Below are 55,885 nucleotides of genomic sequence, written 5' to 3' on the forward strand. Positions count from 1 at the left end.
CGGAGGCGGCCGCCGCCGATGCCGCTTCCGCCGCGCTGGCCGCGGTCGGCACGACCGGCTGCGGCAGCGCCGTGAAGCCGGCCGCGACGGCGGCGGGCCGGTTCGCGTCGCCGATCACCGGTGCGTTGATGGGCTCGGTCGCCGACGCCGCGGCAGCTACGGCCGCGGCCTCGTTCTGCGGGTTCTGGCGGTCGATGAGGTAGAAGTCGAGCACGCGGCGTGCGATCGGGCCGGCGGCCTGCGCACCCCAGCCACCGTTCTCGACGACCAGCGCGACGGCGATCTGCGGATGGTCGACCGGCGCGTAGGCGATGAACAGCGCGTGGTCGCGCAGGTGCTCGGCGAGCAGGTGGCCCTTGTAGTTGGAGCCTTGCAGCGAGAACACCTGCGCGGTACCGGTCTTGCCGGCGGCGAGGTACGGCGCGCCGCGGAACACCTTGTACGCGGTGCCGGACGGGTTCTCGATCACGTTCTCCATCCCGCGCTTCACGACGTCGATGTCGCCCTGCTTGAGCGGGATCACTTCGCTTTCCTTCGGCACGGTCAGGCGGCGCCCGCGCGTGATCGGATCCTCGACTTCCTTCACGAGGTGAGGCTTCATCACGACGCCGTTGTTCGCGAGCGTCGCGGTCGCGTGCGCGAGCTGCAGGATCGTGAACGAGTTGTAGCCTTGGCCAATCCCGAGGCTGATCGTCTCGCCGTCGAACCACTTTTGCTGCGCGGCCTTCTTGAACGCCTTCTTCTTCCAGTCGGTCGACGGCAGGATCCCGCGCGCCTCGCCCTGGACGTCGATCCCGGTGATCTGGCCGAAGCCGAACGGTTTCATGAAGTTCGCGATCGCGTTCACGCCGAGGTCGCGCGCGAGCATGTAGAAGTAGGTGTCGTTCGACACCATGATCGCCTTGTTCATGTCGACCCAGCCCTGGCCCGAGCGCACGTCGTTGCGGAACGTGTGGCCGCCGAACGTGAAGTAGCCCGGATCCTGGAAGCCCCAGCCCGGTGTGCGCTTGCCGAGCGTCAGGCCCGCGAGTGCCATGAACGGCTTGTACGTCGAGCCGGGCGGGTAGGTGCCGTGCAGCGGGCGGTTCAGCAGGGGCTTGTCGGGCGAGTTGTTCAGCTCGTCCCAGGTCTGCTGGTCGATGCCGTCGACGAACGAGTTCGGGTCGAAGCTCGGCGACGACACGAACGCGAGCACGTCGCCCGTCTTCGGCTCGATCGCGACCAGCGCGCCGCGCTTGCCGGCGAACGCCTGCTCGGCGACCTGCTGCAGCCCGATGTCGAGCGACAGCACGAGATTGTTGCCGGGCGTCGCCTGCGTGCGCGACAGCGTGCGCACGGGCCGGCCGCCGGCCGTCACCTCGACTTCCTCGAAGCCCGTCAGCCCGTGCAGCTCGGTTTCATAGCTCTGCTCGACGCCGATCTTGCCGATGTAGTCGGTGCCCTTGTAGTTGTTCGCGTCGCGGCGCGGATCGTAGGTTTCCTGATCGCTGTCGTTGTCGTCGCTCATCGCGTCGATGCGATCCTGGTCGCGCTTCGAGATCCGGCCGATGTAGCCGATCACGTGCGCGGCCGTGGTGCCGAGCGGATATTGCCGGAACAGCCGCGCGCGCACGTCGACGCCGGGGAAGCGGAAGCGCTGCGCGGTGAAGCGCGCGACTTCGGCGTCGGTGAGGCGCGTGCGGATCGGCAGGCTCTCGAAGTTCTTCGAGTCTTCCTGCAGCTTCTTGAAGCGGCGGCGGTCGCGCGCGTCGATCGGGATGATCTCGGACAGCTTGTCGATCGTGTTGTCGAGCGTGTCGTCGAGCTTCGACGGCGTGATCTCGAGCGTGTACGCCGAATAGTTCTTCGCGAGGATCACGCCGTTGCGGTCGGTGATGATCCCGCGGTTCGGCACGATCGGCGCGACCGAGATGCGGTTTTCCTCGGCCTGCAGCGCGTATTTGCCGTGCTGCATCAGCTGCAGGTAGAAGAAGCGGCTCGCGAGCAGCCCGAAACAGACGAACACGAACACGCCCGCCGCCGCGACGCGCAGGCGGAACTTCGAGAGCTGCTGTTGGGTGTCGTTGAATTCGGTCATGCGGTTACGATCGGTCTGGCCCGCGCGCGCCGTGCGGGCGCGGGCGAGGTGCCGCCCCGGAGCGCGGCGCGCAGCGGGCGTGGAGGCGGCGGGTATTCAAGGCAGGCCCCTGGCTCAGATGGGGCGCGTATCGTCCGGATCGACCGGGCGGCGTTGCGGCATCAGCAGCAGGTGGCTCGCGATCGGCCACAGCGCGGCTTCGACGAAGCCGTCGACCAGGTACCGCCAGCCGGGGAATGCAGCGCCCATCACGAGGCGGATCACGAACGGGACGAGTTGCGCGACGACCAGCAGCGGCGTGACGTATAGCACCTGCACGCCGATCGGCATCCACAGCACGCGGCGGTGGATCGTGATCGCGCCGTACGACAGCAGCGTATAGGCGAGCGCATGCTCGCCGAGCAGCCCCGCGTCATGCACGTCCATCAGGATGCCGAGCGCGAACGCGACGCCCATCCCGACCTTGCGCGGCTGGTGGATGTTCCAGAACAGCAGCACGAGCGCGACGAAGTCGGGCACGCCGGGCAGGCGGCCCCACGGCATCAGGTTCAGCAGGAACGCGGCGGCGAGGCTGAAGACGATGAAGTACGGATTGACCGGCTGCAGGATGTATTGCGGGCGATTCATCGCTGGGCTCCTGATTGCCCGGCCGCGGGCTTCGCGGGCGTGGCGGCGGGCTTGGCCGGAGCGGCAGGCGCGGGCGCGGGCTTCGCGCCGGGCTGGGCCGCGGCGGCCGGCTTCGCATTCGCGTCAGCCTTGTCGGCCTTGTCGCCCTTCGCGGCGGCTTTCGCGCCCTTCTTGCCCTTCGCGTTCTTGTCGGTGGCCGGGTCGGGCTCGGCCGGGCGCGGCGGAATGTCGTTCTGGTAATGCAGCACGAGCATCTGGCGCGCGCCGCGCACGGCTGCGATCGGCGCGCAGGTCACGCGCGCGAACGCCGTATCGGCGAGCTTGTCGACGCGCGCGACCTTCGCGACCGGCAGGCCGGGCGGATAGACGCCGTCCAGGCCGCTCGTGACGAGTTCGTCGCCGACGACGAGATCCGCGCTCGTCGGCACGAAGCGCAGGTCGAGCGAATCGCCCTTCGGCGTGCCGTAGATCACGCTGCGCAGGCCGGTGCGCAGCACCTGCACGGGAATCGCGAGATCGCGGTCGGTGACCAGCGTGACTTCGGACTGCAGCGGGAACACGCGCGTGACCTGGCCGACCACGCCGTTCTCGCTGACGACGGGCGAGCCGTTCTGGATGCCCTGCTGCGAACCCTGGCCGATCACGATCTTCTGCGTGAACGGATCGCTCGTGTCGTACTGGATCTCGGCCGGCGTCGCTTGCGTCGCGATGTGCTGGCGCAGCTCGAGCACCGCGCGCAGGTGCGTGTTTTCCTGCGCGAGCACGGCGGCCTGGTTGGCTTGCGTGGACAGCTGCAGGTTGCGCTTGCGGAGGTCGTCATTCTCGTGGCGCAGCGATGCGCCGGTGACGGCGATGTCGGCCGCGCCCATGAACAGGTCGCGCGGCACGAGCGCGGCGCGCTGCAGCGGATAGAGCACGGTGCCGAGCACGCCGCGGACGATTTCGAGCGTGCTGAAGCGCGCGTCCGATACCAGGAGCGCGATGGCGAGGGCAACGAAGAAGATGAGCCGCGCGAGCGCGGGCGGACCTTGCTTGAAGAGGGGCGGCGGACTGTATTCCATGGTCGGCGCCGGGCGCGAATGATCGGTTAAATGATGCTCAGACGCGCAAACGGCGCGGCGGTTCGTTCTAAACGAGCGATCCGGCCACGCCGCGGTTGCGTCATGTCAGGGAACTGCCTGGACGATCACTCGTACGAGAAGATGCTGCCCAGCTTGTCCATGCGCTCGAGCGCCATGCCCGAACCACGCACGACGCAGGTGAGCGGATCTTCCGCGACGAGCACCGGCAGGCCGGTTTCTTCCGCCAGCAGGCGATCGAGGTCGCGCAGCAGCGCACCGCCGCCCGTCAGCATCATCCCGCGTTCCGCGATGTCGGCGCCGAGTTCCGGCGGCGTCTGTTCGAGCGCGATCTTCACCGACGACACGATCTGGTTCAGCGGATCGGTCAGCGCTTCGAGGATTTCGTTGCTCGAGATCGTGAAGCTGCGCGGAATGCCTTCCGACAGGTTGCGGCCCTTCACTTCCATTTCCTTGACTTCGGAGCCCGGGAACGCGGAGCCGATTTCCTTCTTGATCGCCTCGGCGGTCTGTTCGCCGATCAGCATCCCGTAGTTGCGGCGGATGTAGTTGACGATCGCCTCGTCGAACTTGTCGCCGCCGACGCGCACCGAACCCTTGTACACGATGCCGCCGAGCGAGATCACGCCGACTTCCGTCGTGCCGCCGCCGATGTCGACGACCATCGAGCCGGTGGCTTCCGACACGGGCAGGCCCGCGCCGATCGCAGCGGCCATCGGCTCTTCGATCAGGTAGACCTGCGACGCGCCGGCGCCGTGTGCGGCTTCCTTGATCGCGCGGCGCTCGACCTGGGTCGAGCCGCACGGCACGCAGATGATGATGCGCGGCGACGGCGAGAACATGCGCGACTCGTGAGCCGTCTTGATGAACTGCTTGATCATCTGCTCGGTGACGGTGAAGTCGGCGATCACGCCGTCCTTCATCGGGCGGATCGCCTCGATGTTGCCCGGCACCTTGCCAAGCATCTGCTTGGCTTCCTTGCCGACCGCCTGGATCGTCTTCTTGCCGTTGGGGCCGCCTTCCTGGCGGATCGACACGACGGACGGCTCATCGAGCACGATGCCCTTGCCGCGCATGTAGATCAGGGTGTTTGCGGTGCCGAGGTCGATCGCAAGATCGTTGGAGAAGTAGCTGCGCAAAAAACCGAACATTCAGAATCCTGTTTCGCTCTGGGCCGGCCCTGCATAGCGAGCGCTGAGGGCGGCAGCGGAAAAAATAACAGCCTCGGGAAGCGTGGCGGAAGCGGCCGCCGCGGCGCACGAAGCTGCGAGTGATGTCTACCGGGGATCGCACGAAGCACGCACGGCTTGCCGAAGCGGGGCGAAACGGTGCGGGAAAAGGCTGCCGGGTTTGGGTCGAACGCGTAATGATACCTTATAATTTCACGGTATTTGAATCGAAACGGGCGGTATTTTTGCCGCTTCGGCCCTGATTTTTGAGGGTGGGATCGCACCCTCCAACCCCCCGCCGCAGTGCTGCTTTTGATGCGCTGCGCAGCCTTGTTTTTCCGGTGATCGCATGGCCCTGAACCTGACCGATGTGAAACGCATCGCGCACCTGGCGCGACTCGAAATGGCCGACGCCGACGCCGAGCACATGCTCGGCCAGCTCAATGAATTCTTCGGCCTCGTCGAGCAGATGCAGGCGGTCGACACCGCCGGCATCGCGCCGCTCGCCCACCCGATCGAACAGATCCAGGAAGTCGCGCAGCGCCTGCGCGACGACGCCGTGACGGAAGTCGTCAATCGCGACGACAACCAGCGTCCGGCGCCGGCCGTCCAGGACGGCCTCTATCTCGTGCCGAAGGTGATCGAGTAAGCATTCGATGACAAGCGCGCGGCCGCCTTCGCGCCGCGCGCCACCCAGAATTCCCAGGAAAACCACTCAATGCACGCAAAAAGCCTGACCGAACTGCGCGCCGCGCTCGCCGCCAAGGAATGCTCGGCCGTCGAGCTCGCGCAGCTCTACCTGAAGCGGATCGACGCCGCGCGCGACCTGAACGCGTTCGTCCACGTCGATGCCGATCTGACCCTCGCGCAGGCGAAAGCCGCCGACGCGGAGCTCGCGCGCGGCGCGGGCGGCGCGCTCACCGGCTTGCCGATCGCGCACAAGGATGTGTTCGTCACGCGCGGCTGGCGCTCGACCGCCGGCTCGAAGATGCTCGCGAATTACGAGAGCCCGTTCGACGCGACCGTCGTCGCCCGCCTGCAGGCGGCCGGCATGGTCACGCTCGGCAAGACCAACATGGACGAGTTCGCGATGGGCTCGTCGAACGAGAATTCGGCGTTCGGCGCGGTGAAGAACCCGTGGGACACGAACGCGGTGCCGGGCGGCAGCTCGGGCGGCAGCTCGGCCGCCGTCGCCGCGCGCCTCGCGCCGGCCGCGACCGGTACCGACACCGGCGGCTCGATCCGCCAGCCCGCGTCGTTCGCGGGCGTGACGGGCATCAAGCCGACCTACGGCCGCGTGTCGCGCTACGGGATGATCGCGTTCGCGTCGTCGCTCGACCAGGGCGGCCCGATGGCGCAGAGCGCGTCCGATTGCGCGCTGCTGCTGAATGCGATGGCCGGCTTCGACGAGCGCGACTCGACCAGCCTCGAGCGCGACGATGAAGATTTCACGCGCCACCTCGGCCAGCCGTGGGCAGCCGGCAACGATGCGGGCAAGCCGCTCGCGGGCCTGCGCATCGGCCTGCCGAACGAGTATTTCGGCGACGGTCTCGCGGACGACGTGCGCGCGACGATCGACGCGGCCCTGAAGCAGTATGAAGCGCTCGGCGCGACGCTCGTGCCGGTGTCGCTGCCGAAGACGGAACTGTCGATCCCCGTGTACTACGTGATCGCGCCGGCGGAAGCCTCGTCGAACCTGTCGCGTTTCGATGGCGTGCGCTTCGGCCACCGCGCCGCGCAGTACGGCGACCTGCTCGACATGTACAAGAAGTCGCGCGCGGAAGGCTTCGGCCCCGAGGTGAAGCGCCGGATCCTGGTCGGCGCGTACGTGCTGTCGCACGGCTACTACGACGCGTACTACCTGCAGGCGCAGAAGATCCGCCGCATCATCGCGAGCGATTTCCAGGAAGCGTTCAAGTCCTGCGACGTGATCATGGGCCCGGCCTCGCCGACGGTCGCATGGGATCTCGGCTCGAAGGGCGACGATCCGGTGCAGATGTATCTCGCGGATATCTACACGCTGTCGGTGAGCCTCGCCGGCCTGCCCGGCATGAGCGTGCCGTGCGGCTTCGGCGCGGGCGCGAATGCGAAGCGCCCGGTCGGCCTGCAGATCATCGGCAACTATTTCAACGAAGCCCGGATGCTGCAGGTCGCGGACGCGTTCCAGCGCGCGACCGACTGGCACAAGCAAGTTCCGGCGGGGGTGGAGAATGAGCCCCCACGCTCACATTGTTCGCTGCCCCCCGAGGGGGCGCATGCCTCCCTTGAGGCGGCTCGGCGGGAGGCATGAATATGGCTACTCAATGGGAAGTCGTCATCGGTCTCGAGACGCACGCGCAACTGTCGACCGTCTCGAAGATTTTCTCGGGCGCGCCGACGCAGTTCGGCGCCGAGCCGAACACGCAGGCCTGCCCGGTCGACCTGGCGCTGCCGGGCGTGCTGCCGGTGCTGAACCGCGGCGCGGTCGAACGCGCGATCCGCTTCGGCCTCGCGATCGGCTCGACCATCGCGCCGCGCAGCATCTTCGCGCGCAAGAATTATTTCTACCCCGATCTGCCGAAGGGCTATCAGATCAGCCAGTACGAGATTCCGGTCGTGCAGGGCGGCCAGATCACGATCCAGGTGCCCGCCAACGAAAAGGCCGGCAAGGAAGCGTACGAGAAGACCGTCAACCTGACCCGCGCGCACCTCGAGGAAGATGCGGGCAAGTCGCTGCATGAAGACTTCGCCGGGATGACCGGGATCGACCTGAACCGCGCGGGCACGCCGCTGCTCGAGATCGTCACCGAGCCGGAAATGCGCAGCGCGGCCGAGGCCGTGGCCTACGCGAAGGCGCTGCACGGGCTGGTCGTGTGGCTCGGCATCTGCGACGGCAACATGCAGGAAGGCTCGTTCCGCTGTGACGCGAACGTGTCGGTGCGCCCGGTCGGCCAGGAGAAGTTCGGCACGCGCGCGGAAATCAAGAACCTGAACTCGTTCCGGTTCCTCGAGGAAGCGATCAATTTCGAAGTGCGTCGCCAGATCGAGCTGATCGAGGACGGCGGCGAAGTCGTGCAGGAAACTCGCCTCTACGATCCGGACAAGCGCGAGACGCGTTCGATGCGCAGCAAGGAAGACGCGCACGACTACCGCTACTTCCCCGACCCCGACCTGATGCCGCTCGTGATCGGCCCGGACTGGATCGAGCGCGTGCAATCCGGGATGCCCGAGCTGCCGGCCGCGATGCAGCAGCGCTTCGCCGACGAATACGGCGTGTCCGCGTACGACGCGGGCGTGCTGACGTCGAGCAAGGCGATGGCCGCGTACTTCGAATCGGTGGTCGCGAAGGCCGGCGCGGCGAATGCGAAGATCGTCGCGAACTGGCTGATGGGCGACGTATCGTCGCAGCTGAACCGCGATGGCATCGAGATCGATGCGATCCCCGTGTCGGCCGCGCAGCTCGCGCTGTTGCTGCAGCGCATCGCCGACGGCACGATCTCGAACAAGATCGCGAAGGAAATCTTCGCGACGATCTGGGACGAGAAGGCCGACGACGAAGGGGCGGCCGACCGCATCATCGACGCGAAGGGGCTGAAGCAGATTTCCGATACCGGCGCGCTGGAAGCGATCATCGACGAAGTGCTCGCGGCGAACGCGAAGTCGGTCGAGGAATTCCGCGCGGGCAAGGAAAAGGCGTTCAACGCGCTGATCGGCCAGGCGATGAAGGCGACCAAGGGCAAGGCCAACCCGCAGCAGGTCAACGAACTGCTGAAGAAGAAGCTCGGCTGAGCATGACCGCGCGCTTGAACCGCGCATGACGACGGGCCGCCCCGAACCAGTTCGGGGCGGCCCGTTGCGTTTGGTGGATGCGTTATCGTATGCACCACAGCGTCCAACGGAGGAACGAATGGCGAAACAACCGTCGCTCGACGATTTCCGCGTGCCGACCAGCACGCGCGAGAAGGAAGCCGCAGCATTCAAGCTCGATGCGTTCGACCCGGCCGCGAAGCCGTTCTCGTCCGGTTCGAAGGACGACGACCGCGCCCGGCTGTCGGCCGTGTCGACCGAGCTCGACGTGCAGCAGGAGCGCCTGCACACGCAGCAGAAGAAGCGCGTGCTGCTCGTGCTGCAGGGGATGGATACCAGCGGCAAGGACGGCACCGTGCGTGCGGTGTTCCGCGAGGTCGATCCGCTCGGCCTGCGCGTCGTGCCGTTCAAGGCGCCCACGCCGATCGAGGCCGCGCACGACTTCCTGTGGCGCGTGCATGCGCAGGTGCCGGCCGCGGGCGAGCTCGCGATCTTCAACCGCAGCCACTATGAAGACGTGCTCGTGCCGCGCGTGCTCGACCTGATCGACGCGAAGGAATGCGAGCGCCGCTACCGGCAGATCCGCGATTTCGAAACGATGCTGGTCGAGAACGGCACGACGATCATCAAGTGCTTCCTGCACATCTCGAAGGACGAGCAGCGCGAGCGGCTGCAGGCGCGCATCGACGATCCGACCAAGCACTGGAAGTTCGACATCTCCGATCTCGACGCGCGCAAGCACTGGGACGCGTACCAATCCGCCTACCGCGACGCGCTCGCCGCGACGTCGGCCGAGCATGCGCCGTGGTATGTGATCCCCGCGAACTCGAAGACGCACCGCAACGTGATGATCGCCGAGCTGCTGCTGCGCACGATGACCGACATGAAGCTGGAATTCCCGCCGCCGAAGCCCGAGCTCGAAGGCGTGAAGATCCGCTAAGCTGCCCCCTGAAAAACATCGAACTGAACGGAATCCGACATGATGCGAGTGATTACCGCCAACCTGAACGGCATCCGCTCCGCCGCGAAGAAGGGCTTCTTCGAGTGGCTCGGCGAACAGAATGCCGATTGCGTGTGCGTGCAGGAAATCAAGGTCTCGGCCGACGATCTTCCGACCGAATTCATCGAGCCGCACGGCTTCAAGAGCTATTTCCACCACGCCGAGAAGAAGGGCTACAGCGGCGCGGGCGTGTACAGCCGCCGCGAGCCCGATGACGTGATCATCGGCTTCGGCAGCAGCGAATTCGATGCCGAAGGACGCTACGTCGAGGCGCGCTACGGCAAGCTGTCGGTCGTGTCGGTGTACGTGCCGTCCGGCTCGAGCGGCGAAGAACGCCAGCAGGCGAAGTACCGCTTCATGGACGAGTTCATGCCGCACCTCGCCGCGCTGAAGAAGAAGCGCGAAGTGATCCTGTGCGGCGACGTGAACATCGTCCACAAGGAAATCGACATCAAGAACTGGAAGAGCAACCAGAAGAACTCGGGCTGCCTGCCGGAAGAGCGCGAATGGCTCACGAAGCTGTTCGACGATGTCGGCTATGTCGACGTGTTCCGCACGCTCGACCCGCGCGCGGAGCAGTACACGTGGTGGAGCAACCGCGGCCAGGCGTACGCGAAGAACGTCGGGTGGCGGATCGATTACCAGATCGCGACGCCGGGCGTGGCCGGCACCGCGAAAAGCACGTCGATCTTCAAGGACATCAAGTTCAGCGACCATGCGCCGCTGACGGTGGACTACGACTACAAGAAGTGATGTCCCGCGCTGCGTCGTGCGCGTAGGCGCCAGGCCTCCGGTCGCCGGATGTAAAAACGGGCCGCATGTCGAACATGCGGCCCGTTTCATTCGGCGCGGCGATCGTGCGTGCCGCCCGGCGGCGCTTACTGCTTGATCGACGCCATGTCGATCACGAACCGGTACTTCACGTCGCTCTTCAGCATCCGCTCGTAGGCCGCGTTGATCTGCTGCATCGGAATCGTTTCGATATCCGACGTGATCCCGTGCTCCGCGCAGAAGTCGAGCATTTCCTGCGTTTCCGCGATCCCGCCGATCAGCGAACCCGCGAGGCGGCGGCGCTTGAAGATCAGGTTGAACACCTGCGGCGACGGATGGTCGTGCTCCGGCGCGCCGACCAGCGTCATCGTGCCGTCGCGCTTCAGCAGGTGCAGGAACGGGTTCAGGTCGTGCTGCGCGGCGACCGTGTTCAGGATGAAGTCGAAGCTGTTCAGGTGCGCGTTCATCTGCGCTTCGTCCTTCGAGATCACGACTTCGTGCGCACCGAGACGCTTGCCGTCTTCGACCTTCGACGGCGACGTGGTGAACAGCACGACGTGCGCCCCCATCGCGCGCGCCAGCTTCACGCCCATGTGGCCGAGGCCGCCGAGGCCGACGATGCCGACCTTCTTGCCCGGGCCGACGTTCCACTGCCGCAGCGGCGAGTAGGTCGTGATCCCGGCGCACAGCAGCGGCGCGGCGCCGGCCGGGTCGAGCGACTCGGGCACGCGCAGCACGAACGCCTCGTCGACGACGAGCTGCGTCGAGTAGCCGCCGAACGTGATGTCGCCCGTCACGCGATCCTGGCCGTTGTAGGTGCCGACGAAGCCGTTCTCGCAATATTGCTCGAGGCCGTCGGCGCAGCTCGGGCAGGTGCGGCACGAATCGACGAGGCAGCCGACGCCGACCAGCTGGCCGACCTTGAAGCGCGAGACCTGCGGGCCGGTCGCGGTCACGCGGCCGACGATTTCATGGCCCGGCACGACCGGATAGATCGTGTTGCGCCATTCGTTGCGCGCCTGGTGCAGGTCCGAGTGGCAGACGCCGCAGTAGAGGACGTCGATCTGGACGTCGAGGTCGCGCAGCGCGCGACGCTGGAATTCGAACGGGGCGAGCGGCGACTGCGAATCGGTCGCTGCGTAGGCATAGGTAGTGCTCATGCGATGGGCTCCTTGTCCGGAAAGCATCCGGCGAAACAGACTGCCGTCGCATCATGTGGCGATGCGGCGAGGCAGGACGTCATCGTAAGGAGCACGGCGCCGCTGTGAAATACACGAAGGTCTCGAAGATTTGCCTATTCCTCTCGAACTGCATGCAAACACCCGTCAAATCGCATTCAAGGTGCTACATTGCGAGCCAGATTCTCTTGCCGGACAGGACCACGCAGATGAGCTTCGAGCCCCTTTTCACCGACGCGGGCGACCGTGTGCAGCGCCGCATGGTCGAGCTGCATACGCGCCTCGCGCCGAACGAGGGCGACACGCGTGCGGCGCTCGACGGCGTGCGCTTCATCCGCGTGAGCCGTCCGGCGCCGCGCATGCCCGTGTTGTACGAGCCGAGCATCGTCGTCGTGTGCCAGGGGCGCAAGCTCGGCTATCTCGGCGAGCGCTCGTTCGTGTACGACGCGCAGCAGTATCTCGTGCTGTCGGTACCGCTGCCGTTCGAATGCGAGACCTTCGCGAGCCAGGACGAACCGTTTCTCGCGATCTCGATCCGCGTCGATCTCGCGGTGATCGCCGAGCTCGCGATCCTGCTCGACGAGACGCTAGGGGTACCCGTCAGCGAGCCGCTCGGCGTCGATTCGACGCCGCTCGATGCGCCGCTGGCGGATGCCGTGCTGCGGCTGCTCGAAGCGCTCGCGTCGCCGCACGACACGCGCGTGCTGGGCCCCGCGATCATGCGCGAGATCGCCTATCGGGTGCTGACGGGCGAGCAGGGCGATGCGATCCGCGCGGCGCTCGTCCAGCAGCATCACTTCGGCCGCATCGCGAAGGCGCTGCGGCGCATCCATGCAGACCTGAAGGCCGACCTCGACGTCGAGACGCTCGCGCGCGAGGCCGGGATGAGCCTCGCGGTGTTCCATGCGCAGTTCAAGCACGTGACGGCGACGTCGCCGATGCAGTACGTGAAGGCCGCGCGGCTGCACCAGGCGCGGCTGATGATGGTGCAGGACGGGGTCGGCGCCGGCGCAGCGGCCGCGCGGGTCGGCTATGCGAGCGCGTCGCAGTTCAGCCGCGAGTTCAAGCGGCTGTTCGGCCGCAGCCCGGGAGACGAGGTGCGCTGGATGCGCGAAAGCGGCGCCCGGCCGGTCGCGGCGGACGCGGATGCGTAGGGCAGTGCAGCGATCGGTTGTGCGCGACGCTCAGCGCCGCACGACCTTGCGACGCTGCGCGCTGATGCCTGCGTAGTCGGGCAGCGTGTCGACGCGCTTGCCCACCGCCTTCGCGTACAGCGGCATGAGATCCGGCAGGCGGTTCAGCAGGTCCTGGCGGCGGGCGGTGCTGTACGGGTGCGTGTAGATGAAGCCCGTCGCCTTGTTCCCGCGCGTCGCGACCGCGATCTTGTCCCACAGCGTGATCGCCGCGCGCGGATCGAAGCCCGCGCGTGCTGCGATGTCGCCGCCGATCACGTCGGCTTCGGTCTCGTCGGTTGCGTTGTAGTGGAGCGTCTGCAGGCGTTCGCCGATATTCAGTGCCTGCGGCAGCGGATCGCCGACCCCGAACAGCGGCGGCAGCGCGGCCGCGCGCAGCGACGTCTGCGAGGTCTCGCTGAAGTTGCTGCGCGCGTGTTCGCGCAGCGCGTGCGCGATGCTGTGCGCGAGCAGCACGCCGAGCTCGTCGTCGTTCAGGCGGACGCGGTCGAGCAGGCCGCCGTACACGAGCACCTTGCCGCCCGGCAGGCAGGTCAGGCGAATGTCGCGCGAGCGGATCGCGTTGACGTCCCACGCCCAGTTCTTCACGCGGTCGTTCCATTTCACCGAATACGGCGCGAGCTTCGCGACGATCGCACGCAGGCGCTTCACGCGCGGCTGGTTCGCGGGCAGCAGGCGATTGCTGTCGGCGGCCGCCTGCACGATCTGCGCGTATTCGTTCGCGGTGAGCTGCTCGAGCAGCGTCGACGGGATCAGCGTGCGGAAGGCAATGGCGTTGCCGTAGCGGATCTGCTGCGGCGTCTGCGCATACGCCTTCGCCGACGCGGCGGCGCCGGTCGGCTGCGCGGGTTCGGCGGTGGCCGGCTGGGCGGGAGCGGCGGAAGTCGACGTCGCCGGCGATGCAGCCGGTGCAGCGGCCGGCCCGGAGCCCGCGGCGGTGGCAGCGGGCGTACCGGTGTCGGTCGCATGGGCGAAGCCTGCGGCAAGCGCCGCGGCGCCGACGCTCAGCGAAGCCGCAACGCGCGCGAGGCGGTGCAGGCCGTTACTGCGCACGGCTGGCCTCGCCGTTGCGCGCGGTACCGTTCCACGGCGCGATCTTGAACAGCAGCAGCATGCCGGGAATCGCGAGCGCGGTGCACACGATGAAGTAGTCGAACCAGCCGATCTTCGCGACGATGAAGCCGCTCGCGGCCGACGCGAGCGTGCGCGGCACCGACGCGAGGCTCGTGAACAGCGCGAACTGCGTGGCCGTATAGCGCGGGTCGGTCGTGCTCGCGATGTACGCGACGAACGCAGCCATCGTCAGGCCGGTGGTGAACGTTTCGACGCCGTAGACGAGCGCGAGCGCAACGGTCATCGGGCTGAAGTGCGGCGTGACGGTCATGCCGAACACCGACAGCACCGACGCGATCGCATGGCTCGTCGACACGGTGAAGTCGTAGAGCATCGCGAGCACGGGCGAACCGGGGCCGAGCTGTGCGAGCCACGCGAAGCCGAGCGTCGACACCATCTGCAGCGCGCCGAAGATCCACAGCCCGCGGCCGATGCCGATCTTCACGAGCCAGACGCCGCCGATGATGCCGCCGGCGACGCTTGCCACGAGCGCGGTGGTTTTCGCGACGATGCCGATCTCGGTGCGCGAGAAGCCGATGTCGAGGAAGAACGACGTCGACAGCGTGGTAGCCATCGTGTCGCCGATCTTGAACAGGAAGATGAACGCGATGACGAGCAGCGCGCCGGCCCAGCCGTCGCGCTGGATGAATTCGCGGAACGGCAGCACGATCGCGTCGCGCAGGTTGCGCGGCGGCGTACCGACCACTTCGGGCTCGCGCACGACGAGCGTCATCAGGATGCCCGGCAGCATGAACGCGCCGGTGAGCGCGAACACGGCATCCCACGGCATGTGGTCGGACAGGATCAGCGCCAGCGAGCCGGGGATCAGCGCGGCGAGCTTGTATGCGTTCACGTGTATTGCGTTGCCGAGGCCCTGCTCGGTGTCGCGCAGCAGCTCGCGGCGGTAGGCGTCGATCACGATGTCGGCGCTCGCGCCGAAGAACGCGACGAGCGTGGTGAGCGCGGCGACCGTCCAGATCGAGTCGCGCGGCGACACGAAGCCGAGCGCGGCGATCGCACCCGCGACCAGCAGCTGCGTGAGCAGCAGCCAGCCGCGCCGGCGGCCCGGCCGCCAGCCGGGCAGGCGCGGGACGTAGCGGTCCATCAGCGGCGCCCACAGGAACTTCCACGTGTACGGGAACTGGATCAGCGCGAACAGGCCGATTTCCTTCAGGTTCACGCCCTCGGAGCGCAGCCATGCCTGCACGAGGTAGACGAGCGTGAAGAGGGGCAGACCCGACGTGAAACCCAGGAACACGCAGATCAGCATGTGCGTGTTCAGGTAGGCTCGCCAGCCGGGGTGATCCTCGTGAGCGGTGAGTGCGGGCGCCTCGTGTGGCGTTTTCGACATGGACTGGAACTGGATAGCGTTGACTGATTGCGGCGGCAGCGCAGGCGGCGGCGCGGGTAGCGCAGCGGCTCGGCCGCACGTGTGTGCAGGCCGTCGGCGTCCGTCAACGGCTCCCCGGCTCAGCTGCGCTTGACGCGATAGACAGCAAGACTACCACGCCAGTTCGCTCCCCATCGAATCGGTTGGCCTCCGTGCAGCACCACGCGGTCGAGGATCGTCACGCCGACTTCGGGCGCGAGCGCCTCGAAATCCTCGATCGTCAGCACCCGCACGTTCGGCGTGTTGTGCCACTGGTAAGGCAGTGATTTCGACACCGGCATCCGGCCGTTCAGCACCGACAGCCGGTGCGGCCAGTAGCCGAAGTTCGGGAACGACACGATGCATTCGCGCCCGACCCGCGCGGTTTCGCGCAGGATCGCGGCCGTCTGGTGAATCGTCTGCAACGTCTGCGACAGGATCGCGATGTCGAAGCTGTGGTCCTCGAACAGGCGCAGGCCGTCTTCCAGGTTCTGCTGGATCACGTTGATGCCGTTCTTCGCGCTCGCGAGCACGCCCGCGTCGTTCAGCTCGATCCCGTAGCCGGTCACGTCCAGCTCTTCCATCAGCAGCGCAAGCAGCGAGCCGTCGCCGCAACCGAGGTCGAGCACCGTCGAGCGCGGTTCGACCCAGCGCGCGATCGTGCGGAAATCCGCGCGCGCGGACAGGGAATTCAGTGCTTGCTGGTTCATGCACCCACCTCGATGGCGATTCGTTCGTAATACGCGCGGAGCAGGTTGTGATAGCGCGCGTCGTCGAGCAGGAACGCGTCGTGGCCGTGCGGCGCGTCGATTTCCGCATAGCTGACCGTGCGCTTGTTGTCGAGCAGCGCCTTCACGATCTCGCGCGAGCGGGCCGGCGCGAAACGCCAGTCGGTCGAGAAGCTCGCGATCAGGTATTTCGCCTGCGTGTGCGCGAGCGCGGCCGTCAGGTTGCCGTCGAACGCCTTGGCCGGGTCGAAGTAGTCGAGCGCGCGCGTGATCAGCAGGTAGGTGTTCGCGTCGAAGTAGTCGGCAAACTTGTCGCCCTGGTAGCGCAGGTACGACTCGACCTCGAATTCGACGTCGAAGCTGAAGTTGTACGCGTCGAGCGCGCCGTCGGCGCGGCGCAGCGCACGGCCGAATTTCTCGGCCATGTCGTCGTCGGACAGGTACGTGATGTGGCCGATCATCCGCGCGACGCGCAGGCCGCGCTTCGGCTTCACACCGTGCGCGTAGTAGTCGCCGCCGTGGAAATCCGGATCGGACAGGATCGCCGAGCGCGCGACCTCGTTGAACGCGATGTTCTGCGCGGACAGCTTCGGCGTCGACGCGATGTCGATGCAGTGCGCGACGCGCTCCGGATACATCAGGCTCCACGCGAGCGCCTGCATCCCGCCGAGGCTGCCGCCCATCACCGCGGCGAAGCGCTCGATGCCGAATGCGTCGGCCACGCGCGCCTGCGCGTGCACCCAGTCCTCGACGGTGACGACCGGGAAGCTCGCGCCGTACGGCTTGCCGGTCGACGGATCGATGCTCATCGGGCCGGTCGAGCCGAAGCACGAGCCGAGGTTGTTCACGCCGATGACGAAGAAGCGGTTGGTGTCGAGCGGCTTGCCGGGGCCGACCATGTTGTCCCACCAACCGGTGCTGCGCGGATCGTCCGCGTAGACGCCGGCGACGTGGTGCGACGCGTTGAGCGCGTGGCAGACGAGCACCGCGTTCGAGCTCGCGGCGTTGAGTTCGCCGTACGTCTCGACGACGAGCTGATAGTTGCCGATCACGCTGCCGCTTTGCAAGCGCAGCGGTTCGGCGAAGTGCATGGTCTGTGGAGCGACGATGCCGATCGATTCCATTCGTTCCGCCTTATGACTGGGCAGCTAAATGGTGTCGGCGATGCGCGGAGTCGGAGATGCGCGGCTGACGACCTCTTTAGCCGCATTTGTAGTGAACCGCCGGGACACAAGACACATCAAGACCCCGGCCGGTTCGCGCGCCCGCAATCGAGTCAGCAAATCGGCGCGCTTCCGACATACCGCCCGAGGGGCGGCAGTCGGCAAAGTATAGCGGAAATTGCGGAGCGCGGATTCGGGTGCGCCGGGGTGTCCGGCTGGCGGCCACGCCGGGTGTTGGTGCGTCGGATGCGGCGGCCTGCACGGGCGGCGGCGTCCGGCGCCGTATGGAAGGGGCGGCGTGGCTCGTCAGGCCGCCGCCGCCCCGCCGTGGCGTCGCGTTACCAGCGGTACTTCGCCGCGAACCCGCCCTTGACCACCGCGTAGTCGGACAAATTCGCCTCCACGCCGAGACTGGCCGATACCGCGAAGCGCTTCGATATCTGCCCCGTCGCGCCGATGCGGAACGCGGCGCGGTCGCGCGGCACGCTGAACGAGAACGCGTTGCCGTCGAGCGTCAGCGACCGCGAGCCGGGGCCGTGCCACCAGTTTGCCTCGACGAACGGGCGCAGCTCGCGGCCGGCCGCGATCGCGGTGACGCCGTGCACGCGTACGCCGACGCGGGTCTGCACGTCGGTCGAGCCCTGGCCGTCGAGATAGCCGCCGGCCGTATGGTGTGCGGCCGCGCGATAGTCCGACACGACGAGTTGCGCCTGCGGCTCGACGAAGAAGCGCGTGTCGCCGCGCTCGTAGAAGCGGAACGAGTGGCCGGCTTCGACCGAGCCCGTGACGGTGCGCGACCGGTACGAATCGCCGGCGAGACTGCCGCCGACCCGGTTCGCATACGCGCCGTACATGAACCACGCATCGACATACGGGCCGGACAGGATGTCGCGGTTGCCGTACCACGTGCCGTACAGGCCGACGTTGTAACCTTCGACGCTGCCGCGCGCGGTCGCATCCGCGATGCGTTGCTCGGCGGCATTCCACAGCGGCCGCGTCGACCAGCTCGTCTGGCTGCCGTACATCCCCATCGCGCCGGCCCGGATGCGGCCGCCGCGACCGTCGTCGAAGCGGAGCAGGTCGGCCCCCGCGTGTACCAGGCGGCCGTTACCCGACACGCTGTGCGCACCGCCCGACATCGACGTGAACTGGCCTTCGGTACGCAGCCACGCGGCGCCGTCGAGCGGTTGCGATCCCGCGCGATCGGTGCGCAGCGACTGGTCTTCGCGCTGATGCAGCGTGTGGATCGCCATCGTCGCGGCCGCGTCTGCGTTCGCGAGATAGGCGTCGGGCTCGGGTGCGGCGGCGCGCGGTGCCGGTGGCGTGATTTCCGGGACGATGGGCGGATCGGGATCGACGGGGCCGGGCGGCGCCGGCGGTTCGGGTTTCGCGGCGGAAACGAGATACCAGTCGTCTGCGTTGCCGCCCTGGCCGCCACGCGCGAGCATGTAGTCGTAGCCGCCGGCCGACAGCGTGCCGAAGCCCTGCCGGTAGCCGTCCGATGCGGCATCGAGCGCGAACGCGGCGGCATCCGTCGTGCCGCCGTTGCGGGTCTGGACGATCGGGATGCCGACCGTGGTCTGCGCACCTTGGCCACCCGAACGCTTCACGATGATGCCCGTGTTGCCCGATGCATGTCCGCCGTCGATCACGAGCCGGTCGGTGGGCGACGTGTCGTCGTGCAGCGTCGTGTGGATCAGCAGCCGGCCGTCTCGGGCCGCATAGTCGCCGTTGACGACGAGTGTGCGCGGCGTGCCGGCGTCGGGCGCGGCGAACGCGATCGCCGAATCGTTCAGCACGATCGAGCCGACCGTCGAATCGCTGGTGAGTGTCCACTGGCTGCCGCTGTCGAGCGACAGCGCATGGACGGCATCGGTCGCGCCGGTCCACGAGGATGCGCCGGACAACGTGACGTCGGTGACGGCGGGCGTCGGGTTGCCGTCGTCGTCGGGCAGGTTCGCGATGTCGCCGGCTGCGTGCGCGCCAGTCTCGAGCGACAGGCGTACCGGGGCGCCTGTCTGGGCGTGCACGGACAGCAGCGTGCCGTTGCCGCCGGCCGCCCGTGCGCCGTTGCGTAGCGTGATGTCGGCGCCCGTTGCATCGATGGCCGCATGTCGTTCGCTGACGAGCGAGCCGCCGTCGACGGTCAGCGAGCCGCCGTAAACAGCCGCGGCATGTGCGTCGTCGCCGGTCGTGTGCGCGTCGGTGCCAAACAGCTCGATCGTGCCGCCGGCGCTCGCATAGAGTGCGTCGGCCGCGTTGCCGTGCGTCTCGACGGTCATGTCGGCCAGGGTGACGGTGGAGCCCGTGCCGCTGGACAGCACACCGCGTGCGCGTTCGCCGCTCGTCGCGATGCCGCCGCGCGTCATCGTGACCTTGCCGCCGAATCGGGCAAGGGCGCCGATCGAGCGGGCGCCCGTGGTTGTCACGTGCGTATCGGTTGCATCGACGACGGGCGTCTCGCTGTATTCCTTCGATGCATACAGCCCGTGAGCACTCCTGCCTCGGGTGACGACGCGCGTCCGGGTGAGATCGACGCGGCCCTCGCGCGTGTCCACGCCGAGCGCGTAATCGCCGGCGGTTTCAAGATGCGAGTCGTTGAATGTGGCGGCCGAAGCGCCAGGCAGGAACAACACCGAAGCATAGTCGCCGCTTGTCCGGATATCGGTGCGATCCAGCGTGGCTCGGGCGCCGCCGTAACTGACGGATACGCCGATGCCGAACAGGCCGCTGGTGCGGATCAGCGTGTCGGCCACGACGATGGTGCCGCCCGGCACCAGGTTCGCCATGATTCCATACGCCTCCTTTCCGCGCGTCACGATCACGCCGTCGGTGAAACTGAGCTGGCCATTGGCGCCGTCGACGGACGCGCCGTGTGCGTAGTCGCCATCGGTATCGATCGAGATCCGTTCCGCCGATGCGCTGCCGCCATAGCGGAGGTCGACGCCGGTGCCGGAGTCGCCGCGGGTCCGGATTTCCGTATCTCGCAACGCGATGCGCGAACCGGTGCCCCACGCGGCAGCGCCGATTGCGCCGACGCCGGTCGAGAACACGCGAGTCTTGCCGGTGGTCGTCAAGAGGCCGCCATTGATGGCGGACAACACGGCGTCGCCGGATTCCGTGGTCGAGTAGTCGCCCGGTGCGACCTCGAGCAGGGTGCCGTCCGCCTGCTGTGGGCCGCCGCCGATGACCTGTGCGGTTGACGGCCATGGCAGCGATATACCGGCAAGCAGTGCGGAATAAGCCAGGCTGCGACCGGTGTATCCCCGGGAGGCCAGGAAGCTGAAATTCACTTGTTCACCTCGATTTTTCTTGAATGAGTGAAAAGTAGCTTATTGAGGTGAGATGGGGAATTGGACAGGTTCGAATATTGCGGGGGGCAGTGGATGCTGGCCGCGAGATGCGCTGGCGAGCTGCGGGAATCGTTGGAGCGCCTTGTTCAGGCTGCGGCGAGTTCGGGCCGGCAGGGTTGCGGGGCTGGGGGGCAGAAAGTCTGCCGACGTGTGGCGGCAGGTCGGTTTCCGTTGAGCGCTGGCGGCAGTGACTGGGCGGAGGGCTGCTCGGGGAGCAGTGGAGGGGCCGGCGGGGAAAATCGCCGCGGCACACGCGGCGTGACAGGCGGCCCATCGGACGCGTGGAGATTCGCGCTCGAGGGCCGTCGTGATGGCAGACGCGCAACCGGCAACAGCAATCGGTGCGCAGGCGCGCAGGGACGCCCGCCGTATTGCCGCTTATTGATACATGATCGAGTACATCACCGACGTGTTCACCGTTCCGGCGGTAGCCGCTCCGCCCATCGCGACATATTGCGCGAGGTACGGCAGCGTCGCCGAGCCGTTCGACAGGGCGACCGCCTTCGAGTTTTCATTCGCCTTGCCGACCCCGATCTGGCTTTGATCGCCGCCGTTGAGCAAACTGACCTCGACGTTCTTTGCCGTACCCGACGCGTTGAGCAACTGGCCGGTCGTCGAGTTGACCGTCGTGCCCGCCTCGAAATGCGTGTAGACGTTGCCCGAATTCGGCGCGCAGTTCTTCAGCGTGATGTTGAATGTCGTGCGGCCGGCCGTCGAACCGCCCACGGCAAGGGCCGACGTCGACACCTTCGGCAGCGGCACCGTGAAGTCCTTGCTGCCCGAACCGTTGCCGTCGATCGTGCACGTCTGCGTGCCGATCGTGCCGTTGACCGTGATCGTGCCGTCGGCGGCGTGCGCGATGGCCGGCAGTGCTGCTGCGGCAACCACGGTAAGGGCGGCGATGCCGGAGAATGCGAATTTCATGTCGATTCCTTTGGAACAAGAGTCAATAAACGGATTTCATCTTCACGTCGCGTTGATGTCGTGTCCGACGATGCAGGCGACACGTGATGTCCTCCAGCGATTGCCTTCCAATTTGGACTACTAATCGGAAGCCGGTTTCGGCCGCCGATCAAACGACGGCCGGCCGGAAGCGCCCGACCGATAGCGCTTGGGTGGCGGCCGAACACTCCCGGTGAATACGATGCGCAGCGGGATTTACCCGCTCACTGGTAGCTCATCGTGAACGTTGCGGCGCCCTTCACGGTTCCGGCGGATACGGCGCCGGTCGCGATGTATTGCGCACTCAACGGAATTTGGGTCGTCGATGCCGATGGGCCGACATACCATTGGTTCAGGTTGCCGATCTCGGCCGAATCGGGGCCGTAGCCGACCGGCTGGCCGTTGTTCAGGATGCGCAACTTCACGCCATGCGCAGTGGAGTCCGGGGTCAACGTCAGTTGGTTGCCTCGATTGCCTTGATCCGTCAGGTCGGTCAACGTGACATAGACATTCGTACCTGCCTTGCAGGACAGTCCGATATTGAATCCCGTATCACCGGCGGTCGTGCCCACTGAATTTAATTTGGCTGCGGCGATCGCCGGCAACCGTACGGCGACGCCGGAATTCGCGATCGTGCAGCTTCTAGGCATTTGCGTAATCACGCCCCTGAAGTAAGGGTAGATGTCCCAGTAATGATATCCGCCGGTATCTCCCGGCTTTGGGTTGAGGGCTCCCTGGTTTACGCTTCTCAAATAGGCAATTCTGTATTGGAGGCCGGCAATGTGTGTGACGTTGTATATTAGGTCACTCAATTTTATTGCCTCAACCTTTAATCTTAGTATTCCAGAGATCGGTTTTGATGATGTTGGCGGGGCAAACTGCGTGTATTTTCCAGTGTAGTCGGTCATCAATTGTCCCGTGTCGGCATTCAAAATTCGAAAACCGATGCCCCGCTCTACATCGCCGGTAAGAACGCCTGGGTACACTCCCCCTTCCGGAGTATATCGAAATGTCATGATCTCGAATTTGAATCCGCCGATGCCGTCGATGTTCGCTGGGCAGTTGTATACTATTTCGGCAATCCCGGAGGCGATGACTGATCCATTTGCTGCGTCGAGCGGGATTACTGGATTGTCTAAAAATACTCGGTAACCGGGGGCTGTGCCCGAGCAAGTCAAGTAATTCTTTGCATTTGCCGGGTTGGTGTATCCTGTAAATAAAAAAAGGATGGCCGCGGCGAATATTGATGATCTGGTCATATCGATTTTTTCTTATTGGTTGTTAATCCGTGAATTTGGGTTTTGGGTATTTTGGAAAATGTTGATTTTAATGTTGCCGATGATTCGTGCCGGGATGCTCGTTTATTTGCGCGACGCTGGCCGTGGAGCTGGATCGATGCGAGCTTGTGCGTGAACCGTCATCGCACGTCGAATCGATACGGGCGTAAATCTCCTGCTTGCCAACCTGCACCGGCAACCGATAAACAAACGCGCACGTTTCCGTCGATCGCTCGCCCCATTTCGCGCTCAGCGTTCCGGTTTCCTTCAGACCTCGCACGAACAGCCGGCCGCCTTGCCCCGCTACCCCCACCGTTTTGCCCTGCTCGTCGGAAACCGTTGCGCCGAACGGCAGAGGCGTCCCGTTCGGCTGGCGTACCCTCAACAGCGTCGCCCGTCCGCTGACGGTCGCGAACCGGACCTTCACGACCGAATTCGCGCGCGGTGCGATCTGCTGGCTCGTCGATTGCATCTCGACGTCCAGCGGAATGCCCTTCGGATCGAGATCGATCGTGTTCATCTTGTACGGTGTCAGATAGGGCACCACCGCGTAGCCGAACCGATCGATCTGCGCGTCGGTCGCGTTCGTGATGCGTGCGCCAACCGCATCCTTCGCTTCCACGATCGCAACCGTATCGCCTAGATCGTTGGCGAGCGTTACGCCGCCGGCGTGACCGACCAGTGCGCCTGACAGGCCGCCCGATACGCTTGAGTAAGCTTTGCCGCCGCTCACGCTGCCGGAGAAGGTTGCGTACGGGCCGCGGTATTGCGCGTTGCCGCCGCCAGATACCGTACTGCCGCTACCGCTCGCGTTCACGCCGTACGTGAACTCGCCGGATTGCCCGGCCGACCCGCTCAGCGACATCTGGCCGGTCGTTCCGCCCTGGCTGTCCCGCGTGGTGCTCGCGGTCAAGGTCGGCGCGTACGCACTCCGACCGAGCGGCACCGTGAAATTCAGGTAGACCTGATTGTTCAATTGGCCCGTGAAGCCGTCGCGCTGCCGCGATACCGACAGGTTGTAGCTCAGGTTGACGCCCCCCAACCGCAGGCTGTTGTTGTAGCCGAGCTGGAACTGCGTCGTGGTGCCCTGCCGGTTCCAGTAGCTGGCAGTCGACCCCACCGCGAACACGCTGCCGCGCTGTTCCCCGAGTGACTGGTTCAGCGTGAGCTGGATCTGGTTGCGCTGGCGGTATGCGATGCTCGGATCGGTGCCCGCTGCCGCGCGTTCGCGCGCATACATCGCATCACGCATGCCCCAGTAGCCGCTCGACGAGTAGCGATAGGCTGCAACCGCGATATGGGTGTCGGTCGCTTCGACGAGCTTGCTGTAGCTTACTCGCACGCTCTGGCCGCTCGTGTTCGTCGCGCCGGGAATATTTGCCTTCGCCTGTGTGACATCGAATGCCACCGCGCCCAGCGGCGTGTTGAACGCCGCGCCGATGATGCCGGCGAGATAGTTTTCCGCGACGATTGCACCCGCATAGCCCGTCAGCAGATTGTTGATGCCGCGCTGATACGTGGCCTGTACGAAGTTCGGGTGACGATTCAACTGCGTCTCGCGCAACTGACCGACCGCGACGCCATAACGCGACAGGCCAGCGCGAAGCGACTGCGCAACGGCCGCATACGGCACGGTGAAGCTGTGCTTCTTGCCATCCGCCTCGATCACGGTGACGAGCAGGTTGCCGCCATAGCCTGTCGGATAGAGATCGTCGATCTGGAACGGCCCCGGCGCGACGTTGGTTTCGTACAGGACGCTGCCGTTCTGCGAGACTTCGACGTGCGCATTGCTTTGTGCGACGCCGCGAATCACGGGCGCATAACCGCGCATCGAATCAGGCAGCATCCGGTCGTCGGATTCGAGCGTGACGCCGCGCATGCCTACGCTGTCGAACAACGTGCCGTCGGTGTAGGTCTCGCCGATCCTCAACTGGCTGCGCCACGTCGGCAGATCCCGCTGCACATAGGTGTTGATGCTCTGGTACCGGCTGTCACCCGTGGATTGCGAGGTATACGTGCCGTTGTGCCGAAAGTGCCAGTTCGCGACGTTGACGCCGGCGACGAGCCCCACGTATCCCTGCGTGGTGGTGTAGCCCGACGATGAACTGCGAAAAACGTTCGCGTTGTATTTGACCGTCGCGGACGGCACGCCGCCGTCCAGCAACTCCGGACTCACGTAGCCACGCGGATTCCGCAGCAACGCCGCCTGCGGGATGCTCACGTTCAGGCGCAAGTCGCCCATATCGAATTCATACGACGCGTCGTCGACCAGCTTCGCCACGTCTGTGCAGCCGCCTTCCTGGACGCGCGCCAGCTCGGCGTGACCGGAGTCGGTCAGCGCTCCGCTGTCGAGACCGAGCCGCGCGACCAGCGTGTGATCGAAGCAGGCTCGAGCGCTCACCTCGCCTTCGCTGGCGTCGAAACGTACCGACGCACGACCGTTCCATCGACCGTTGATGTAGAGGTCGAGCAGATAGTTGCCCGGTGCGATCGGATTGCCTTTCGCGAAGCGGTCGAGATCGAGTCGCTGCCCGCGCGGCTTCATCATCAACGTATCGTTGAAGCGAACCTGCGCGACGTCGAAATTGCCCGCCGGCCCATCTTGGGCCTCGGATGCGCCCGCATTCGCGATCCAGCTGCCAAGTGCCCCCAGAACGAACAGGCAGCTCGGTTTGAGCGGGAAATGCCCGATGGCTTCTGGCGGCCCGGTGAAATGAATCGGTCGCATGAATTCCGTGTTTTGATGCCGCATCGTCATGATGTGAGCGACGGTTTGCCCGCAGCGGCGCAATGGCCGCCGCTCTTGGTCCGGTATGGGATCAATCAGTACACGGGATGCGCAGCGTTAGCGCGCAGCCTTCGGCGCATAGCTGCCCTGGGTGCCCGCGCCGTAGTCGTTGAGGAATGTGTAGTCGACTTGGAGCGGGCCGGCCGGTAATGACGGCACATTGCCGACATCGAACTGCGCGGTCGACTTCGGCGCGACCATTCCGCCTGTGTCGCTCTTCCAGGTCGACTTGCCGGCCTTGACGGTGAACCGGCTGAACGTCACGTGATAGGGCGTCGGGTTCGTTGCTTCGAGCGTGTAGCCGCCGCCCGGCTTCTGCGTGAAATTCCAGCTGACCTTCCCGGCCGATTCGTCGGCCGCGCCTTGCAACCCGGCAGGGCGGAAGAACAGCTTGAGGCGGGACCGGAACGCGAGCTGCAACACGTTCGGTGTGTCGGGATCGTCTGCAGCCTGCGGGGGCACGTCGAGCACGTTCAGCCAATAAAGCACTTCCTGGTCTTGGGTGACGGGCTCCTTCGTGTAGATGAGTCGCAGGCTTTGCCCCTTCTTCGGATCGAGCCTGAACAGCGGTGGCGTCAGCGTGAACGGTACTTGCGAATCGTCCGGCAACGCGTTGGCGTTCCCGTCATCCACCCAGGCCTGGACGAGCGACGGCTTGTCGCCTTCGTTCGTCAGCTTCACTGTGACCTCGCGTTCCCTTTCTGGATACACGACGCGCGTGGCGCCGATCACCACGCCGGCGTCAGATGCGCTTGGGCCGAGCAGCGTCGCGGCCAGCATGGCGGCACCTGCGTTCGAGCGCCAGTTCTTCCGGAGGCTCATCGCCAATTTCCTTTTTTGATTCATGCAGAAGTGCGCCCCTGGATCGGGCGAGGCCAGGCGCAGCCCGGAACAGCAACTGCCCTGGCCGGCCGGTCAAGTGACCAGATTATTGATAGGCGAGCGAATACAGAACCGATGTGCCCACCGTGCCCGCGGTGGCTGCGCCGCCCGTCGCGACGTATTGCGCGGAGTAGTCGAGCGTTGCCGCGCCGCCTGAAATCGCCACGATTTGCGAGTTCTGCTGTGCGAGCGCCGCGCCGAGCTTGATGTTCGAGCCGTCCTTGTTCAGCAGACCGACTTCGACGTTCGTTGCCGTGCCGGTCGCGTTCCGCAACTGGCCAGTCGCCGCATTGACCGTGGTGCCCGGTTCGAAGTACACCGAAACATTGCCGGAATTCGGCGAGCAGTTGGACAGCGCGATCTTGAACGGCTTGCGGCCCGCCGTCGTGCCGGACGAGGACAATGCCGACGTCGACACGGTGGGCAGCATGACGGTGAAATCCTTGCCGCCGCCGTCGCCCGAGATGGTGCAGGTCTGTGCGGTGACTTCACCCGTGATCGTGATCGTGCCGTCTGCTGCGTGAGCCGAGTTGGCCGCGGCGACGAGACCCGCTGTCGCGAGCAGCATGGAAAGTGCTTTCTTGGACATGTAAGTACCTGTTAGAGGTGGTCCTGCGTCGAACGACGACGCACCGACGGTTCCTCTGCGCTGTCCGCCGCTCTTGCGAAGACTCGTTGGCAACAGCGCAGGAAACAGGTGACATTGTTTCCGGGTAAGTGAATGGAGAGAATTGGACAATCTTTAAGATCGTCGTGAATTGAATCGTTCTGGCACGAAAATCTTTCAAGTTGGCCCGAATTCGAGTGAAACGTTACAAAGCTTTGACGTTTGGGGCTGGGATTCGCCTACGAATTGCGGCTGCGGCGCGCATTCGCGCAGCACAACGTGTGCTGGACTCGGGGTTACCTGAGAGGCGAGCGCGAATCTTCAAGAGAGGGGTGACGAATCGGCATTCGTCATGAATCGGCCGCGCGATGGAGGCAGGCTTGAGGGTGGGCGCGCGCCAGGCGACGAGCGTTGGAGGCTACTCGCTTTGCTTGTACCGGAACACTGGCGGAACCGGTTGGCCCCGTCGTTTCTTTCTTGGCGGGTCGAAATGCAGTCCATTGCCGGCCACCCGGATACAGTAACGACGGCGGGTGCACAACCGGTCAGGCCGCCCCGCGCATCACTGCAGGATCAGCCGCAAATGCGCGTCGGCTTGCTCGCCCGGCGGTCTCTGAAACCCGCCCTTCGCGAAGCGGTGCCACCGGCCGATCACATAGCTGACGAGCAGGCTCGCGCGAGCGCCGGGATCGTAGTCGGCCGGCAACGCGAACGGCGCGGCACCGTCCTGCGGCGCATTGGCCTCGGTGCGCGCGACCCTCAGGCATTGCTTGACGGTCGCCTCGATCCGGTCGAGCAGCTGGTTCACGCGTTCGGTGAGCCGCTCGTCCTCGCCGACCAGCGCCTCGCCGGTCAGCACGCGCGTCATGCCGGGGTTCTTCGCGGCGAAGTTGAGCATCGTCAGTGCGATCGTGCGTGCCTGCTGCACGCCGTTCGGCTCCTTCGCGACGATCTGGTTGACGAGCCCGAACAGGGCCTGCTCGATGAACTCGATCAGCCCTTCGTACATCTTCGCCTTGCTGGTGAAATGCCGGTACAGCGCGGCTTCCGACACGTCGAGCCGCGCCGCGAGCGCGGCGGTCGTGATTTTCTCGGGCTTGGGTGCCTCGAGCATCGCCGCGAGCGTCTGCAGGATCATCACGCGGCGCTCGCCCGGCTTCGGGCGCGCGCGGGTGGGTGTGGCCTGGTCTTCCTTTACGGCTTGGTCCTGCGGGTAAGTCGGCTGCATTTCTGTCGCCCCGATCGTGTGCCCAGTCGGAGCGATTTTAACGAACGAATGCGTTGATCGACATAGTGCGGGCGACCGGTGGTCGGTAAATGGCCGGGCAGGTGGCCGGTGATCCACACCGTACCGATGCCGAGGCGCTTGTAGCGCTTCAGGTGGCCGCGCGTATCCTCGACGAGGATCGCGTCTTCCATGCGCGCGTTCGCGGCGCGCAGCGTCCGGCGCAGCATCGTGTGATCGGGCTTCGCGCGCCACGTGCGGCGGTCGCGCATGTGCTCGATCGCGATCACGCGCTCGAACAGCCGCTCGATCCGCAACTCGCGCAGCACCGCGCGCGCGTAGTTCTCAGGCGCGTTGGTCAGCACGAACTTGCGCCCGGGGAGCGCGGCGACGATGCGCGCCAGTCCGCGTTCGGCGCGCAGCATCGCGGGCAGGTCGGAAAACGTGTGGACCACGCGCAGGAAGTCGTGCGGATCGATCGGATGATGGCGCGTGAGGCCGAGGAGCGCGGCGCCGTAGCGCTCGGTGTAGCCGTTGCGCAGGCGGTCGGCTTCGGCGCGCTCGACCTGCAGCGCGTCGATGATGTACTGCGTCATCGCGCGGTTGATCTCGGGAAAGATCGCGTGCGATGCGTGGTGAAGGGTGTTGTCGAGATCGAACAGCCACACCGGCGCGCCGGCGCGGGGCCGGCTGCGCGACACGCGCCGGCGCCGCAGCGGGGCCGGCAAGTCGGGTGTGGCGGTCTTGCTGCGTGGTCTCAATGCGAGCGGATCATCGTGCCGAACGGCTGCTCGGTCAGGATTTCCAGCAGTACCGAGTGCTCGATCCGGCCGTCGACGATGTGCACCGACTTCACGCCGCTCTTCGCGGCGTCGAGCGCCGACGAGATCTTCGGCAGCATGCCGCCCGAGATCGTGCCGTCTTCGAACAGTGCGTCGATCTCGCGTGCGGAGAGGTCGGTCAGCAGGTTGCCGTCCTTGTCCATCACGCCCGGGATGTTGGTCATCATCAGCAGCTTCTCGGCGTTCAGCACGGTGGCGAGCTTGCCCGCGACGAGGTCGGCGTTGATGTTGTACGACAGACCATCTTCACCGAAGCCGATCGGCGAGATTACCGGGATGAACGCGTCGTCCTGCAGCGCCTTCACGACCGCCGGGTTGATCGCCTCGACTTCGCCGACCTGGCCGATGTCGATGTACTGGCCCGGGTTGTCGCGGTCCGGCATCAGCAGCTTGCGCGCGTGGATCAGGCCGCCGTCCTTGCCCGTCAGGCCCACCGCGTGGCCGCCGAAGTGGTTGATCAGCATCACGATGTCCTGCTGCACTTCGCCGCCGAGCACCCATTCGACGACTTCCATCGTCTCTTCGTCGGTGACGCGCATGCCCTGGATGAAGGTGCCGGCCTTGCCGATCTTCTTCAGTGCGTGATCGATCTGCGGACCGCCGCCGTGGACGATCACCGGATTGATGCCGACCAGTTTCAGCAGGATCACGTCGCGCGCGAAGCCTTGCTTGAGCCGCTCTTCCGTCATCGCGTTGCCGCCGTATTTGATGACCACGGTCTTGCCGTGGTAACGGCGAATGTACGGCAGTGCCTCGGCGAGGATTTCTGCTTTCAGCGTGGGGGCGATCTGCGAGAGGTCGATGGGCTCGGACATGGCGGCGGCTCTGGCTGGGAACGTTGAAACACGGCGAATTGTACAGGAGTGGCGCAGCGCAGCATCGGGTTTTTGGACGGGCCGGAACACCGGCGGCGCAGGTGCGCCGTGTCGCGCCGCGGCCCGCCGGCTATGGCGCGGCGGCCGTTGCGCATGCGCCGCGGGGAGGTGTCGCCGGGTTCATTCGGCCGCGTTCGGCGGGGACGACCCCGTCCGGACGGCCGGCGTGCAAAATCCGTTCGCCGCGCTATGCTTGTCGCGTAGGGCGACTTCACGCCCGCTTTCCCGCTTTCGCGACGCCGCCATGACCGATTCCGCCGCCGACGCCCGTTCCGTCCCGCGCCGCGCGCGCTGCCCGCACTGCGGGCGCAGCTTCGACTGCGGCGCCCGCACGCAGCCGTTCGAATGCTGGTGCGCGTCGATGCCGGTCTTGCCCGCCGGCGCGCCGCCCGCGGCCGGCGCACGCTGCCGGTGCCCCGAGTGCCTGGCCGACGAGATCGCGCAGCGGATGGCCGGCGCGGCCCGCTGACGGCACTGGCCGCGCACGCGGAGCGTCCCGTTCGCCGCACGCCGATCCGGCCCCGCTAGAGGCGCCGCCCGCTAAACGGGTAAACTGCTCGGATGCAACGAATCACCACCACCGGGCGCGTCAACCTCAGTCACCTGTTCTGGCTTCGCAATCTCGCGATCATCGGCCAGCTCGTGACGATCGGCGTCGTGCAGACCTATTTCGGCGTGCATCTGCCGTTGCCGGCGATGCTGATGGTCATCGCGCTTGAAATCGTTTTCAACGGGCTGACCTGGGTGCGCGTGCTGCGCGCGCGGCCCGAGACCAATTTTGAGCTGCTCGGCCAGCTGTGGGTCGACCTCGGCGCGCTGTCCGCACTGCTGTTCCTGTCGGGCGGCACGACCAACCCGTTCGTGTCGCTGTACCTGCCTTCGCTCGCGATCGCGGCGGCCGTGCTGCCGTGGCACCTGATGATCTGGCTCGCGGCGTTCGCGGTCGCGTGCTACGCGGCGCTCGGCTTCGATTCGGTGCCGCTCAACATGGACAATCCCGCGAACCTGTTCGACTACTACCGTACCGGGATGTGGGCGAACTTCATGGTCAGCGTCGGGCTGATCGCGTGGTTCGTCGCGCGCATGTCGAATGCGCTGCGCCAGCGCGATTCGGCGCTCGGCGAAGCGCAGCAGCACCTGCTGCGCGACGAGCGGGCGGTCGCGCTCGGCGTGCAGGCCGCCACCGTCGCGCACGAGATGGGCACGCCGCTGTCGACGATCGCGATGCTCGCCGAAGAACTGCGCGACGCCGCCCGCGACGATCCGGGGCTGGCCCGCTACGAGGCCGACCTGAAGGTGCTCGAGGAACAGATGTCGCTCTGCACGTCGGCGCTCGCGCGCTTGCGCAGCCGTGCGAGCGCGCCCGCGAGCCGCCAGCCGGTGGACGACTGGCTCGACACGTTCGTCGAGCACTGGCGCCTGCGGCATCCGCACGTGCAGTTCGAATCGCTCGGCGCGCGCCCGGCGGGCGTCGCGCTCGACGACACGGTCGCGGCCGGCCAGATCCTGACGATCCTGCTCGACAACGCCGCGCGCGCGAGCCCGCAGCGCGTGACGCTGGCCGCGAAGGTCGCGCACGCCGGCACGGCCGACGAGATCGAATTCGAGGTATGCGACGACGGGCCCGGCATTCCGGCCTCGCTGCGTGAATCGCTCGGCGCGATGCCGGTCGACAGCACGCAGGGCGGGCACGGGGTCGGCCTGTATCTCGCGTTCAGCGCGGCCGCGCGGCTCGGCGGCGAGATCGAACTGTCCGATGTCGTGCCGCGCGCGGCGGGCGGCAACGGGCGGGCCGGCAGTGCGGCGAATGGTCACGCCACGGCAGGCTCGGCACAGCGCGGGGGCCAGCGCCCGGCCGAACGGACAACCGGCACGCCGGACAGCCGCCCGGCCGGCACGAGCGCCGCGCGCGGCACGCGGGCCGTGCTGCGCCTGCCGGTCGTGCGCATCGCGGCGTCGGCCGCCTCAACCAACACGTAGACGGAGAAACCACATGAGCGAGAACAATTTCCTGGTGATCGACGACAACGAGGTGTTCGCGGGCACGCTCGCGCGCGGCCTCGAGCGCCGCGGTTACGCGGTCCAGCAGGCGCACGACAAGGAGGCGGCGCTGCGGCTCGCCGCGGGCGGCAAGTTCCAGTTCATCACCGTCGACCTGCATCTCGGCGAAGATTCGGGCCTGAGCCTGATCGCGCCGCTGTGCGACCTGCAGCCCGATGCGCGGATCCTGGTGCTGACCGGCTACGCGAGCATCGCGACCGCCGTGCAGGCGGTGAAGGAAGGCGCCGACAACTATCTCGCGAAGCCCGCGAACGTCGAGTCGATCCTGGCCGCGCTGCAGACCAACGCGACCGAAGTGCAGGCTGACGAAGCGCTCGAGAATCCGGTCGTGCTGTCGGTCGACCGGCTCGAGTGGGAGCACATCCAGCGCGTGCTGGCCGAGAACAACAACAATATTTCGGCGACCGCGCGTGCGCTGAACATGCACCGCCGCACGCTGCAGCGCAAGCTCGCGAAGAAGCCGGTGCGGCAGTAAACAGGGCTTGCGCCCGGCGCGTCAGCCGGGCGGGCTCGGGGCCCGCGACAGGCAGGCGACGATCTCGCGTTTCAGCAGGCGCGTGATGAGCGCCGAGTAGATGAGGTTCCCGAGCAGCGGCGCGGATCCGCCGACGATGATGGCGCTGGCCATCGGCCACGGTGTTGCCGATACGCTATTCGCGATGGACTTGAGGCCGATGCTGATCGCCACGCTGGCGAGTGCGATGCCTGCCAGCGTGCCCAGCCACGCGAGCACAAACGCGACGTTGTAGCGCCGCAGCGACTCCCGCCTGATCCGGCGCAAGAGCGACAGGATGTCGGCGCGCGTAAGCGTGAGCAGAGCCGGCACGATTCGGCCGGCGATGGACGGGTAGATGGTCATTCGGAAGTGGTGACGAATACGTCTGTTCGTAGCCAGAGGAGTCCAAATTATAGGGACGCACCGAAATGCTTGCCATCAGCCGCGTTCCGGGGGGCGGCATGTGCGCCGCATCGCGTGACCATGAAAAAACGGGCGACCCCGTGAGGGGCCGCCCGTTTTTCGTCGGATGCCGCGCGCGTTACAGCACGTAGCGCGACAGGTCTTCGTCCTGCGACACTTCGCCGAGCGCGCGATCGACATACTTCGCGTCGATCGTCACGCGTTCGCCGGCGTGGTTGCCGGCCGAGAAAGACACTTCCTCGAGCAGTTTCTCGATCACCGTGTACAGCCGGCGCGCACCGATGTTCTCGGTCTTCTCATTGACCGAATAGGCGATCTCCGCGAGACGGCGAATACCGTCGTCGGCGAATTCGAGCTGCACGTCTTCGGTCGCGAGCAGCGCCTGGTACTGCTTGACGAGGCTTGCGTCGGTGGCGACGAGGATCGCTTCGAAGTCGTTCACCGACAGCGAGTCGAGCTCGACGCGGATCGGGAAGCGGCCCTGCAGTTCGGGAATCAGGTCGCTCGGCTTCGCGAGGTGGAACGCGCCGCTCGCGATGAACAGGATGTGATCGGTCTTCACCATCCCGTACTTCGTGTTGATCGTCGTGCCTTCGACGAGCGGCAGCAGGTCGCGCTGCACGCCCTGGCGCGACACTTCGCCGCCGCTGCCTTCGTTGTTGCGCGACGTGATCTTGTCGATCTCGTCGAGGAACACGATGCCGTTCTGCTCGACGTTCTGCACGGCCTTCGTCTTCACTTCCTCGTCGTTCAGCATCTTCGCCGCTTCCTCGTCGGTCAGCAGCTTCAGCGCTTCCTTGATCTTCACCTTGCGGCGCTGCTTCTTGCCGCTGCCGAGGTTCGAGAACATCGAGCGGATCTGCTCGGTCATCTCTTCCATCCCCGGCGGCGCCATGATGTCCATGCCGGCCGACGGCTGCTCGAGGTCGAGCTCGACTTCCTTGTCGTCGAGCTGGCCTTCACGCAGGCGCTTGCGGAAGGTCTGGCGCGTCGCGTTGTTGTCGTCGTTCGCGTGCTCGGCATTGCCGCCGAAGCCCACCGCGCGCGGTTGCGGCAGCAGGATGTCGAGGATGCGGTCTTCCGCCTGGTCGGTCGCCTTGCTGCGCACCTTGCGCATCTCGGTTTCGCGCGTCTGCTTGACCGAGATCTCGATCAGGTCGCGCACGATGCTGTCGACGTCGCGGCCGACGTAGCCGACTTCGGTGAACTTGGTCGCTTCGATCTTGATGAACGGCGCATCGGCGAGCTTCGCGAGGCGGCGTGCGATTTCGGTCTTGCCGACACCCGTCGGCCCGATCATCAGGATGTTCTTCGGCGTGATTTCCTGGCGCAGCGGGTCGGCGACCTGCTGGCGGCGCCAGCGGTTACGCAGCGCGACCGCGACGGCCTTCTTCGCCTTCGCCTGGCCGATGATGTGCTTGTCGAGTTCCGAGACGATCTCGGCAGGGGTCATGGTGCTCATGGTGCGGTCCTTACTCGATCGTTTCGATGATGCGGTTGTGGTTCGTGTAGATGCACATGTCGCCGGCGATCTGGAGCGACTTCTCGACGATCTCGCGCGGCGACAGCTCGGTGTTCTCCGCGAGCGCGCGGGCTGCTGCCTGCGCATACGCACCGCCCGAGCCGATCGCGCAGATGCCTTCTTCGGGGTCGAGCACGTCGCCGTTGCCGGTGATCACGAGCGTGGTGGTGGCGTCGGCCGTGATCAGCATCGCCTCGAGGCGGCGCAGCATCCGGTCGGTGCGCCAGTCCTTCGCGAGCTCGACGGCCGCGCGGGTCAGGTTGCCCTGGTGCTTCTCGAGCTTCGCCTCGAAGCGGTCGAGCAGCGAGAACGCATCGGCGGTGCCGCCCGCGAATCCGACCAGCACCTGGTTGTTGTAGATCCGCCGCACTTTCCGCGCGCCACCCTTCATGACGATGTTGCCGAGGGTTACCTGGCCGTCGCCGCCGAGCGCGACCTTGTCGCCGCGTCGGACCGAAACGATGGTCGTGCCGTGAAATTGCTCCATCTGCGTTCCTTGAGAAAAACGGGGGAAGGCGGGGGCGCGGGGCGCCGCCGCGTAAATCCGCAGTGCGCCGGGAAGCGGCCCGGCGCGCGTCCGTTTCATTTTAGGGCGGGCGCCGGGATATCAAGAGGCAGGGGAGGCAAATCGGCGGCCGGCGGGGAGCCGGTGCCGGAAAAACAAAAAGCGCGCGGCAGGCCGCGCGCTTTCGGGAAGCAGCGTGTCTGAGCGGAACGCCGCTCGATCAGTCGCCGAACAGCTTCTGGCGCAACTCGCGGCGCTCCTGCGCCTCGAGCGACAGCGTGGCGGTCGGACGCGCGAGCAGGCGCGGAATGCCGATCGGCTCGCCGGTTTCCTCACACCAGCCGTAATCGCCGGAATCGATGCGGGCGAGCGACTGCTGAACCTTCTTGAGGAGCTTGCGTTCGCGATCGCGCGTACGCAGCTCGAGCGCGTGCTCTTCCTCGATCGTCGCGCGATCGGCGGGATCGGGCACGATCACCGTCTCGCGCAGGTTCTCGGTCGTCTGGCCTGCATTCTTGAGGATGTCCGCCTGCAACTGTTCGAGCCGATTTTTGAAGAAGGCGAGCTGATCCTCATTCATGTAATCCTTGTCGCTCATCTTCAGGATTTCGGCTTCGGTCAAGAGTTTCTTCGTCATCTGCTTGCTTCTTCAATGTGCGGCAAATCAAGAGATATTGCCTGCACTTTGGGATTACCCGCAACCGCGCTTGCAATCATTTGCGATTTGCCGCCGCGGGGCCGAAAGCCTCTGGAAAACCGGTTCTCAAATACCAGGATAGGCCTGGCGCGGAGTTGCGCGCGCTGCGAACCGGTGTGCTGCGCGGCACATCGCATCGGCCGCGGCCGGGAGGCGGATTGGCGATCCGGCGCGGTTGCGATGCCCGGAAAACTGGTTCAGCAAGAACCGGGCCTGTTTGTTGCCGTACTCCAGCGGGCACGTATTGTAACTGAATCGCAAGCGGGCGCCGTATCGGGTCGATCCCCGTCGGCTGCGCCAATATCTAGAAAATATAACGCGCAAATCGCGAAAAAGCGATGACGGCGAAACCCTGCCCGGAAAAGGCGCCCCGCGGCCGCAGCAACCGCCCGCGGGGCGGCCGTGCGGCGGGGGGCGCGACGGTTGCCCGCGCGCGTCAGGCGAGGCAGGCGTCGAGGCCGTCGGTGATCAGGTCCTGCGGCAGATCGACGCCGATGAACACCATCTTGTTCGTCTTCTTCTCGACCGGCAGCCACTTCGACGCGAGGTCGCTGCCCATCATCTGGTGCACGCCCTGGAACACGACCTTGCGGTCGACGCCCTTCATGTACAGCACGCCCTTGTAGCGCAGCATCCGCTCGCCGTAGATCTGCAGGATGCCGCCGAGGAAGTCTTCCAGCTTGTTCGGGTCGAACGGGCGGTCGTTGCGGTACACGAACGACTTGATCTTGTCGTCGTGGTGCGCGTGATGATGGTGGTGATGGCCGTGGTCGTGATCGTGCGCGCATTGACCGTGATCGTGGTCGCAATTGGCGTGATCGTGATCATGGTCGTGATGGTGATGCGCGTGATCGTCTTCGGCGAGGAAGTCGGGGTCGATCTCGAGCTTCGCGTTCAGGTTGAAGCCGCGCAGGTCGAAGATTTCCTTGATGTCCGCTTCGCCGAAATTCACGACCTTGATCACGGCCTTCGGGTTCATGTGCATCAGGCGATGCTTGAGGCCGGCCACCGTCTGGTCGTCGACCAGGTCCGACTTCGTGATGAACAGGCGATCGGCGAAACCGACCTGGCGCTGCACGACTTCGTGCTCGTCGAGCTGCGCGTTCGCATGCTTCGCGTCGACCAGCGTGATGACCGCGTCGAGCAGGAAATCGTCGGCGATCTCGCTGTCGATGAAGAAGGTTTGCGCGACCGGGCCCGGGTTCGCGAGGCCGGTGGTTTCGATCACGATGCGGTCGAAGTCGAGCTTGCCTTCGCGTTTCTTCGCGGCGAGATCGCCGAGCGTGCGCGCGAGGTCGCCGCGGATCGTGCAGCAGATGCAGCCGTTGCTCATCTGGATGATCTGCTCGTTCGAATCCTGGATGAGGATTTCGTTGTCGATGTTCTCTTCGCCGAACTCGTTCTCGATCACGGCGATCTTCATGCCGTGCTGTTCGTTCAGGATGCGCTTGAGCAGCGTCGTCTTGCCGCTGCCGAGGAAGCCGGTGAGGATGGTGACGGGAGTGGCCATGTCAATCGCCTGTGGTTCGTGAATCGGGGTCAAAACCAGGATGTGCGTCGCGCCCCGGGCTTTGCCAGCCGGGGCGCACAACCATCCATTGAAACATACCTGTCAAGCCCTCGCCCGTCGTCCGAACGACAGGCGGGAGCGCGGATCCGCCGGGCGCCAAGCCGCGGCCGGCGGACGGTTACGCGCGTAGATCGGGGCGATCAGACGATTTGCAACAGCAGGCCCTTCAGATATTCGCCTTCCGGGAAGGCCGCGAGCAGCGGGTGATCGACGCCCGCGCCGAGGCGCTTCAGGATGCGCGCATCGACCTTCGCGTCGGCGGCCGCGCCCGCGACGATCTTCTGGAACAGGTCCATGTCGATCGCGCCCGAGCACGAGTACGTGAACAGCAGGCCGCCCGGACGCAGCAGCTTGAAGCCGCTCAGGTTGATGTCCTTGTACGCGCGCGCCGCGCGATCGACGCTGTCGCGCGTCGGCGCGAACTTCGGCGGATCGAGCACGATCAGGTCGAAACGCTCGCCTTCGTCGACGAGGCGGCGCAGCGTCTTGAATGCGTCGGCGTCGAGCCAGGTCGCGCGTTCGGCATCGAAGCCGTTGGCGACCACGTTCTGCTGCGCAAGCGCGAGCGCATCGCCCGACGAGTCGATCGACACGACGCGCTTCGCGCCGCCCTTGAGCGCCGCGAGCGAGAAGCCGCCCGTGTAGCAGAAGCAGTTCAGCACGTCGCGATCGGCCGCGTACTGCGCAACCAGCGCGCGGTTGTCGCGCTGGTCGACGTAGAAGCCCGTCTTGTGGCCGTTCGGCACGTCGACGTGATAGCGCACGCCGTTTTCGTTCGAGATCAGCGTCTCGGGCGGTGCGTCGCCCGCGAGCACGCCGGTCGTCTGTTCGAGCCCTTCCTTGTCGCGGATCGACACGTCCGAGCGCTCGTACACGTTCGGGCAGTCCGTCGCGCCCACGAGCGCCTTCACGATCGCGTCCTTCCATGCCTCGACGCCCGCAGCCATGAACTGGCAGACGAGCTGGCCGCGCGGGGCGGCGCCAGCTTCGGCGGTGTCCGCGATGTAGTAGTCGACGATCAGCCCCGGCAGCCCGTCGGCTTCGCCGAACACGAGCCGCACCGCGCCCGTGCCCGACACCATCGTCGTGCGGTGTGCGACCGCGCGCTGTACGCGGCGCTTGAAGAACGCGTGGTCGATCGGCTCGTTCTCGTCGAAGCTCCACACGCGCACGCGGATCTGCGACTGCGGGCTGTATGCGCCGCGCGCGAGGAAGCGGCCGTCGTGCGCACGCACGATCACGGTCGCGCCGGGCGCGGGCTTGCCGTCGACGTGGTCGATCGCATTGGCGTAGATCCACGGATGGCGGCGCAGCAGCGATTTTTCCTTGGACGGCTTGAGGGTGACGGTTTGCATGATGAGATCGAAATGGGCCGTGCGCGACGTCGACCGTTGCCGGTCGTCGCGCGCGGCGGGTAACACGGGGCGCGCGTCAGTCGCGCTTCTTCGCGCGCGGATGCGCGCTGTCGTAAATCTTCGCGAGATGCTGGAAGTCGAGCGACGTATAGACCTGCGTCGCCGAGACGCTCGCGTGGCCGAGCAGTTCCTGTACCGCGCGCAGGTCGCCGCTCGACTGCAGCACGTGCGTCGCGAACGAGTGGCGCAGCACGTGCGGATGGACGTTGGCGGGGATGCCCGCGGTGAGCGCCGCGCGCTTCACGCGCTCGCGCACGACGCCCGGCGACATCCGGTTGCCGCGCACGGACACGAACAGCGGATGCGGATCGTGCTTCACGAATTCGCCGCGCACCGCGAGCCATGCGTTCAGCGCATCGATCGCCTTGCGGCCGACCGGCACCTTGCGCTCCTTGTTGCCCTTGCCGCGCACGGTGACTTCGGCTTCGGCGAGGTCGAGCCAGCCGGCCGAGCGGTAGCCGTCGGCCTGCGTGTACATGACGTCGAGCCCGATCAGCTCGGCGAGGCGCAGCCCCGACGAATAGAACAGCTCGAGGATCGCGTGATCGCGGATGCCTTCGGTCGTGCCGGCGAGCGGCGCGTCCATCAGCGCCGAGGCATCGTCGACCGACAGCGCCTTCGGCAAGGTCTTCGCGCGTTTCGGCGCGCGCACCGCGGCGACCGGGTTCGCGGGCATCTCGACGCGCTGCGCGAGCCAGCGGTAGAACGCGCGCCACGCGGACAGCCGGTGCGAGATCGACCGGGCGGACAGCCCGCCCGAATGTGCGCGGGCGACCGCGCCGCGCATGTCGGCGGCCGTCAGCGCTTCGAGCGGCCGGCCGTTCGCGAGCTTCTTCAGCTCGTCGAGTTCGTGCGTGTATCCGCGCAGCGTGTGTTCCGACAACTGCCTGACGTGCTTCAGGTTCGACAGGTAGGCGGCGATCGGATCGTCTGTCATCGCGTGCGGAAGGATCAGTGCGGCAGCAGGCGCGTGAGCGCGGCGCTCGCGAGCGTCGCGATCTGCGCGAGGAAGTCGGTGGCCATCCCGTCGTGGAAGCGGCGCGGGTCGGGCGAGCCGAGCACCAGCAGGCCGAACGCGGGCGCATCGTTGCCGGCGAGCGGTGCACGCAGCGCGAGCAGCGCGACCGATGCGGCCGAGCCGTCGCCGGCCGGCGGGGCGGCTTCCGCGCCTTCCACCGCATTCGCGGCGACCGCGGGCGCGAGCCACTGCGCGGCCTCGAAGCCGGTGTTCGCGCCGCAGTACGGCGTCGACAGCCCGCTCGTGAACAGGCGCACTTCCTCGCCGACCTGGCGTGCGAAGTCGGCCTGCGAGTAGGTGTCGGCGACATCCCACACGCGCAGCGCCGTCTGCGGCACGTCGAATACTTCGGCGATGCCGTCGGCGATCGTGCGCGGCAGCGCGTACGGATCGCGCTCCGCGATCACGCGCGCGGTCCAGCGGCTGAACTTCGCGGACAGGCTGTCGTTCTCGTGGCCGTAGCGCACGAGTTCGGCGAGCCGGCGCTCGAGATGCTTGTTCTTGTCGCGCAGCATCTCCATCTGCCGCTCCTGCAACGAGATCGCGGCCTTGCCGTGCGGGTTCGCGAGACGGATCGTCGCGAGCAGTTCGGCGTGCTGCGCGAAGAATTCGGGATTGGCGAGCAGGTAGTCGGCGACTTCGCGATCGTTCATGTGGCTGGAGCGTTCAGTTATCAAGGACGTTGCAGGGTCAGGCAGGCAGGTCGATCTCGCCTTCGAACACGGTCGTGGCGGGCCCGGCCATCATCAGCGCGGCGGCTTCGTCGCGCGCGCCGTCCCAGCTGATCGTCAGCGTGCCGCCGTGCGTGTGCACGGTCACCGGCGAATCGAGCAGGCCGCGCCGGATGCCGGCCGCGACCGCCGCGCACGCGCCGGTGCCGCACGCGAGCGTCTCGCCGGCCGCGCGTTCGTACACGCGCAGCTTCACTTCGCCGCGCGACACGATCTGCATGAAGCCGGCGTTCACGCGCTCCGGGAAGCGCGCGTGGTGCTCGATCAGCGGGCCTTCTTCGAGCACCGGATACGCTTCGGTGTCGTCGACGACCTGCACCGCGTGCGGGTTGCCCATCGTCACCGTCGAAATCCAGCGCGTCGCGCCGCCGACGTCGAGCGGCCACAGCGTGTCGCGGCCCTCGGTGCGGCCGTCGAGGCCTGCTGCATCGAACGGCACCCGCGCCGGCGTGAACACGGGCGCACCCATGTCGACGACGACTTCGCCGTTGTCCTGCATCGTCAGCGTGATCAGGCCCTTCATCACCTGCACGCGCACGCTGCGCTTGTCGGTCAGGCCGCGGTCGCTGACGAACTTCACGAAGCAGCGCGCGCCGTTGCCGCAGTGTTCGACCTCGCCGCCGTCGCAATTGAAGATCCGGTACTTGAAATCGACGCCGTCGACGGTCGGTTTTTCGACGAGCAGCAGCTGGTCGGCGCCGATGCCGAAGTGGCGGTTGGCGAGCGCACGCACCTGCGTTTCGGTGAGCGGCGGCAATGCGCGCGAATAGCCGTCGAGCACGACGAAGTCGTTGCCCGCGCCGTGCATCTTGGTGAACGAGAGTTTCACTGGGTCCGGATTTCCATGGCGAACAAGGCGGTCAGCGCGGCGTGCGCGACGGCTCGCCATGCCGGGCGGCCTCGTTCGTCGTGCTGATCTCAACCGCAAATGATACATGCAGCAGACAGGGGCGTCCTGCGCGGGCGGGGGCGGGCGGCCGCGAAATAGGGCGTATCTGTCGATCGGTCGACTGGTCGCGTTTGCGGCAGGCGGGCAGATTGATGTGGTGTGACGGGCCTGTCGTGGTGCGAGTACGGTTCGGCGAAAACACGGGATGGCGCGGACGCGTACTTTCGTACGGGTCAAATTGACAAGGCAATCAAGCGATTCGTATAGTGTGGCTATACGCATGGGCCATGCTGTCGGCATCGCGACTCGAATGTGGGAGATCCATGATCAAGTCGTGGCAACACAAGGGGCTGGAAGCGTTTTTCACGAACGGGAACAAGGCGGGCATTCGGCCCGACCATGCTCCAAGGTTACGGCGCCAGCTTGCACGTCTCGACGTCGCGAGCCGGCCGCTCGACATGAACGTACCGGGCTGGCGCTTTCACGGCCTTGCCCCGGGGGCTGGACGGCCATTTCGCGGTGAGCGTGAGCAGCAACTGGCGTCTGACGTTCAGTTTCGACGGCGCCGATGCCGTTCTGGTCGATTACCAGGACGACCACTGAGGTGATTCAAGCGATGACTCGCATCTTCAATCCGCCGCATCCGGGCGAAGCACTGCGTGACGACGTGCTGCCGGCGTTCGGCCTCACCGTCACCGAGGCCGCCGCGCAACTCGGCGTCACGCGTGCGGCGCTGTCGCGCATTTTGCATGGTCACGCCGGGATTTCGCCGGAAATGGCGTTGCGCATCGAGGCGTGGCTAGGAGAGGAAAACGGCGGTCGCGCGGATCTGTGGCTGGCACAGCAATCCGCTTGCGACTTGTGGCAGGCGCGCGCGAAAGGCGTGCCCAAGGTAGCGAGGGCGCAGGCACGTGCGTGACCGTGCGCCCGCGGGTATGGCTTAGTACAGGCTCGGCTCGCCAGCCGGGCGCGTCTTGAAGCGCTTGTGAACCCAATAGTATTGCTCGGGCATCAGCGGGATCTGTTCCTCGAGGAATTCGTTCATCCGCCGCGCGTCGAGATCGTCGTCGCCGGTCGGGTAGTTGGCCCACGGCTTGAAGACCTTCAGTCGGTAGCCCTTGTAGTTCGGCAGTACTTCGCCGATAAAGGGCAGAACCTGCGCGTGGCCGGTCTTGGCGAACCGGCCGACAGCCGTCAGCGTGCAAGCGGGTACGCCGAAAAAGGGCACGAACGTCGAATTGCGCAGCCCGTAGTCCATGTCGGCGCCGAGCATCACCGGCTTGCGGTCGCGCAGCCAGCGCAGCACGGTACGCGCGCTGTCGGCCCGGCTCGCCAGCTCCGCGCCGAAGCGGCTGCGGCCGGCTTTGGCGGCGGCTTCGATTTCCGGGCTCTTCATCGGCGTGTAGAGCGAGCCGCAGGTCCGGCCGAGGGCGAGATTGATCGCCATCGAGCCGGCTTCGATGCCGACGAAATGGAAGCCGAGCAAGAGGGTCGGCGGCATGTCCGGATCGTTGAGGTCAACCTCGCTCTCGACCGTAAACAGCTTGCGGTAGGCCTGTTCCGACGCGAACCACTGGTAGCTGCGCTCGACGTAGCTGCGGATCGCATGGCGGAAATGCTGCCCGGCGACTTCCTCGCGCCGCTCGTCGCTCCAATCCGGGAAGCAGAGTTTCAGATTGGTGTGTACGATGCGCTTTCGCCGGCTGGGGATCTTGTAGAGCAGCCAGCCGAGACCATCGCCGAACCGTGCGGTCAGGCCGTACGGCAACAGGGCGAGCAGTTTCAGCAAGCCAATGGCGAGGTGCGTGCCTAGACGACCTAGCATGCGAAACCTCCGTGGGACCGGCTGGCCGGCGCTTTGCGAACAGGGTGGTGAGACAGCGGAAGATGCAGCACGGGTGGCGCTCTGTGACAATTCAGGAAAGCCGCTATAATACGGGCTTCGCCGAGTTAACTGACAACTTGCGGGGCGAAGCCGGTTGGCGTTACACACGCTGCCCGGTCCTGGTAATCCGCTAAAGCGTCGCCGCTTCAGGCCCAACGAAGCTGGCTACGTGAAACCAACCGTAACCACACAGGAGCCTGAAAAAGTGGCAAACGATTATCTCTTCACGTCCGAATCCGTCTCCGAAGGCCATCCGGACAAAGTCGCGGACCAAATCTCGGACGCGATCCTCGACGCCATCCTCGAGCAGGACAAATATTCCCGCGTCGCGGCGGAAACGCTGTGCAACACGGGTCTCGTCGTTTTGGCCGGTGAAATCACCACGACGGCCAACATCGACTACATCCAGATCGCGCGCGACACGATCAAGCGCATCGGCTACGACAACACCGACTACGGCATCGACTACAAGGGTTGCGCGGTGCTCGTCGCATACGACAAGCAGTCGCCGGACATCGCCCAGGGCGTCGATCGTGCACACGACGACAACCTCGACCAGGGCGCGGGCGACCAGGGCCTGATGTTCGGTTACGCGTGCGATGAAACGCCGGAACTGATGCCGCTGCCGATCCACCTGTCGCACCGCCTCGTCGAGCGCCAGGCCAGCCTGCGCCGCGACGGCCGCCTGCAATGGCTGCGCCCGGACGCGAAGTCGCAGGTGACGATCCGCTACGTCGACGGCAAGCCGCATTCGATCGACACCGTCGTGCTGTCGACGCAGCACGCACCGGACATCGAGCTGCCCGCGCTGCGTGAAGCCGTGATCGAGGAAATCATCAAGCCGACGCTGCCGGCCGACCTGATCAAGGGCGACATCAAGTTCCTGGTGAACCCGACCGGCCGGTTCGTGATCGGCGGCCCGCAGGGCGACTGCGGCCTGACCGGCCGCAAGATCATCGTCGATACCTACGGCGGTGCCGCACCGCACGGCGGCGGCGCGTTCTCGGGCAAGGATCCGTCGAAGGTCGACCGTTCGGCTGCGTACGCAGGCCGCTACGTCGCGAAGAACATCGTCGCCGCCGGCCTCGCGTCGCGCGCGCTGATCCAGGTGTCGTACGCGATCGGCGTCGCCGAGCCGACCTCGGTGATGGTCAACACGTTCGGCACGGGCCGCGTGTCGGATGCGGTGATCACGAAGCTCGTGCGCGAGCATTTCGACCTGCGTCCGAAGGGCATCATCAAGATGCTCGACCTGCTGCGCCCGATCTACGAGAAGACCGCTGCTTACGGCCACTTCGGCCGCGAAGAGCCGGAATTCTCGTGGGAAGCGACCGACAAGGCGCTCGCCCTGGCCGAAGCGGCCGGCGTCGAGCCGACGGCACGCGTCGCGTAAGCGTCGTTCGCCTCAAATGAAAAACCCCGGCAAAGCCGGGGTTTTTTTATGGGTTCCGATCGCCGGGGCAATCGGACAATCGGGCAACGGCGCGACGGCGATCGTCGCGCGCGGCGCCTGCCGGCGTGCGTTCAGCGCGCGCCGAACCCGAACCAGCCGTTGCTGGCCGCGAGGCGGCGCGGGCGGTTGACGCGACGCTGCGGGCCGAGCGCGCGGCGCAGCGCGAGCGCGCGCAGCGACGACGGCTTCTGCAGCAGCGAGCGCAGGCCGGCGCGGCGCGAGAATGCCTGCGCGCTCATCATCGAGAAAAATGCGTGGAACCACGCACGGATACCGTCCAGCCGACTGTGTGCGGGCGTACGCTCGGCCAGCGCCTGCGTGCGTGCGCGGTGATGGCGCAGCGAGCGGGCAGGAGCGGGCGGCACAACGCGCTTCGCAGCGCGGCTGAGACGGGAAGTCAGACGGAATGGCATGTGAACGATGCTTCGCTTGTATGGATGGCGCCCTTGAGAGCGCACTGGTATGAACGGCCTCGGATGGCGCAACGGATCTTACCGAAACTCGCTGCGCGCCGCGCCCGCCAGAATTGACAGGCCGCGACAGGCTACAGGGGATTCATGACGGGCAAAAGTCGCGATAAACCCTTGTGCCACAAGGCGTGTGCCGCATACCGCCTGTCGGTGAGGCCAACGCCGCGCCGCACAGTTCCCTTGAGCCGGATCAAATCCTCGATTGGCATGCCCCTGCGCACGACAATGGTGCTGTTCGCGGCATCCGGCGCCGATTTACAATCGTCACATTCACACAATAAACGTCTGGCATCCCATGTCGTCTCCATTGCAGTCGGAATCGATCCGCGCGCAAGTCGCGGAATTGCGTGAGCGCGGCTTCGTCGTCGCGCGTGGCCTCGTCGGCGAGGAACAATGCGCGGCGCTCAGGCAGATCGCGGAGCGCCAGTTGCGGGAGGCGGCCGAACCGATCGAATTCGAGGCGGACCTGCGCTACCCGGGCGCGCCCGAGTCCAAGCATGCGCCGGGCGGGCATACGGTGCGGCGGCTGCTCGATGCGTACTCGCGCGATCCGGCCTTCGCCGAGCGTGCGATCGCACCGGAAATCGGTGCGTGGATGCGCGAGTATTTCGGTGAAGAACCCGTGCTGTCGCGTGCCCATCACAACTGCATGATGACGAAGCACCCGGCCTACGGCAGCCTGACCGGCTGGCATCGCGATTTCCGCTACTGGTCGTTCGCGCGCCCGGACATGGTGTCGGTGTGGCTCGCGCTCGGGCCGGAAACGAACGAGAACGGCGCACTGTGGCTCGTGCCGGGGTCGCATACGGCCGAATTCGGGGCTGAAGCGTTCGACGATGCGAAGTTCTTCCGCAGCGACCTGCCGGAGAACCGGAAGATGATCGACGCGGCCACGTGCCCGTCGCTGCAGACGGGCGACGTCGTGTTCTTCCATAGCAACACGCTGCATTCGGCCGGGCAGAACCGTTCCGACCAGGTGAAGTTCTCGCTCGTGTACACGTACCACGGCGCGAGCAACCGGCCGGTACCCGGCACGCGCTCGGCGTCGAAACCGGAAGTGCAGTTCTAGGCGCGGAGCGGGCGGCCGGCAAGGCCGCGGCAATCACGCGATGCGGTGCATCGCGGGCGAATGGAACAACGGGCGGCCTGGCCGCCCGTTTCGTTTTGCGCGGCCCGTTCACGGGTCGCGCGGCTGCGCGCTCAGCGCTTGCTGCCCGGCATCGCGAGGCCGATCAGGCCGATGAACGATGCGACGGCGCCGCCCACGATCAGCAGGATCGTCTTCGTCGCGGGCGAACCGGTGAAGAAGCGCGATACGTTGTCGTTGATCGAATGAAACGACTGGCCGCCGAAATACAGCAGCACGACGCCGCCGACGAGCAGTGCAACCGAGATGACTCGGGACATACCAACCTCGCTGAAACGATGATTCGGGACGCCGCAGTGTAGGCGACGACCGCGACTGCGTCCATCGCCGTGCCCGCCGTGCGCGCGCGGGCCGCTTTCGCTACCATAGTCGTCGTATGACTCCTTCGCCGCCGCGCAATGTGTGCAACCGGCGCGCGTCCCTTCCCACGAAGTCCTGACGGAACAGACTCATGGCCTACGAAGCAGCTTCCGAACGTTATGCCGACATGCAATACCGCACCTGCGGCAAGTCCGGGCTCAAACTGCCCGCGCTGTCGCTCGGCCTGTGGCACAACTTCGGCGACTCGACGCCGATCTCGACGCAGCGCGAGATCCTGCGCACCGCGTTCGACCTCGGCATCAACCACTTCGATCTCGCGAACAACTACGGGCCGCCGTACGGCAGCGCCGAAACCAACTTCGGCCGGCTGCTGAAGGAGGATTTCCGGCCGTATCGCGACGAGCTGCTGATCTCGACGAAGGCCGGCTGGGACATGTGGCCGGGGCCCTACGGCAGCGGCGGCGGGTCGCGCAAGTACGTGCTCGCGAGCCTCGACCAGAGCCTGCAGCGGATGGGGCTCGACTACGTCGACATCTTCTATTCGCACCGCTTCGACGCGCACACGCCGCTCGAGGAAACGGCGGGCGCGCTCGCGTCCGCCGTGCAGCAAGGCAAGGCGCTCTATATCGGCATTTCGTCGTATTCGGCGGCGAAGACGCGCGAGATGGCCGAGCTGCTTGCGCAGTACAAGGTGCCGCTGCTGATCCACCAGCCGTCGTACAACCTGCTGAACCGCTGGGTCGAAACCGAACTGCTCGGCACGCTCGACGAGATCGGCACGGGCAGCATTGCGTTCACGCCGCTCGCGCAGGGGCTGCTCACGTCGAAGTACCTGAACGGCGTGCCGGCCGATGCGCGCGTGAACAAGCCGGGCGGCGGTTCGCTGAAGCAGGATCACCTGAGCGCGGACAATCTCGACCATGTGCGCAAGCTCAACGCGATCGCCGAACGGCGCGGGCAGAGCCTCGCGCAGATGGCGCTCGCATGGGTGCTGCGCAACGGTCGCGTGACGTCCGCGCTGATCGGCGCAAGCCGTGCGGAGCAGGTGCGTGAGAACGTCGGTGCGCTGAAGAACCTCGAGTTCTCGGCGGAAGAACTCGCGGAGATCGATCGTCACGCGACCGAAGGCGGCATCAATCTGTGGGAAAAGCCGTCCACCGATCAGGCGATCTGACCGGCAGTCGATACGGCATGCGAAACATCGGGTGCCGTATCAATGGCTGGCGCGCAGCACATCGCATCGCTGCCATGCAGCGATGCGCGTCGCGCACGGGTTGCGGCGCTAGATCAGCGCAGGCAGGCCTTCGACGAGCAATACCGCGACGCCGACGCCGAGGATGACGCCCAGCACGCGCAGCAGGTTGTGGCGGAATTCGGTTGCGCACGGCACCGCGCCGAGAAATAGCGCTCCGGCCAGCGCCATCGGAATCAACAGGATGAAGTCGCCGATCGTGAAGTAGGTCGTCATGCGTGTCTCCAAGGTCGACCGGAGTAGGCGCCTGGGCGCTCGCTCCGGCCCCATGCCGGGTGTTTCTAGTATTGGTCCGACCCGATTGCGAGCAGGCCGGTCAATTCGAGTATAGGCAACCGGCAACGCTTTTCGCTATCCGAACCATTAAAAAATCAGCGGAAAGCCCGGGGAATCGCGCATTTTTCCCGCAAGTTCGACGAACGCCTTGCACGCATCTTTCCTGGGCCTTTCGATTTTTGCGGATTCGTCGTATGTGTCCGGTGCGTGCCGCCGCACCCGCGGGCGCGGCGGCACGCCCGCTCATGCGCGGTCGGGTTGTACGCGAGCGGCCGGCGCGCGGAACACGAGCGCGAGCCCCGCGATGATCGCGCCCATGCCGGCGAGCGCGAGCGGCTCGGGCCGGTTGCCGAGCCACACGGCATCCATCAGCGTGGTGACGACGGGCACGAGATAGAACAGGCTCGTCACGTTGACGAGATCGCCGCGCTGCATCAACCGGTAGAACAGCAGTTGCGCGATCACCGAAATCACGATGCCGAGCCACAGCAGCGGGATCACGAATGCCCAGCTCATGTCGAACGACATCGGCCGGAACGGCACGATCGCCACGCACAGCGCGAGGCCGATCGCATTCTGCAGCGGCAATACGTCGGCGGGCGCCGCACGTACGCGCTTTTGCAGCAGCGAGCCGGCCGTCAGCGCGATGAGCGCGGTGAGCGCGCATGCGATGCCCGCGAGCGACAGGCCGCCGTCACCAGTGCCGCGGAACACGACGAGCGCGAGGCCGGCCAGCGACAGCGCGAGCCCCGCGATGCGCACGGGCTGCCAGCGCCGCTCGACGATCGCGAGCGTGAGGATCGGCTGCACGCCGAGGATCGTCGCGAGCACGCCCGGTGCGATCCCGCGTTCGAGCGCGAGCAGGTAGAAGATCGAATAGCCGCCCATCATCAGCAAGCCGGTCAGCGCGGCCATGCGCCGCTCGCCGCGCGGCGGCAGCCAGCGTTTGCGCAGGAAGGCCAGCCCGAGCAGCACGAGCGATGCCAGCGCGAAACGTGCGGTGAGAAAGACGAACGCGGATGCGTGACGCAGCCCGAGTTCAGCGAAGATCGCGCCGCTGCTCCACAGCAGCACGAAGAGCGACGTCGCGCCATGCGCGGCGAGCGCGCGTTTGAACGAAACCATGTGAATCCACCTGTCGAACGGATCGGAATGTTCCATCCGCGCGCGCAGCAACACGCCGTGCGTCACGACGCACGAATGCAGGCCTGCGGGCGAATGGAAGACGAAACGAAAAGCCGGCTGGTCAGCCGGCGCGTGCCGCCGGAGGGGGCGGCGCGGCGCCAACGAGCGGCGGTGCGACAGGAGGAGGAAGAACCGACGGATGCGCGCACGCCTGCGGCCGCGAGTCGAACTGCGGCCGGGATTTTGCAAGGGCGGACGTGAGCGGATGCATCGTATCGGAATGCGCTAGAACGCGAATGAGCATCAAAGGTAACGCAATGCCGGCATCGGGCGCAACACCTGTCGGTGGCATCGCGTGATGAAGGGCGGAGGGCGGTGCGTGCGCAACGATCGCTGCGCTGGCCGCGTTCAAGGCAGAGGGAAGGCGATGACGGCGTGGCGCGGTTCGGCAACCGCAGTCGCCAGTCGAACGAAATTGCCTGGCGAACCCGCATCGGGCTCACGATGCGCGCGGAGCGTCCGTCACGTGCGCGCCGCGGTGATGCCGGGGATTCGGCGGGCAGTCACATTCGACAGGGTATGATGGGGGGAACCGGGCAGGCAAGCGCCTGCCCGGCGCAGTGGTTGATTGGAGACATTCGACGAATTCGCGGCACTTCGCCTGCTTCTTCTTCTTTTCGTGCTTCGATAAACCGTGAACAATGGGATTACGCGCAACGCTCCGTCGAGAGCGCGCGGATCGTGCATTTGCCGGCCCCCAGCGGGCCGGGTTTCAAGATTCAAGAGTGGGGAACCATCATGCATGTCGGGTCGATTGTCTGCACTACCCATATCGCGGTGCCGAAGGGCGCGCGCGGCATCGTCCAGCGCGTCCTGGGCGACATGGCCATGGTGACCTGGTACGCGGGCGTACCGGGCGAGTCGAAGGAACTCAACACCGAGCCGTTCTTTCTCGAGGACCTGATCGACACCGGCGAATCCGTGCTGCCGGCCGGCGCGGCGCTTCACTAAGCGCGCACGCCGCACCAGGCGCTCGTGTTTCGGTCCGGCTGACGGCACAATGCGGGGCATGAAAGACGTCACTTCCGCTCCCGCTTCTCCCGCCGGCCCGCCGTTTGCCGGACTCACGCCCGAGTGCGTGCTCGACGCGCTCGACAGCGTGCTGATACCGGCCGGCCTGCGTACCGACGGGCGCCTGCTCGCGCTCAACAGCTACGAAAACCGCGTCTATCAGGTCGGCATCGAAGACGGCCCGCCGGTCGTCGCGAAGTTCTACCGTCCGGCACGCTGGTCGGACGAAGCGATCCTCGAAGAGCACGCGTTCGTCGCCGAACTCGCCGCGCGCGAGATTCCGGCGGTGCCCGCGCGCACCTTCGACGACCGCACGCTGCACGCGTTCGACGGTTTCCGTTTCTCGGTCTTCGAGCGGCGCGGCGGCCGCGCGCCCGATCTCGATCGCAGCGACACGCTCGAATGGCTGGGCCGCTTCATCGGCCGGATCCATGCGGTCGGTGCGACGCAGCCGTACGTCGCGCGCCCCGTGCTCGACATCAATACGTTCGGCTACGAGCCGCGCGACTACCTGCTCGCGCACGATTTCATTCCGGACGATGTGCGGCCCGCATATGCGACGGCCGTGACGCTCGCGCTCGAAGGCGTCGAGGCCGCGTTCGAGCGGGCGGGCGAGATCCGCCTGCTGCGCACGCACGGCGACTGTCATCCGAGCAACGTGCTGTGGACCGACGCCGGCCCGCACTTCGTCGACTTCGACGACAGCCGGATGGCGCCTGCGATCCAGGATCTGTGGCTGCTGCTGCCGGGCGATCGCGAAGGTGCGTCGCGTGCGCTGGCGGACCTGCTGGCCGGCTACGAGGATTTCTGCGAATTCGAGCCGCGCGAGCTGCATCTCGTCGAAGCGCTGCGCACGCTGCGACTGATCCACTACGCGGCATGGCTCGCACGGCGCTGGGACGATCCCGCATTCCCGGCCGCGTTCCCGTGGTTCAACACGCATCGTTACTGGGAAGCGCGCGTGCTCGAGTTGCGCGAGCAGATCGGCGCGATGCAGGAAGGGCCGCTCTGGCCCGTGTGACGGCGCGCGCGGCACTCGCGCCGCGCGGCATGCTGGTGCGGGCCGCGGCGCGATGCGCGCGGCCCGTTTCCCGTTCGGGTCAGAACTTCAGCATCAGCTTGATCAGCGCGGCGAAGCGCTTGCCGTACGGCGGCGCGAGCAGGTTGCGCGCGTTCAGGCGTGGCTGCGTGAGCACCGGTTTCATCTTCGAGAACGTCACGAAGCCGTCGTAGCCGTGATACGCGCCCATGCCGCTCGCCCCGACACCGCCGAACGGCAAACTGCCGCACGCGATGTGCATCAGCGTTTCGTTGATCGACACGCCGCCCGAGATCGTTTCGCGCATCACGCGATCGATCGTGCCGCCGTCCTCGTCGAACAGGTAGAGCGCGAGCGGACGCGGGCGCGCATTCACGTACGCGATCGCTTCGTCGAGCCGTTCGTACGGCACGAGCGGTAGCAGCGGCCCGAAGATTTCCTCCTGCATCAGCTGTGACGCGGCCGGCACCTGCGTGACCGCGCACGGCACGAAGCGGCGCGACGCGGAGTCCGATTGCGCGTCGGACAGCGGATGCAACTGCGCGCCGGCCGCCTGCGCGTCGCTCGCGAGTTGCTGCAACCGCGCATAGTGGCGCGGCGACACGATGGTCGTATAGTCGCCGTTGGCCGACAGGTCGGGATACATCTTCGCGAACCGTGCCCGCGCGCGCTCGATGAACGCCGCTTCCATCCCGCGCGGCAGCAGCACGTAGTCGGGCGCGATGCAGGTCTGGCCCGCGTTCAGCGTCTTGCCTGCGACGATCGCGTCGACGGCCGCATCGAAGCGCGCATTCGGGCCGACGATCGCCGGCGACTTGCCGCCGAGTTCGAGCGTGACGGGCGTGAGGTTGTCGGCGGCTGCGCGCATCACGTGGCGGCCGACGTGCGTCGAGCCGGTGAACAGCAGGTGATCGAACGGCAGCCCGCTGAACGCGGCGCCGACTTCCGCGTCGCCGTTCACGACCGCGACGTGGTCGCGCGTGAAGGTCTTGGCAATGAGCTGCTCGAACAGCGCCGACGTGCGCGGCGTCAGTTCGGACATCTTGATGATCGCGCGGTTGCCGGCCGCGAGCGCGCAGATCAGCGGGCCGGCCGCGAGCAGCACCGGGTAGTTCCACGGCACGACGATGCCGACCACGCCGAGCGGCTGCGGAATCACCTTCGCGCGCGCCGGTCGCAGCCACTTGTTCATCGGCTTGCGGATCGGTTTCATCCAGCGCTTGCCGTGCTTGAGCGCGTCGTCGATCTCTTCCTTCGCCATCCAGATTTCCGACAGCAGCACTTCCTGCTTCGCGCGATGACCGAAGTCGGCACTGATCGCTTCGGCGAGCGCATCCGCATGGTCGATCAGCATCGTGCGCAGCGCGCGCAGGTGCTGCACGCGCGTTTCCCATGCCGGGTACGGCGCACGCAGGTAGGCCGCGCGCTGGTCGCGCAGCAGCGACGTCAGCGCATCCACCGACGGCAATGCTTGCGGGGCCAGTTCGGGCAGGTCGTTCTTCATGTCGTCTCCTCCAGTTGGGCCTGGCTGGTCGGCCGGCCGTCACGCCGCACGCGCACGCTCGGCGAGCGCGGCGACGCGGATCGGGGTGGTACGTGTCGCGCGGCGCGGGGCCGGATGCGACGTGTGCTCGAAAACCGGTTGAAGCGTGTAGCGGGCGTCGCATCCACGCGACGGTGTGTGCAGCCGAAAACCGTGCCGGCGCGCATGTGCAGGTAGCGCGATGCGACTGTTGCCGGGCACGCGACACTGCGGCGTGGCTGCCCGCCGGTGCACCGAAGCGGGGCAGCGCGACCGGTCAGTCAAATCGTGCCGCAGCGCATCGTGCCGTTGCGGCGACAAGCCGTCCAAACGGTCGGCGACGACACGTGCCGTTCGATTTCGATCGACTGCGCGCATGACGCCGAGCATCCCCGCGCGGGCAGCCGTTTGAAATGAAATGCGGGCTGCGCGCATCGCATCCGGACAACCCGGTCGGCACGCGGCCTGCAGAACCTGGCGCTGCATCGTCGTCACTCCCGTTTCGCGACGGATCGGCTTCTCGTGGCCGGCGCATCGCGCAAAGCGAATCGATACATCTTAAATTTAGTTCACGCGGGCGTTTAGAGGAATCGCTCTTGAATCCGCGCGCCGCGCGCGTGACGGCCATTCCTACAATGCCCGAATTACAAGAGGGGACGCGGTCGCGCGGCGGTGCCGGGCGCCTTCCATGACACGACGGAGACGTGACATGCAATACGACTACATCATCGTCGGCGGCGGTTCGGGCGGGTCGAGCCTGGCAGGCCGTCTCGCCGATGCCTGCCCCGATGCGACGATCGCGCTGATCGAGGCCGGCTCGCATACGGAGCGCAACCTGCTCGTCAACATGCCGGTCGGCATCGCGGCGCTGGTGCCGTTCAAGCTCGGCACGAACTACGGCTACGAGACGGTGCCGCAGCCGGGCCTCGGCGGGCGGCGCGGCTACCAGCCGCGCGGGCGCGGGATGGGCGGCTCGAGCGCGATCAACGCGATGATCTACACGCGCGGCCACCCGGGCGACTACGACGAATGGGCGCAACTCGGCGCGACGGGCTGGGGCTGGCAGGACGTGCTGCCTTACTTCCGTCGCGCGGAAGGCAACGCGCGTGGCGCCGATGCGTGGCACGGCGCGGACGGCCCGCTGTCGGTGTCGGATCTGCGCTTTCGCAATCCGTTCTCCGAACGATTCATCCAGGCCGCGCATGCGGCCGGCTATCCGCTGAACGACGACTTCAACGGCGCGACGCAGGAAGGTGTCGGCTTCTACCAGGTCACGCACCGCGACGGCTCGCGCTGCAGCGTCGCCCGCGCGTATATCTACGGCCGCAACCGGCCGAACCTGCACGTGATCACCGATGCGACGGTGCTGCGCGTCACATTCGACGGCAAGCGCGCGGCTGGCGTCGCGGTATCGCGCAACGGACGCGTCGAGACGCTCGATGCGCGCGCGGAAGTGATCCTGTCGGCCGGCGCGTTCAATTCGCCGCAACTGCTGATGTGTTCGGGGATCGGCCCGGCGGAGCAGCTGCGCCGGCACGGGATCGCGGTCGTGCAGGATGCGCCGGACGTCGGCACGAACCTGATCGACCATATCGATTTCATCATCAATACGCGCGTGAATTCATCGGAGCTGGTCGGCGTGTGCCTGCGCGGGATCGCGAAGATGACGCCCGCGCTCGCACGCTATTTCTCGAGCCGCACCGGGATGATGACGAGCAACGTCGCGGAGGCCGGTGGCTTCATCAAGAGCGATCCGTCGCTCGAGCGTCCCGACCTGCAACTGCATTTCTGCACGGCGCTCGTGGACGATCACAACCGCAAGATGCACTGGGGTTTCGGCTATTCGCTGCACGTGTGCGCGCTGCGGCCGTTCAGCCGCGGCACGGTGGCGCTCGCGAGCGGCGATGCGCGCGACGCACCGTTGATCGATCCGCGCTTCTTCAGCGATTCGCGCGATCTCGACCTGCTCGTGCGCGGCACGCAGGCGATGCGCAGGATCCTGTCGCAGGCGCCGCTCGCGTCGCAGGGTGGGCGCGAGCTGTACACGCGGGCCGACCAGAGCGAAGCGGAGCTGCGCAAGACGATCGTCGAGCATGCCGACACGATCTACCACCCGGTCGGCACCTGCCGGATGGGTTCGGATGCGCGTGCGGTCGTCGATCCGCATCTGCGCGTGCGCGGCGTCGAAGGGTTGCGCGTGGTGGATGCGTCGGTGATGCCGACGCTGGTCGGCGGGAACACGAATGCGCCGTCGGTGATGATCGGCGAACGCGCGGCGGACTTCATCGTCGACACGCGCAAGGGCGTGGCGCCGCGCGGCGAGGCAGCCGCGGCGGTGCACGGCCGCTGAGCGGCGCGCGCACGGCAGCGGCCATGCTCAGGCAAACGTATCGACGAGGCCGGCGCGGCTTACGCTCGCGGCGGCCGGTGCGGATTGCGCAGCGCCGATCGGTGCCTCGCCGGCTGACGATCCGCCGCTCCCGCGCCGCGACGACTGGCCGCCGGCGAAGGTTTGTTGCTGGTTCTGCTGCTGCGAAGCGAAGCCGCCGTCGCTGACGGTCGCGCTGCCGAGCCCGAGCCCGCCCGCTTCCATCGCCTCGCGCAGCTTCGGCAGCGCGGCTTCGACCGCTTCGCGCACCTGCGCGTGCTGCGACACGAACAGCGCGTGCGCGTTGTTGTCCGCGACGCGCAGCACGACCTGCAGCGGCCCGAGGTCGGCCGGATTGAGCGTCAGTTCGGCGCTCTGCTGGTGCGCATTCGACAGGAACACGACCTTCTGGCTCAGCGCGTCCGTCCAGTCCGGCGTGCTGATGTGCGGCGCGAGCACGTGCGCGTTCGCGGCGGCGATCGCCCCCGCGGCCGGCGACAACTGCAGGTTCGCCTGGGCCGCGGCCGCAGCCGTGGCGCCGGCCGCGAGCGTCGCGCTGGCGGCCGGGTCCGTCGCGTCGCCGGC

General features: G+C 66.4%; 50 protein-coding genes and 1 pseudogene. 17 read left to right on the top strand and 34 right to left on the bottom strand.

What is annotated here, in order from left to right; genetic code table 11:
• The 4 genes from mrdA to BDI24065_RS36225 all read right to left on the bottom strand — a co-directional run.
• The coding region (mrdA, locus tag BDI24065_RS36210) for a penicillin-binding protein 2 (protein ID WP_175035205.1) at positions 1-2,077 on the bottom strand (2,077 nt) is incomplete at its 3' end.
• Positions 2,078-2,191: 114 nt separating this feature from the next.
• Positions 2,192-2,704 (bottom strand): rod shape-determining protein MreD, encoded by a 513-nt coding sequence (mreD, locus tag BDI24065_RS36215; RefSeq protein ID WP_009687274.1) that lies wholly within the window; start codon positions 2,702-2,704, stop codon positions 2,192-2,194.
• A complete protein-coding gene (gene mreC / locus BDI24065_RS36220) occupies positions 2,701-3,765 on the bottom strand; it encodes a rod shape-determining protein MreC (RefSeq protein WP_175035206.1) in 1,065 nt (354 codons plus the stop codon). Before mreC ends, mreD begins: the two co-directional genes overlap by 4 nt.
• A 125-nt stretch (positions 3,766-3,890) precedes the next feature.
• The gene (locus tag BDI24065_RS36225; protein WP_004189550.1) at positions 3,891-4,934 is read right to left on the bottom strand and encodes a rod shape-determining protein; all 1,044 of its coding nucleotides are present in this window, start codon (positions 4,932-4,934) and stop codon (positions 3,891-3,893) included.
• A gap of 367 nt (positions 4,935-5,301) precedes the next feature.
• Between BDI24065_RS36225 and gatC the strand changes: the two genes are divergently transcribed.
• The 5 genes from gatC (at position 5,302) to BDI24065_RS36250 (ending at position 10,491) form a co-directional block, all read left to right on the top strand.
• Positions 5,302-5,601 carry an Asp-tRNA(Asn)/Glu-tRNA(Gln) amidotransferase subunit GatC gene (gene gatC / locus BDI24065_RS36230; protein WP_069746730.1) on the top strand — a complete coding sequence of 100 codons (300 nt, stop codon included), beginning with the start codon at positions 5,302-5,304 and terminating at the stop codon, positions 5,599-5,601.
• A gap of 69 nt (positions 5,602-5,670) precedes the next feature.
• Entirely contained in the window at positions 5,671-7,242 is a 1,572-nt protein-coding gene (gatA, locus tag BDI24065_RS36235) for an Asp-tRNA(Asn)/Glu-tRNA(Gln) amidotransferase subunit GatA (RefSeq protein WP_175035207.1), read from the top strand.
• A 2-nt stretch (positions 7,243-7,244) separates the two neighbouring features.
• Positions 7,245-8,720, top strand: coding sequence for an Asp-tRNA(Asn)/Glu-tRNA(Gln) amidotransferase subunit GatB (gene gatB / locus BDI24065_RS36240; protein WP_175035239.1), 1,476 nt, complete (start codon positions 7,245-7,247; stop codon positions 8,718-8,720).
• Positions 8,721-8,838: 118 nt separating this feature from the next.
• Complete coding sequence (locus BDI24065_RS36245) at positions 8,839-9,678, top strand: polyphosphate kinase 2 family protein (protein WP_175035208.1); 840 nt, start codon at positions 8,839-8,841, stop codon at positions 9,676-9,678.
• Between the two features lie 39 nt (positions 9,679-9,717).
• Positions 9,718-10,491, top strand: a complete 774-nt coding sequence (locus BDI24065_RS36250; RefSeq protein ID WP_175035209.1) for an exodeoxyribonuclease III — start codon at positions 9,718-9,720, stop codon at positions 10,489-10,491.
• 125 nt (positions 10,492-10,616) lie between these two features.
• Here BDI24065_RS36250 and BDI24065_RS36255 read toward each other — a convergent pair whose 3' ends face one another.
• Positions 10,617-11,669: an NAD(P)-dependent alcohol dehydrogenase gene (locus tag BDI24065_RS36255; protein WP_175035210.1), complete on the bottom strand. Its 1,053-nt coding sequence runs from the start codon at positions 11,667-11,669 to the stop codon at positions 10,617-10,619.
• 227 nt (positions 11,670-11,896) lie between these two features.
• Between BDI24065_RS36255 and BDI24065_RS36260 the strand changes: the two genes are divergently transcribed.
• Positions 11,897-12,841 carry an AraC family transcriptional regulator gene (locus BDI24065_RS36260; RefSeq protein ID WP_175035211.1) on the top strand — a complete coding sequence of 315 codons (945 nt, stop codon included), beginning with the start codon at positions 11,897-11,899 and terminating at the stop codon, positions 12,839-12,841.
• Positions 12,842-12,871: 30 nt separating this feature from the next.
• Here the strand turns inward: BDI24065_RS36260 and BDI24065_RS36265 are convergent, their stop codons facing one another.
• The 13 genes from BDI24065_RS36265 to argB form a co-directional block, all read right to left on the bottom strand.
• Entirely contained in the window at positions 12,872-13,933 is a 1,062-nt protein-coding gene (locus tag BDI24065_RS36265; RefSeq protein WP_175035212.1) for a M48 family metallopeptidase, read from the bottom strand.
• Positions 13,923-15,344, bottom strand: coding sequence for an AmpG family muropeptide MFS transporter (locus BDI24065_RS36270; protein WP_175035213.1), 1,422 nt, complete (start codon positions 15,342-15,344; stop codon positions 13,923-13,925). Before BDI24065_RS36270 ends, BDI24065_RS36265 begins: the two co-directional genes overlap by 11 nt.
• Before the next feature lie 119 nt (positions 15,345-15,463).
• A complete protein-coding gene (metW, locus tag BDI24065_RS36275; protein WP_089451437.1) occupies positions 15,464-16,072 on the bottom strand; it encodes a methionine biosynthesis protein MetW in 609 nt (202 codons plus the stop codon).
• Positions 16,069-17,214 (bottom strand): homoserine O-succinyltransferase MetX, encoded by a 1,146-nt coding sequence (metX, locus tag BDI24065_RS36280; protein WP_175035214.1) that lies wholly within the window; start codon positions 17,212-17,214, stop codon positions 16,069-16,071. Before metX ends, metW begins: the two co-directional genes overlap by 4 nt.
• Positions 17,215-17,591: 377 nt before the next feature.
• Positions 17,592-20,546 carry an autotransporter family protein gene (locus BDI24065_RS36285; RefSeq protein WP_175035215.1) on the bottom strand — a complete coding sequence of 985 codons (2,955 nt, stop codon included), beginning with the start codon at positions 20,544-20,546 and terminating at the stop codon, positions 17,592-17,594.
• Positions 20,547-20,984: 438 nt separating this feature from the next.
• Positions 20,985-21,530 carry a fimbrial protein gene (locus BDI24065_RS36290; protein WP_175035216.1) on the bottom strand — a complete coding sequence of 182 codons (546 nt, stop codon included), beginning with the start codon at positions 21,528-21,530 and terminating at the stop codon, positions 20,985-20,987.
• 242 nt (positions 21,531-21,772) lie between these two features.
• Positions 21,773-22,807 (bottom strand): fimbrial protein, encoded by a 1,035-nt coding sequence (locus BDI24065_RS36295; protein ID WP_175035217.1) that lies wholly within the window; start codon positions 22,805-22,807, stop codon positions 21,773-21,775.
• 67 nt (positions 22,808-22,874) lie between these two features.
• Positions 22,875-25,553 (bottom strand): fimbria/pilus outer membrane usher protein, encoded by a 2,679-nt coding sequence (locus BDI24065_RS36300; protein WP_175035218.1) that lies wholly within the window; start codon positions 25,551-25,553, stop codon positions 22,875-22,877.
• A gap of 117 nt (positions 25,554-25,670) precedes the next feature.
• On the bottom strand, positions 25,671-26,435 hold the full coding sequence (locus BDI24065_RS36305) for a fimbrial biogenesis chaperone (protein WP_175035219.1): 765 nt from the start codon (positions 26,433-26,435) through the stop codon (positions 25,671-25,673).
• A gap of 106 nt (positions 26,436-26,541) precedes the next feature.
• Entirely contained in the window at positions 26,542-27,084 is a 543-nt protein-coding gene (locus BDI24065_RS36310) for a fimbrial protein (RefSeq protein WP_175035240.1), read from the bottom strand.
• A gap of 580 nt (positions 27,085-27,664) precedes the next feature.
• Positions 27,665-28,330, bottom strand: a complete 666-nt coding sequence (gene slmA, locus BDI24065_RS36315) for a nucleoid occlusion factor SlmA (protein WP_175035220.1) — start codon at positions 28,328-28,330, stop codon at positions 27,665-27,667.
• A complete protein-coding gene (locus BDI24065_RS36320) occupies positions 28,297-29,088 on the bottom strand; it encodes a pyrimidine 5'-nucleotidase (RefSeq protein WP_175035221.1) in 792 nt (263 codons plus the stop codon). The genes slmA and BDI24065_RS36320 overlap by 34 nt, the downstream gene beginning before the upstream one ends.
• Positions 29,085-29,984: an acetylglutamate kinase gene (gene argB, locus BDI24065_RS36325; RefSeq protein WP_006490510.1), complete on the bottom strand. Its 900-nt coding sequence runs from the start codon at positions 29,982-29,984 to the stop codon at positions 29,085-29,087. Before argB ends, BDI24065_RS36320 begins: the two co-directional genes overlap by 4 nt.
• 304 nt (positions 29,985-30,288) lie before the next feature.
• Here argB and BDI24065_RS36330 point away from each other — a divergent pair, with 304 nt between their 5' ends.
• The 3 genes from BDI24065_RS36330 to BDI24065_RS36340 all read left to right on the top strand — a co-directional run bounded on the left by BDI24065_RS36330 (position 30,289) and on the right by BDI24065_RS36340 (position 32,580).
• Positions 30,289-30,513, top strand: coding sequence for a cysteine-rich CWC family protein (locus tag BDI24065_RS36330; protein WP_175035222.1), 225 nt, complete (start codon positions 30,289-30,291; stop codon positions 30,511-30,513).
• Positions 30,514-30,605: 92 nt separating this feature from the next.
• Positions 30,606-32,024 (top strand): ATP-binding protein, encoded by a 1,419-nt coding sequence (locus BDI24065_RS36335; RefSeq protein WP_175035223.1) that lies wholly within the window; start codon positions 30,606-30,608, stop codon positions 32,022-32,024.
• Positions 32,025-32,037: 13 nt separating this feature from the next.
• Positions 32,038-32,580 carry a response regulator transcription factor gene (locus BDI24065_RS36340; protein ID WP_021156278.1) on the top strand — a complete coding sequence of 181 codons (543 nt, stop codon included), beginning with the start codon at positions 32,038-32,040 and terminating at the stop codon, positions 32,578-32,580.
• A 21-nt stretch (positions 32,581-32,601) separates the two neighbouring features.
• Here the strand turns inward: BDI24065_RS36340 and BDI24065_RS36345 are convergent, their stop codons facing one another.
• From BDI24065_RS36345 to dapF, 9 genes are all read right to left on the bottom strand, one after another.
• A complete protein-coding gene (locus tag BDI24065_RS36345; RefSeq protein ID WP_175035224.1) occupies positions 32,602-32,964 on the bottom strand; it encodes a hypothetical protein in 363 nt (120 codons plus the stop codon).
• Positions 32,965-33,142: 178 nt separating this feature from the next.
• On the bottom strand, positions 33,143-34,486 hold the full coding sequence (gene hslU, locus BDI24065_RS36350; RefSeq protein WP_175035225.1) for an ATP-dependent protease ATPase subunit HslU: 1,344 nt from the start codon (positions 34,484-34,486) through the stop codon (positions 33,143-33,145).
• Positions 34,487-34,496: 10 nt separating this feature from the next.
• Positions 34,497-35,033, bottom strand: coding sequence for an ATP-dependent protease subunit HslV (gene hslV, locus BDI24065_RS36355; protein WP_175035226.1), 537 nt, complete (start codon positions 35,031-35,033; stop codon positions 34,497-34,499).
• 238 nt (positions 35,034-35,271) lie between these two features.
• Complete coding sequence (gene dksA / locus BDI24065_RS36360; RefSeq protein ID WP_006477498.1) at positions 35,272-35,688, bottom strand: RNA polymerase-binding protein DksA; 417 nt, start codon at positions 35,686-35,688, stop codon at positions 35,272-35,274.
• Between the two features lie 496 nt (positions 35,689-36,184).
• A complete protein-coding gene (locus BDI24065_RS36365; RefSeq protein ID WP_175035227.1) occupies positions 36,185-37,258 on the bottom strand; it encodes a CobW family GTP-binding protein in 1,074 nt (357 codons plus the stop codon).
• Between the two features lie 200 nt (positions 37,259-37,458).
• Complete coding sequence (locus tag BDI24065_RS36370; protein ID WP_175035228.1) at positions 37,459-38,673, bottom strand: class I SAM-dependent rRNA methyltransferase; 1,215 nt, start codon at positions 38,671-38,673, stop codon at positions 37,459-37,461.
• A gap of 76 nt (positions 38,674-38,749) precedes the next feature.
• Positions 38,750-39,670, bottom strand: a complete 921-nt coding sequence (gene xerC, locus BDI24065_RS36375; protein WP_175035229.1) for a tyrosine recombinase XerC — start codon at positions 39,668-39,670, stop codon at positions 38,750-38,752.
• Positions 39,671-39,684: 14 nt separating this feature from the next.
• Positions 39,685-40,404 (bottom strand): DUF484 family protein, encoded by a 720-nt coding sequence (locus BDI24065_RS36380; protein WP_175035230.1) that lies wholly within the window; start codon positions 40,402-40,404, stop codon positions 39,685-39,687.
• Positions 40,405-40,441: 37 nt separating this feature from the next.
• Positions 40,442-41,311 (bottom strand): diaminopimelate epimerase, encoded by an 870-nt coding sequence (gene dapF, locus BDI24065_RS36385; RefSeq protein WP_175035231.1) that lies wholly within the window; start codon positions 41,309-41,311, stop codon positions 40,442-40,444.
• Positions 41,312-41,694: 383 nt separating this feature from the next.
• Here dapF and BDI24065_RS36390 point away from each other — a divergent pair.
• Positions 41,695-41,974: pseudogene (locus tag BDI24065_RS36390) on the top strand (type II toxin-antitoxin system RelE/ParE family toxin).
• A 13-nt stretch (positions 41,975-41,987) separates the two neighbouring features.
• On the top strand, positions 41,988-42,290 hold the full coding sequence (locus BDI24065_RS36395) for a HigA family addiction module antitoxin (protein ID WP_175035241.1): 303 nt from the start codon (positions 41,988-41,990) through the stop codon (positions 42,288-42,290).
• A gap of 21 nt (positions 42,291-42,311) precedes the next feature.
• On the opposite strand, the gene BDI24065_RS36400 is transcribed toward BDI24065_RS36395, so the two are convergent.
• Positions 42,312-43,196: a lipid A biosynthesis lauroyl acyltransferase gene (locus BDI24065_RS36400; protein ID WP_175035232.1), complete on the bottom strand. Its 885-nt coding sequence runs from the start codon at positions 43,194-43,196 to the stop codon at positions 42,312-42,314.
• A gap of 265 nt (positions 43,197-43,461) precedes the next feature.
• On the opposite strand from BDI24065_RS36400, the gene metK reads away from it, so the two are divergent.
• Positions 43,462-44,649 carry a methionine adenosyltransferase gene (gene metK / locus BDI24065_RS36405; RefSeq protein WP_122946502.1) on the top strand — a complete coding sequence of 396 codons (1,188 nt, stop codon included), beginning with the start codon at positions 43,462-43,464 and terminating at the stop codon, positions 44,647-44,649.
• Between the two features lie 131 nt (positions 44,650-44,780).
• Here the strand turns inward: metK and BDI24065_RS36410 are convergent, their stop codons facing one another.
• On the bottom strand, positions 44,781-45,122 hold the full coding sequence (locus BDI24065_RS36410) for a hypothetical protein (RefSeq protein ID WP_011353530.1): 342 nt from the start codon (positions 45,120-45,122) through the stop codon (positions 44,781-44,783).
• 352 nt (positions 45,123-45,474) lie between these two features.
• Between BDI24065_RS36410 and BDI24065_RS36415 the strand changes: the two genes are divergently transcribed.
• Positions 45,475-46,248, top strand: coding sequence for a phytanoyl-CoA dioxygenase family protein (locus BDI24065_RS36415; protein ID WP_175035233.1), 774 nt, complete (start codon positions 45,475-45,477; stop codon positions 46,246-46,248).
• A gap of 131 nt (positions 46,249-46,379) precedes the next feature.
• Here the strand turns inward: BDI24065_RS36415 and BDI24065_RS36420 are convergent, their stop codons facing one another.
• The gene (locus tag BDI24065_RS36420; RefSeq protein WP_174933828.1) at positions 46,380-46,586 is read right to left on the bottom strand and encodes a DUF3185 family protein; all 207 of its coding nucleotides are present in this window, start codon (positions 46,584-46,586) and stop codon (positions 46,380-46,382) included.
• 191 nt (positions 46,587-46,777) lie between these two features.
• On the opposite strand from BDI24065_RS36420, the gene mgrA reads away from it, so the two are divergent.
• Positions 46,778-47,821 carry an L-glyceraldehyde 3-phosphate reductase gene (mgrA, locus tag BDI24065_RS36425; protein WP_174937456.1) on the top strand — a complete coding sequence of 348 codons (1,044 nt, stop codon included), beginning with the start codon at positions 46,778-46,780 and terminating at the stop codon, positions 47,819-47,821.
• Between the two features lie 108 nt (positions 47,822-47,929).
• Here the strand turns inward: mgrA and BDI24065_RS36430 are convergent, their stop codons facing one another.
• Both BDI24065_RS36430 and BDI24065_RS36435 read right to left on the bottom strand, forming a co-directional pair.
• Positions 47,930-48,115 carry a hypothetical protein gene (locus tag BDI24065_RS36430; RefSeq protein ID WP_011353526.1) on the bottom strand — a complete coding sequence of 62 codons (186 nt, stop codon included), beginning with the start codon at positions 48,113-48,115 and terminating at the stop codon, positions 47,930-47,932.
• Positions 48,116-48,418: 303 nt separating this feature from the next.
• A complete protein-coding gene (locus BDI24065_RS36435) occupies positions 48,419-49,300 on the bottom strand; it encodes a DMT family transporter (protein ID WP_175035234.1) in 882 nt (293 codons plus the stop codon).
• A 798-nt stretch (positions 49,301-50,098) separates the two neighbouring features.
• Between BDI24065_RS36435 and BDI24065_RS36440 the strand changes: the two genes are divergently transcribed.
• Both BDI24065_RS36440 and BDI24065_RS36445 read left to right on the top strand, forming a co-directional pair.
• Positions 50,099-50,311 carry a hypothetical protein gene (locus tag BDI24065_RS36440; protein WP_011353523.1) on the top strand — a complete coding sequence of 71 codons (213 nt, stop codon included), beginning with the start codon at positions 50,099-50,101 and terminating at the stop codon, positions 50,309-50,311.
• Between the two features lie 58 nt (positions 50,312-50,369).
• Entirely contained in the window at positions 50,370-51,392 is a 1,023-nt protein-coding gene (locus tag BDI24065_RS36445; RefSeq protein WP_438820045.1) for a serine/threonine protein kinase, read from the top strand.
• A gap of 79 nt (positions 51,393-51,471) precedes the next feature.
• On the opposite strand, the gene BDI24065_RS36450 is transcribed toward BDI24065_RS36445, so the two are convergent.
• A complete protein-coding gene (locus BDI24065_RS36450) occupies positions 51,472-52,914 on the bottom strand; it encodes a coniferyl aldehyde dehydrogenase (protein ID WP_175035236.1) in 1,443 nt (480 codons plus the stop codon).
• 727 nt (positions 52,915-53,641) lie between these two features.
• Between BDI24065_RS36450 and BDI24065_RS36455 the strand changes: the two genes are divergently transcribed.
• Positions 53,642-55,282, top strand: a complete 1,641-nt coding sequence (locus BDI24065_RS36455) for a GMC family oxidoreductase (RefSeq protein WP_175035237.1) — start codon at positions 53,642-53,644, stop codon at positions 55,280-55,282.
• Between the two features lie 27 nt (positions 55,283-55,309).
• Here the strand turns inward: BDI24065_RS36455 and BDI24065_RS36460 are convergent.
• Positions 55,310-55,885 (bottom strand): flagellar hook-length control protein FliK (locus tag BDI24065_RS36460; RefSeq protein ID WP_175035238.1); only part of this gene is annotated, 576 nt, incomplete at its 5' end.

The organism is Burkholderia lata (assembly GCF_902499025.1).
Classification (GTDB): domain Bacteria; phylum Pseudomonadota; class Gammaproteobacteria; order Burkholderiales; family Burkholderiaceae; genus Burkholderia; species Burkholderia lata_C.

Bases quoted from the DNA above. Each gene is read 5' to 3' on its own strand.
- mreD (WP_009687274.1), bottom strand. From the start codon at position 2,704: ATGAATCGCCCGCAATACATCCTGCAGCCGGTCAATCCGTACTTCATC.
- mreC (WP_175035206.1), bottom strand. From the start codon at position 3,765: ATGGAATACAGTCCGCCGCCCCTCTTCAAGCAAGGTCCGCCCGCGCTC.
- BDI24065_RS36225 (WP_004189550.1), bottom strand. From the start codon at position 4,934: ATGTTCGGTTTTTTGCGCAGCTACTTCTCCAACGATCTTGCGATCGAC.
- gatC (WP_069746730.1), top strand. From the start codon at position 5,302: ATGGCCCTGAACCTGACCGATGTGAAACGCATCGCGCACCTGGCGCGA.
- gatA (WP_175035207.1), top strand. From the start codon at position 5,671: ATGCACGCAAAAAGCCTGACCGAACTGCGCGCCGCGCTCGCCGCCAAG.
- gatB (WP_175035239.1), top strand. From the start codon at position 7,245: ATGGCTACTCAATGGGAAGTCGTCATCGGTCTCGAGACGCACGCGCAA.
- BDI24065_RS36245 (WP_175035208.1), top strand. From the start codon at position 8,839: ATGGCGAAACAACCGTCGCTCGACGATTTCCGCGTGCCGACCAGCACG.
- BDI24065_RS36250 (WP_175035209.1), top strand. From the start codon at position 9,718: ATGATGCGAGTGATTACCGCCAACCTGAACGGCATCCGCTCCGCCGCG.
- BDI24065_RS36255 (WP_175035210.1), bottom strand. From the start codon at position 11,669: ATGAGCACTACCTATGCCTACGCAGCGACCGATTCGCAGTCGCCGCTC.
- BDI24065_RS36260 (WP_175035211.1), top strand. From the start codon at position 11,897: ATGAGCTTCGAGCCCCTTTTCACCGACGCGGGCGACCGTGTGCAGCGC.
- BDI24065_RS36270 (WP_175035213.1), bottom strand. From the start codon at position 15,344: ATGTCGAAAACGCCACACGAGGCGCCCGCACTCACCGCTCACGAGGAT.
- metW (WP_089451437.1), bottom strand. From the start codon at position 16,072: ATGAACCAGCAAGCACTGAATTCCCTGTCCGCGCGCGCGGATTTCCGC.
- metX (WP_175035214.1), bottom strand. From the start codon at position 17,214: ATGGAATCGATCGGCATCGTCGCTCCACAGACCATGCACTTCGCCGAA.
- BDI24065_RS36290 (WP_175035216.1), bottom strand. From the start codon at position 21,530: ATGAAATTCGCATTCTCCGGCATCGCCGCCCTTACCGTGGTTGCCGCA.
- BDI24065_RS36295 (WP_175035217.1), bottom strand. From the start codon at position 22,807: ATGACCAGATCATCAATATTCGCCGCGGCCATCCTTTTTTTATTTACA.
- BDI24065_RS36300 (WP_175035218.1), bottom strand. From the start codon at position 25,553: ATGCGACCGATTCATTTCACCGGGCCGCCAGAAGCCATCGGGCATTTC.
- BDI24065_RS36305 (WP_175035219.1), bottom strand. From the start codon at position 26,435: ATGAGCCTCCGGAAGAACTGGCGCTCGAACGCAGGTGCCGCCATGCTG.
- BDI24065_RS36310 (WP_175035240.1), bottom strand. From the start codon at position 27,084: ATGTCCAAGAAAGCACTTTCCATGCTGCTCGCGACAGCGGGTCTCGTC.
- slmA (WP_175035220.1), bottom strand. From the start codon at position 28,330: ATGCAGCCGACTTACCCGCAGGACCAAGCCGTAAAGGAAGACCAGGCC.
- argB (WP_006490510.1), bottom strand. From the start codon at position 29,984: ATGTCCGAGCCCATCGACCTCTCGCAGATCGCCCCCACGCTGAAAGCA.
- BDI24065_RS36330 (WP_175035222.1), top strand. From the start codon at position 30,289: ATGACCGATTCCGCCGCCGACGCCCGTTCCGTCCCGCGCCGCGCGCGC.
- BDI24065_RS36335 (WP_175035223.1), top strand. From the start codon at position 30,606: ATGCAACGAATCACCACCACCGGGCGCGTCAACCTCAGTCACCTGTTC.
- BDI24065_RS36340 (WP_021156278.1), top strand. From the start codon at position 32,038: ATGAGCGAGAACAATTTCCTGGTGATCGACGACAACGAGGTGTTCGCG.
- BDI24065_RS36345 (WP_175035224.1), bottom strand. From the start codon at position 32,964: ATGACCATCTACCCGTCCATCGCCGGCCGAATCGTGCCGGCTCTGCTC.
- hslU (WP_175035225.1), bottom strand. From the start codon at position 34,486: ATGAGCACCATGACCCCTGCCGAGATCGTCTCGGAACTCGACAAGCAC.
- hslV (WP_175035226.1), bottom strand. From the start codon at position 35,033: ATGGAGCAATTTCACGGCACGACCATCGTTTCGGTCCGACGCGGCGAC.
- dksA (WP_006477498.1), bottom strand. From the start codon at position 35,688: ATGACGAAGAAACTCTTGACCGAAGCCGAAATCCTGAAGATGAGCGAC.
- BDI24065_RS36365 (WP_175035227.1), bottom strand. From the start codon at position 37,258: ATGGCCACTCCCGTCACCATCCTCACCGGCTTCCTCGGCAGCGGCAAG.
- BDI24065_RS36370 (WP_175035228.1), bottom strand. From the start codon at position 38,673: ATGCAAACCGTCACCCTCAAGCCGTCCAAGGAAAAATCGCTGCTGCGC.
- xerC (WP_175035229.1), bottom strand. From the start codon at position 39,670: ATGACAGACGATCCGATCGCCGCCTACCTGTCGAACCTGAAGCACGTC.
- BDI24065_RS36380 (WP_175035230.1), bottom strand. From the start codon at position 40,404: ATGAACGATCGCGAAGTCGCCGACTACCTGCTCGCCAATCCCGAATTC.
- BDI24065_RS36395 (WP_175035241.1), top strand. From the start codon at position 41,988: ATGACTCGCATCTTCAATCCGCCGCATCCGGGCGAAGCACTGCGTGAC.
- BDI24065_RS36400 (WP_175035232.1), bottom strand. From the start codon at position 43,196: ATGCTAGGTCGTCTAGGCACGCACCTCGCCATTGGCTTGCTGAAACTG.
- BDI24065_RS36410 (WP_011353530.1), bottom strand. From the start codon at position 45,122: ATGCCATTCCGTCTGACTTCCCGTCTCAGCCGCGCTGCGAAGCGCGTT.
- BDI24065_RS36415 (WP_175035233.1), top strand. From the start codon at position 45,475: ATGTCGTCTCCATTGCAGTCGGAATCGATCCGCGCGCAAGTCGCGGAA.
- BDI24065_RS36420 (WP_174933828.1), bottom strand. From the start codon at position 46,586: ATGTCCCGAGTCATCTCGGTTGCACTGCTCGTCGGCGGCGTCGTGCTG.
- mgrA (WP_174937456.1), top strand. From the start codon at position 46,778: ATGGCCTACGAAGCAGCTTCCGAACGTTATGCCGACATGCAATACCGC.
- BDI24065_RS36430 (WP_011353526.1), bottom strand. From the start codon at position 48,115: ATGACGACCTACTTCACGATCGGCGACTTCATCCTGTTGATTCCGATG.
- BDI24065_RS36435 (WP_175035234.1), bottom strand. From the start codon at position 49,300: ATGGTTTCGTTCAAACGCGCGCTCGCCGCGCATGGCGCGACGTCGCTC.
- BDI24065_RS36440 (WP_011353523.1), top strand. From the start codon at position 50,099: ATGCATGTCGGGTCGATTGTCTGCACTACCCATATCGCGGTGCCGAAG.
- BDI24065_RS36445 (WP_438820045.1), top strand. From the start codon at position 50,370: ATGAAAGACGTCACTTCCGCTCCCGCTTCTCCCGCCGGCCCGCCGTTT.
- BDI24065_RS36450 (WP_175035236.1), bottom strand. From the start codon at position 52,914: ATGAAGAACGACCTGCCCGAACTGGCCCCGCAAGCATTGCCGTCGGTG.
- BDI24065_RS36455 (WP_175035237.1), top strand. From the start codon at position 53,642: ATGCAATACGACTACATCATCGTCGGCGGCGGTTCGGGCGGGTCGAGC.